This window comes from Paenibacillus ihuae (assembly GCF_001368795.1).
Classification (GTDB): Bacteria; Bacillota; Bacilli; order Paenibacillales; family Paenibacillaceae; genus Paenibacillus_AQ; species Paenibacillus_AQ ihuae.
On sequence record NZ_LN831205.1, the window covers coordinates 23,441 to 81,111 of the forward strand.

The window sequence follows — 57,671 nt, forward strand, 5'->3', positions numbered from 1 at the left end:
GCCATGGTAGCGGAAGGCCGTTCCTTCAGTGGCGTGCTGTTTGCGGGGCTGATGATTTCGCCTGACGGCAAGCCTAAGACGATCGAGTTCAATGCGCGATTCGGCGATCCGGAGACACAGGTTGTGCTGCCGCGGCTGCGGAGCGATCTGCTGGAGATCTTTTTGGCCGTGGCTGAGGGCAGACTTGCCGATATCGACATTGAGTGGAGCGATGAGGCGGCTGTCTGCGTGGTTCTGGCCTCCCAGGGTTATCCGGGAACTTATCCGAAGGGTGTACCGATTACCGGTCTTGCGGAAGCCGGAGACGGGCTCGTATTCCATGCAGGGACGGCGCGGGATGAGGAAGGTCGCTGGATCACGAACGGCGGACGTGTACTTGGTATTGTAGGCAGGGGTGCGAATATTGCCGAAGCCCGCAATGCAGCATACGCAAGCGCGGATAAGATTCACTTCGCTGGAAAGCAGAACCGCAGTGATATTGCCATGAAGGCGCTGATCTGAGGATAAAGAACTGCAACCTAGCAAATTTTTACGCTATTAGTCCCAAAAAAGGACTGACAAGTGATAGAAGAAGTGCTATAATACAACACGTACGGGGGAAAATGTGCGGATATATACAGATAAAGGGTCTTTCCTTTCATGGAAAGGCCTTTTTTAAATCAGTTTTTTACGTACGGCATGCCTGCTGTCTTATATAGAATGCCTCGTGCCGGGAAAAGATACTTATAGTGCAAAAGTAGCGATGCGCTTATGCGAATGGCTAGCCACAGATTTAAGGGGGAATCACTTTTGAGTAAGGTTGGAAGAAATGACTTGTGCCCCTGCGGAAGCGGGAAAAAATACAAAAGATGCTGCCTGGGTAAAGAAACGTCAGCGGTGGAGTCCATACTGCGGCTCGTAACAACGGAAGAGGCGGCAGCACGCGAGGCTGTAATGGCTGAACCGGAGGCGATGCCAGCGGCTCCAGAAGCGGTCGTCCGGCCTGAAAGCAAGCTTACGCTGACCAAGCTGAAAAAAATGGTTGCACGTGAGCTGAAATGGGAGCATCCGGCCCATGAGCAGCTGGGATTGCAGCTGATTGAGAGCATGAGGGAGCAGTACGAGGGGGAACTGATTTTTGAAGCACTGGTTCTCTGGAACGGCTTCTCCCGCCAGGCCAAACCTGCGGTGAAGAAAACGGGCTCGTTCTGCGCGGCCATTGAATATATATTATCCGATGAATACGGCTTCACTCTGACCCAGACTGGGCTGGCCGAAAAGTATGAGGTTACCACGGCAACCATCTCCCGTAAGGTAAAGGAAATATTCAATTATATAGAGGAATACGGTATGGGCGGAGAATCGGATGAACTGCTCGTCCTTAACGGCTCGGGCACGCCCAGAGAGAAATCGCAGATGCTGCTCCATAAATCCATGGAAGCCACCTCTGTGAAGCGGCGGATTCAGCTGGCGGAAGCGGCACTGGAGGTCTATCCGGATAATTCCGATGCCTACCTGATCCTCGCCGAGGAGTCAGAGAATGAGCAGGAGGCACGGGCTTTGCTGAAAGCAGGGATCGCTGCCGGCGGACGTGAGCTGGGCGAGGATTTTTTTGCTAAGAATAAGGGCTATTTCTGGGGTCTTCATGAAACCCGTCCTTATATCCGTATATGTAAGAGCTATGCCGAATCCTGCTGGTTTGGCGGAAAAGCGGAAGAAGCGGCACAGACGCTGGAGCATATTCTGGAGCTTAATCCCGATGACAATACCGGAGCGCGTTATTTGCTGGCTGCGGTGTACCTCTACAGCAATCAGCTGAAAGAGGCGGAGCAGGTGCTTAAGAAATACGGCAAGGAGGATGCGGCAGCGGCTTTTGCCTATGACCGGATTGTCCTGGAGTATAAAAAGAACGGAATCACCTCCCAGCTCAAAATGCTCTACCGTGTAGCGCGCGGAGTGAACAAGCATGTGCCTGATTATTTACTGGGTGTGAAACGGCTGCCGCATAATCTTCCGGATTTTGTCGGCATGGGTGACTCCAATGAAGCGATTGAATACGTCATTATGCATTCCCGTTTATGGGCAAGTGTGCCGGATTTATTAAAATGGATGCTGAAGCAATAGAGATGTAGAGCTGCCGGGAAATCCCTGCAGCTCTTTTTTTAAGGATAAGAATGGATATGTCTTTGGAATCCCGTCAAAGTACCTGAGTCATCGGAGCTAAAGCCCCACACTTTGTGGGGCTATTTTATGTTGTATTGGTCTAAATACATAGGTTTTATCATCAAAGTAGGACAAAAGTTTTATTATATAATATGCTGCAAAAAAATGGGGAAAACGAGAAAAAAAACTGTTGACGAGCCCGAAGTAATTGGCTATATTTGTAATATATTAGAAAATGTTATCAGTTATCAGCGAAGAAGCAGAGGATTCTGCAGGTACTGCCGATGTTCCTTTAGGGGGTGGTTATTTGAACTACACAACCACGATTCGCAGCGAGCTGGAAGATTTCATTGAACGGGAAGGCTTGAATCTCAGCCAACTGGGCAGGAAGGCAGGCCTGAATGCCGGCACCGTCAGCTCCATTCTGAAAGGGAACAGGATTATGGCGGTTGACCAGCTGGACAGGATGACTAAGGTACTGGACCTGCCTGAAGGTTATTACTATGAGCAGTATATTCAGGAGTGTATTGTAGAGACCGTCCCGAACTGGCGCCGGATCAGGCCGTTCCTTTTCCGCTGTGCGGAGCTGGACAGTCCGGACTGCATCCGCAGGTCAGTGCAGCTGCTGCTCGACAACTTGACCTATTCGCCGCTGCTGTTTGAAGTTGCTGAAGAGTTTTTTACTGCCGGCAAACATAAGGCCGCTGTTATTCTCTACGAGAGCGTTGCCGCAAGTGAACGAAGGCAGCATTCGGAGCGGCTGGCCTTTTGCCAGTACCGGCTGTTTACGCTTCGCTTAGGTGATAATCAGGAGCGCAATCTTCAAGCAGCTTTACAATTTGAACCTTTTGTGGACAGGCTGGATGAAACGGATCAACTCGATGCCTTGAGGGAGTTAGCGAATACATACAAGTCATTACAACGTTGGGATAAGGTTGACGAAATCGCAGAAGAACTAGGAACTAAAGCCAAGATACAGCTCGAGCTGGTGTCCAAGCCCAGACATAAGAGAGATGAGCCTAAAAAGAAATTGAAGCGGCCACTCTTTGTATATTTGACGTTTTCGTATCTGCTGCGAGGCAGCGTTTGTGATGCGAGAGGAGCTTATGAAGAGGCACTTCAATATGCATATAAGTATGTTGACTTAAGCTGGGTTAAGGATAGGGATGACGAAACCCAAAAGTGGGTTGAACTTTACGAGGGGTGGTCAAAGGCGAATATTTTCGTTTGCAGACTTCTGCTCGGAGAGAAAGATATCATTGCTGATTATTTAGCATTCATTGACCAGGATGAGGATGAAATATTAATCGGGATTCTGAATATTGTAAAAGCTGCCAATAGATTTGATTTTAAAATTAATCATATTCTGGAGAAATATAAGTCTCGGGTTTTGCATTATGGAACGCTACAACCGGAGTCCATAGGGATATACACGCATCAAATCATAGCTGAGGAGTCTACGCTATGTTTCTATGAATTAGCCTATTATTATTTATGGAATGGGAATTACTCAGAAGGGTTTACATATCTGTTGTACGGCTTAGTGAAAGCTGATTCTATTAATAACGAGCCGCGTATTCTTTCATTTGTGAGATTGTTTGAACGATTCCGGGATTACGCATCATTTGATATACAGCTTGAATACCAAAATTTAATGAAAAAGGAGATTGGTAAAAATGAAAAGAAAAGTAGCGGCGTTGTTAGTGGTAAGTAGTTTGTTATTAGGAGCTGTAATTCCAGGCATATCCCAAGCGATTTTTGTCCCTTTAAATACACATGGTGGTGCGTAATCTGTATGTATTTTGTAGTTTTCGATTTCCCAAGACCAGCCCCCCGGCTGGTCTTTTTCTTTTCATAATTCTTAATATTTATCTGAAAAAAATTTCACGTGGAGAAAGGCATAGTCTTTTACAATACTATAAAAAGGAGGGATAAAAGGTGAAAGAATCAGAGATTCTAAAGCAAGGTATCGAACAAGCCCGGCACAAACTAAATAAACTCGAAGACCAATTTTATCTGGGCCATCCCGCTGTGCTCCATCAGTCGATGGTACTCGACGAACTTATAAATGAATACAACCGTCATTACTTCAAGGATTTAATGAGATCCTTGCACAGCAATGAACCTGCGGGCGAGGAGCTATGGCCGGCTCAATCGCTGCGGCTGCGATATATCTGAATACCTCCCACGCCAGATGTTTGATAGGTCAGTACCTGTACGTGGTTGCGGCAAAACGTTTGCACAACATTTGAATTAATCTCTGCCGCATCCGCATCCTCTTTTTGCAATCCCCTTGCTTATATTCTGCCAGTTACTCCAACTTTCTTGAATGCTATACTCCCTCCAATGAAAATAAACCTAACATGGAACTCAACATTAACCCCGATTGTACCGATAATTCAGGTAATAAATAAAGTTTACCGATGAAAATGTTTGTTTAATCCGCTTTTTTCTGAAAAAACCTGACATGGACATAGTTTTTTCACAGCTCGATGCAAAACGTTAAAGGGATAAAGAGTTTTTTTTGCAGAAATAAGCAGAAATAAGTCGAAAGATAGGCAGCATACAGAAAAGAGTACTATCGGCTCATATTTATAGAAGGTGGGGAGCCCTATGGCACTAAGAAAAATCAAGGAAGAGATAAGCAAGAAGGGGCAGAAGCCTGAACTGAAGGCAGTGGACGGGGCAGCCATGCTTCCATCTGCGGACCGGTCCAAGGAGAACGCGAAGCCGCTCGTATGGAAGTCGCCGATTGGGGCAGTCCGTAATATGGGGATTCGCGGCAAGCTGTTTTTGTCTGTAATTTTGTCTGTTGTGGCTATTTTCGTTATTGTAGCGGTAGTAATTTATAGCAATGCCAAACAGATTATCGTGGACGATCTGCACAGTTCCCTTTCTTACGAGAAGGAGAAAATCAGTGTGAAGGTGGGTGATCTGCTTCAGCCTGCTTCAGACAGCGTGGAATTGCTGAATGCGAACGCCTATGTCCGCAACTTCATCGCACAGGTGGATTCAGCGGATACGGTCAAGACCACTGAGGGGTACAGTGAATTAATTCAGACGCTTAACCTGATTAAGGACAGCAACAAGAACCTGCTCAATGTGTATATCGGCCTGGATGCGGTGAATAAGGTCATTACCCAGGATGAGTTCGAGCCTCCGGCGGACTTCAATATGAAGGAACGCGGCTGGTATGCTACCACGGCCAAGAATAACCGGCTGACGGTGACGGATCCCTACATTGATGCCGGTTCAGGCAAAATGGTCGTCAGTGTTACAGCGCCGATCCTGAATGACGCCGGCAAGCTGATCGGGGTGGCCGGGGCGGATATCTCAACGGAGCAGATTATACAGGCGCTGAGCGCTTTTAACTACAAGGGCAGCGGATTTGCCATATTGATCGATAAGACGGGGACGTTTATCTATCATCCCGACACAGATAATATTCTGTTGCAGAAGATAAGTGATCTTGGAGCTGACTGGAAGGCTGTCGGCGAAAAGATGGTTCAGTGGGGCGCTAATGTGATCCTGACGGATATCGACGGCAAAGCCAGCTATGTCTCCTATGCGCCAGCGGTGGACAAACAGTGGTCCGTTGCACTAATGGTTCCCCAGAAGAATGCTGAGAAGGAACTTCAGACGTTTAAGCTGATCTTCTTCCTGTCCATTATTATTTCTATTGTAGTGATGTTTGTACTGCTCTATTTGGTCTCGGGCAGTATTCTGAAGCAGATTCCCATCCTGACAGCAGCGTTCCAGAAAGCCATGACGGGGGATCTGTCAGCACGGGCCAGTGTCACGGCCAAAGATGAAATCGGTGTGCTGGCGAAGGGGTTTAACGATATGGTTTCTTCCCAGCAGAGATTGATTCAGGAAATTAAGCAGAGCTCACACAGTATCTCAGAGGCACTGGACAACACCGAGAAGAATGTATTTGTACTCGACGGGAGTATTTCGGAAATCTCGGCGATTACCGAGGAGTTGTCGGCCGGGATGCAGCAGACGGCAGCTTCTATGCAGGAAATGAACGCCAGCACGAATGAAATCGAGTCTGCCATCAGCGGCATTGCCCGCAAAGCCCAGGAAGGCGCCGAGACGGCCGGACAGATCAATGAACGTGCTGACAAGCTAAAGGAAGCCGCTATCCGGTCCAGGCAGCAAGCGGATGTGATATACGGGCAGAGCGAGGAGAAGCTGCGCAGTGCGATAGCGCAGGCGGGGTCCATCTCACAGATCACGGCCCTGTCAGGCGCGATTCTTGAAATTGCCGCGCAGACCAATCTGCTGTCGCTTAATGCCTCCATTGAAGCGGCGAGAGCGGGTGATGCAGGCCGGGGGTTTGCCGTTGTAGCTGAGGAGATCCGTAAGCTGGCTGAAACTTCACGCACGACTGTTACTGAGATCCAGGACGTAACCGAATCCGTTGTAAGGGCGGTATCCAAGCTCGTGGAGGGTGCGGAGAGTATGCTGCACTTTATGGACAGCCAGGTACTGAAAGATTACGATTCCATGCAGGAGACAGGACAGCGCTACAGCGAGGATGCCCGGTACATCGATGAGCTGGTGACGGATTTCAGTGCCACTTCCGAACAGCTTCTCGCCTCTATTCAGAGCATGCTGACAGCGATTGGAGAGACCAGCAGCGCTGCGAACGAAGGGGCAGAAGGGGCCAGCAGCATTGCTGTCCAAGCGGAGCAGATTATCAGTAAATCGGGTGAGATCGTAACGGAGATGGACGAGATTAAGAATAGCTCGGCACTGCTGCAGCAGGCCGTATCCAGATTTAAGGCATAAAGGATTAACGTATTTCGTATACCAGCTTTGCGCCGGTGGCACAAAGCTGGTTTTTTATGGGGTTATGTGAATACTTATGTTGTATGTTTGCCTGTTGAGTATTGCCTGGAGAGGACAGTTCTTGATAAAATGTCCTTGGAAGAGTATGTTACAAGAAGCGGAAATTATAGATAGAGACAGTGAGGCGAGGAATTGATGAGAGACGGCGAAGACCGGATCGTAGGAATGGAAGATATTGTGCGGGCACACCATGTGCTGCGGGAGGTAATCGTCCGTACGCCGCTTCAGCTGGATGCGGTGCTGTCAGCCAAGTATGACTGCAATGTATACTTGAAGCGTGAAGATTTGCAGATTGTCCGTTCCTTCAAGATTCGGGGCGCATACAATATGATTCGCAGCCTGCCTGCTGAAGATAGAGCCAAGGGTATTGTCTGCGCAAGTGCCGGCAACCATGCACAAGGGGTAGCTTACTCCTGCAAAGCGCTGGGGATTAAAGGGAAAGTCTATATGCCAAGCACGACACCGAACCAGAAGATCAAGCAGGTCCGGCGCTTTGGCGGTGAATTTGTGGAGGTTATTCTCAAGGGGGATACCTTTGATGATGCCTATGAAGAGGCCCTTCAGGCATGCGTGGATCATAGCATGACCCTGATTCACCCGTTTGATGAACCGCGGATTATCGCCGGTAACGGAACGATTGCTATGGAGGTTATGGAGAGCCTGGACAAGCCGGCGGATTATGTGTTTGTCACCATCGGCGGTGGCGGTCTGGCAGCAGGCGTAGCCACCTATGTGAAGACCGTAAGTCCTGCGACGAAGGTCATCGGTGTGGAGCCGACAGGGGCAGCTTCCATGAGTGAAGCCCTGCAATGCGGAGAAGTTGTAACCCTGGCGGAGATTAATAAATTTGTAGATGGGGCTGCCGTGAAGCGTGTCGGCGGATTAACCTATGATATTTGCGCGCGTCTTTTGGATGATGTGGTCAAAGTGCCTGAGGGCAAGGCGTGCACGACGATTCTGGAGCTGTACAATGAGAATGCAATTGTTGTTGAACCGGCAGGCTCGCTGCCCATTGCGGCACTCGACATGTACCGGGATCAAATCCGCGGCAAAACAGTGGTCTGCATCGTCAGCGGCGGCAACAATGATATTGACCGGATGCAGGAAATTAAGGAGCGTTCGCTCATTTATGAAGGACTCAAGCATTACTTCATGATCAACTTCCCGCAGCGTGCCGGTGCGCTGAAGGAGTTCCTGGCCGAAGTGCTCGGACCTGATGATGACATTACCCGTTTTGAATATACCAAGAAGAATGATAAAGAGAACGGACCGGCGCTTGTCGGGATTGAGCTGTTCCAGCGGGAAGATTATGAACCGCTCATCGAGCGGATGAAGCAGAAGGGCGTCGATTATACGGAGATTAACAAGGAACCTAATTTATTCAATATGCTGATTTAAAATATTAAAAGGCCCGTCTCGGAGCAATTCCGGGGCGGGCCTTTCTGCGTAATCTAATTCAGGGGGACTTCTTCCTTCAAATACTTCTCTACGCTGGCATCCTGCTTATAGCCGTTCTCTTTCAGCAGCTTCATCAGGCCATCAAGCTTCTGGAGGTACGGGCTGCTGCCGTTATTTTTAGCCAGAATACTGGTGTAGGCCTTCTGTGCCTCCAAATCCATTTCCAGATTGTCATAGTGGAAGAGCGGTGTATTGTTCTGTCCGTAAAAGGTATTGGTGACATACACCCGATACAGTGTCTTGACCGCTGTGATCCTGTTCGACTTGGGATAGTGCTGGATGAACTGCTCCTGGTTCAATGCTCTGGCGGCAACCTCGGACCAGCCGATGACCAGTCCGTTATCCTTGGAAGAAGGCAGATCCGACTCCGTAGCCATAATCGTTATATAATCGCGGATGTCACTCATCACGTACGCTTTATATTTGCGGTAGGCGGCGTAATCAATGACGGGGAAAAAGGAGCCCTCGGCCGTCTCCAGCTTATACCCGCTCTCCCCGGCACTTTTCAGTAAGGTGCGCAGGGCAGCATCCTCTGTACTCTCGGCCAGCTTAGCCATGCTGATCCCTGCTTTGTAAACGGAGGTAAGCTTCCGCTGTACAGAGCTGCCGCTGAATCTGCTCTCCCAGACAGGAAGTGCCGCCTTGTGCAGGTTCTCGAGCTTCAGAATCAGAACAGTAGCCTGGTAAGGGCTGACTGCATAGATATTGCTGTTCAAATATTGGATCGCCTGCGGAAGCCTGGCGGAGTCTGCCAGAAGCGGCAAAGCAGCTTGGTAAACCGCCTGGGCATGGCTGCTGGTACCGGTCGCAGTAGTAAGAATCTTCCCGGCTCCGGCAGAGGTGTCGGCAGCCGTCCCTTCAGCATGAACGGTTACGCCGGCTCCTTGCAGTCCAAGTGTGAGGGCCAGTGCAGTGATTAGAATACTGTGCTTCTTCATGGAAGTTTCCCCCTGTGTTGTCGGAAATAGAATAAGAAATCTAGGATTTGAAAAATATAAGTTTCAGTCCGAGCCCGCCGGCCAGACCTATAACCAGGCTTACCCAGGGTGAGACCGTAATCACCGGGAACAGGTTATCGAGGAATATCCCGGCAAAAATCACAACGACAGCAACTAGGACATAGATGCCGAGTGCCTTAATATCGAAGGTCTTGGCTTTGGGCGCATCATTCTCTGACAATGAAGACATCCATCTCACCAGCAGCTCCATAAGCACGATGGAACCCAGGCCCACGACGATCAGTGTAAATACACTAACCTTGCCGAACATATCTGCCGAACCGCCGCTCCACTCCATAAAGAGCCCGGCAATGGCCATTACACCGAAAAATAGGGTCAGCGCCGTCCACGCAATCATCAGGTAATAGTTCAGTTTGCTGCGTTCAGGCCGCGCTGGAACACTGCCCATAATATCCTTGAAATAATCCTCCGGATGCTCACCGAAGATTTGCTTGGCGTTTCTGCCTTTGCCCTGTCCCTGCAGCAGCAGTGCCGCCGCTTCCAGCAGCAGCTCCTCCGCACGTACCGGGTCTACCCGGCTTGCCCGCATAGCCAGAATCATATCTTCAAAGTATGAACGGTTAAACGGGGTCATTTGTTCACGCAGGGCGTTGTTTTCTTTAATCATAGCTTTGACTTTCATAGTATGGATGTAAACCTCCAATAGTGGTTAATCGGGTTAGCCTTTAACCTAGAGTATACGTTTGCACGGCGGTTGTGTGCAAGGACAACCCTTTGGCTTTGCCATGAATAATCTATTTTGGAAGAGTGAACACTGAAATTGTGATTAGCTTCACAAATATAGCTTACGAAGGGCAGGTAGCGTTATGGGACATGAGAAGAAGGAAGAGGTAGGTAAGTTCATGGGTGACGGCTTCGCACCTGCAGAGACAAACCAAGTGGGAGATTGGGGCAATTCTGACGGCTTCAGTCTGTGGGATGCTGCAGGACAGGATACGGAGACTGGCTTCGAGGACTGGGAAGGCCGCCAGGAAACCCACGATATGTTTCACAACAGCTACGATTGAATGAAGTTATGGAAAGATCCGGCCTCTTTTGCTCCCCGGGAGCAGAAGAGGCTTATTTTCTTGAATCTTGTTCACTTTTGTGGTGCGAGCTTATTGACAAGAAGAGTGTAAAACGTATAATAAAGATATTAATCATACTAAATTAATCGGAATTATAATACTTTGAAATAGCATTACTTTTGGAGGGGGATACACAATGGAGCGGAATATTGTAATCCGGCATAACCAGGAAGAACTTACAGCGAGCATACACTATCCATCACGGGAAAAGGGAACCTCCGGACGATGCAAGGACCGGGTGCCTCTGGCAGTCATTTGCCACGGGTTTGTGGGTAACCGGATCGGTGTTGACCGGATTTTTGTCAAGGCTGCGCGTGAGCTGGCTCAGGACGGATATATGGTAATCCGCTTCGACTATGCGGGCTGTGGGGAGAGCAGCGGCAATTATGGCAGTGAGGACATGGAATCAATGATTGCCCAGACCCGGGCAGTACTGGACTACGGCATCGGCTCAGCCGATGTCGATCCGCAGCGCGTCACCCTGATCGGTCACAGTCTTGGGGGAGCGGTAGCACTTCTGACAGCCGTCCGTGACCGCCGGGTTAAGAACCTTGTGCTGTGGGCAGCGGTCGGCTATCCGTTCAATGATATTGTGAAGATCGTAGGCAGAGAGGCTTATGACCGGTCTGTCAATGCCGGCTGTGCTGATTATGCGGGCTATTCCTTTACTCCGGTATATTTCAACTCCCTTGCGGCATTCCAGCCTTTTCAGGAGGCCGGCAAATTCAGCGGCGATGTGCTGGTCATTCATGGCACCTCCGATGATGTGATTCCGGTAGATTATGCGTTCCTTTACCAGAAGCTGTTCTGGACACGTCCCGAAGGGCGCTGCGACAAAGAAATCATTTTCCAGGGAGATCATACCTTCTCATCCGGACCGGCGCAGGAGCAGGTGCTGAAACGGACCAAGGATTGGATGAACCAGCAGGAGCATTTGCAGCAGGAATGGCAGAACTGGATGATTTAGCATCTGCGTATTAAGATGGCGTCAGATATAGATCAGCCAGCCCCTCTGCCAGAGAAGCCCGCTCGCAATCACCGGGAAATAGGGTTAAAATAAAGGGGCAGACCATATACTGGGTTATGGAGGAGGTTGGCTCCCTATGAAATTACCGGCATTTTTTATCGCGCATGGCTCTCCGGTCCTCGCGCTCGAGGATAACGAATATACTCGTTTTCTGGAGCGCCTTGGTCAGGATCTGGGGACGCCCCGGGGCATCGTTGTTTTCTCTGCACACTGGGACAGTCCCGAACAGCTGATTACGGTAGATGCGGAGCACGAAACGCAGCATGATTTCTATGGATTTCCGGAAGAAATGTACTCCCTGACCTACCCGGCACCTGGCGATCCAGCGCTTAGCAGCCGGATTTCCGAGCTTTTTAACCAGAGCAATCTCTCGCACCAGCCGGTTCTGGGCCGTGGTCTGGATCATGGCGTTTGGGTCATTCTTAAGAAAATGTTCCCTCAGGCCGACATTCCGGTTGTGGCATTATCAGTGGATTCTTTGCGCTCGCCTGAAGAACAGTATACGATCGGGCGGATGCTGGCTCCGCTGCGTGAAGAAGGGATTCTATTGCTCGGCAGCGGCGGACTCGTACACAATCTGCGTATGCTGAAGCAGGATGATCAGCCCGAATCCTGGGCTCAGGAGTTCGACGCCTGGATCGCCAAGGGACTCGAAAGCTGGGATCTGCCTTCCTTGTTCGCTTACGAGAAGAAGGCGCCGCATGTGCGGGATGCCGTTCCCTCTTATGGAAGAGAACATTTTGTTCCGCTGTTTTACATTATGGGCACTGCCGATGCCGGCAGGCAGGCACAGCTGATGATACAGGCTTACCAGTACGGTACGCTCAGTCTTAATTGTTGGATGGTCGATTAGCATAAATACAATAACCTGAGGATACAGCCGATAAAGAGGCTGTATCCTTTTTATTTGCAGGTTCAAGACAAATGGGCCATGCTGTGATTAAATGGAAGAAATAAGTTTTGTATTATATAGATTGAACTTATCTTTTCTATTATGGATTGGTTGTGACTACAGAGAATATTGGGACTTCCGGCTATTAGCGGTAGAAATCCGAAGACAGTTTATGCTTCCGTAGCGAGCTTTTCTGCGAAAAGCTTTCAGACGCACGCTAACGCTCCTACAGTTCCCAAATTCCCCTCCGCCACTTTTCCCATAAAGTATGTATATTTCAAGCCCAATCAGTATAAGTGAAAACTTTTAGGAGGAACAAAAACTGATGACCCTGAACCGCTATCCCTCCCGGATGATATCCGGTATTTTGCTTGCTGCCCTACTGCTCTCCGCCTGCGGGTCAGAGAACCCGGCGCCTGAGGCCGCTCCGACGGCCGTGCCTACCTTGTCTCCGCTGCCAAGCACAGTACCCGAGCCATCACCTACTGCTGAACCGGCAGCACAACAGGTGTCCGGACTAACCGGCCTTCCCGTGCAGGAGGGCAGCCTGCCGCGTCCGCTGGCTGTTATGATCAACAACGCGCCAGCCGCCCGTCCGCAGTCCGGGGTAAGCGAGGCTGACATCCTGTATGAAGTGTTGGCCGAAGGCGGGATCACCCGGATCATCGGGATATTCCAGAGCCATACAGGAGTGGTCAAAATCGGCCCGATCCGCAGCATCCGCCCTTATCTGATAGATCTCGGCGAGAGCTATGGCGGGGTAACGGTGCATGCCGGCGGCAGTCCGGCGGCTTATGCCATCCTCCAGCAGCAGAAGAAGGAGGATATGGACGAGATCGGCAGGGCGGGCGCTTATTTCTGGCGGGATAAGGAACGCAAAGCCCCGCACAATTTGTACAGCAACGCAGCGAAGCTGCGTGAAGGCGCTGCAAAGCTGGGTTATGCCGAGAGTGTAGAGGTTCCGGAGTACCTGTTCACCGATCCCGACTTTCTTCCGACTGAAGGGGAAGCCGCAGCGGAGCTGAACGTTAACTTTTTACTCAAAAGCTACACGGTAGGCTATAAATATGATACCCAGAGCCGTACATATCTCCGCTCTGTCAACGGCAAGCCGCATTTGGATCTGAATGATAATAGTCCGGTGGAGGCTGCCAATGTCATGGTGATCGGAGCAGACCATAAGGTGCTTGACGATGTAGGCAGACTTCAGGTCGATGTGGAGCTGGGCGGAGAGGCGCTGCTCTTCCAGCGCGGAACAGTCCTGAAGGGCAAATGGGCGCGCAATCCGGGAGACATCATCCGCTTCGTAAAGGCAGACGGCACGGAAGCGCTGATGTATCCTGGGGTGACCCATATACTGATCGTACCGAACAGCCCTTCCTTCAGCAGTCATGTGGAGTATCCGGTTTCGCCAAGCCCGGGCTGATTTTGACCGAAAAAAAGCGGGTTCAAGGAATTATTTTGTCCATTCCGGGGAATTGTTAATATAGTGTAAAAAAGTTCGGTTCTTTTACTTCTATCCCTTCAGCTGATATGTTAAGATAACAAAGGTTGTCATTCCTTTTCAGGCTGCTTACATTTGGAAGACATTCCGTTTTCACGGCAATATTATGTAAAGGGGTTTAAACTAATGAAGTTGAAAAAAAAGGATATTTTCTTTGAGACGCTGGAAAATATGGCGGATACCATTGTCCAGGCGGCAGATTACTTCGCTCAGAATATTACCAGTCTCCGGGATAATGTCGATAATTTCGCTGCGGTGATGAAGAAGTACGAAAGCCAATGCGACACCTACACGCACACTGTCATCAAGGAACTGAACAAAACGTTCATCACTCCGATTGAGCGTGACGACATTATGGATTTGATCACCAGCATGGATGATGTTATTGACGGCCTGGAGGCTTCAGCTTCACGGTTCTATATGTACAACCTGCTGGACGCGGATGAATATATTGTGCAGTTCGCGGAAATTCTCCGCCAGTCTGCCTATGAAATTCAAAAAGCGGTTCATCTGCTCTCCCAGAAAAAGCTGCTGGCGATTCGTGAGTATACGATCCGTCTGAACGATCTGGAGAACCAGGGTGATGAGATTCTTCGTATCTGCACCAAAAACCTGTTCGAAACCGTTAAAGATCCTATCGAGCTAATTAAACGCAAAGAGCTCTACGAGCGGTTGGAAACGACTACTGATAAATGTGAAGACGTAGCCAACATGCTGGAATCGATCATCATGCGCAACTCATAAGGGGCTCTAAGATATGGAAACATCATTATTAATGCTCAGTTTTGTTATATTTCTCGCGCTAGCCTTCGATTTTATCAATGGTTTCCATGATACGGCCAACGCCATCGCCACTTCTGTTTCGACACGTGCGCTTAAGCCGCGTACAGCTATTATTATGGCAGCGCTGATGAACTTTGTCGGGGCGCTGATGTTTACAGGCGTAGCCAAGAAGATCGGCGGCAGTATCACCGATCCGACGCTGCTTACTAACGGTATAGACATTGTAGCCGCAACCCTGATAGCCGCTATCATCTGGAATCTGATCACCTGGTGGCTCGGTATTCCGTCCTCTTCCTCACATGCCCTGATCGGTGCTTTGGCTGGTGCGGTCTATATCGGAGCCGGTTCGGACCACATCAAGTGGAGCGGATTCATCGAGATCGTTGAGGGACTGGTATTCTCCCCGCTGATCGCCTTTGTAATCGGTTATATTGTCATGACAATTCTCAAGTGGGTGTTTGCCAAGCGCAGTCCGCATACAGTGAACAAAGGCTTCCGTACCATGCAGGTACTGACGGCTGCCCTGCAGTCCTTTACGCATGGTACCAATGATGCCCAAAAGGCGATGGGGATCATCACCTTTGCCCTGGTAACCTCGGGACGTCTGGATAGCATGGAAGTGCCGCTGTGGGTTAAAATCGCCGCTGCAGCATCTATGGCCCTCGGGACCTCGATTGGCGGATGGAAGATCATTAAAACAATGGGCACCAAGATATTCAAGATTGAACCAATCAACGGTTTTGCCGCAGATATCTCTGCCGCATCCGTAATTTTCTCGGCCACCATGCTGCATTTGCCGGTAAGCTCCACGCATGCCATTACGTCAGCCATTCTCGGCGTGGGTTCGGCCAAGCGTTTCTCTGCTGTGAAATGGGGAGTAGCCGGACGGATTATCATTACCTGGTTTATTACCATTCCGATTAGTGCAGTGCTGGCAGGAATTATCGTTAAAATTTTCTTCTAGAACATGGGGACTAAGATGTTAGAGGCCAGAGACGGCTGCTGACATCTTTTTTTATTGGTTATTGGTTAGCCAGGAATTCCATAGATTGGGTTAAGGACACCGCAGAGTGTCTTTTTTACTTGGTATAAGAGAGAAACGTCACTAAAAGTTACATGCGATTGATAAAAAACATTGATTGGGGCAAAAAGAAAATGAAATATCTCACTTTCTGAAAAGAAAATGACATGATTTTTTGAAAAAATGCGTAGGATTATATAGTTTTCAGTAGTCTCTACAGTAAGGTGTGTTTTAAGTGTTACCATAGCTGACAGTGAGCAGCTTAAGAATTCTTATATCTATAGAAGCGTGTAAAGGAGGCCTGTCGTTGATCGACTTTCATCAGGTAGAGAAACATTACGGACAATTTCATGTGCTGAAAAACATCGACCTTCATGTACAGGAAGGGGAAGTGGTTGTCGTAGTCGGCCCTTCAGGGTCCGGTAAAAGCACCATGCTGCGCTGCATCAACCGGCTGGAGACGATAACCAGCGGCGGACTGACTGTTGATGGAATAACGGTTAATGAGCGTAAAACGGATATCAACAAGCTGCGCAAGGAGATCGGAATGGTGTTTCAGCATTTCAATCTGTATCCGCACAAGAAGGTGATCGACAATATTACACTGGCACCGGTCAAGGTGCTGGGACTTAGCAAGGCGGAAGCGGAGAAGACCGCGATGTATTATCTGGATAAGGTCGGCATTGCCGATAAAGCCCATGCTTATCCTTCTCAACTGTCCGGCGGGCAGCAGCAGCGTGTCGCCATAGCCCGGGGGCTGGCAATGAAGCCGAAGATTATGCTCTTCGACGAACCGACCTCAGCGCTTGATCCGGAGATGGTCGGAGAGGTGCTCGATGTCATGCGTACGCTGGCCAATGAAGGTATGACCATGGTAGTGGTTACGCATGAGATGGGTTTTGCCAAAGAGGTGGCCGACCGGGTCATCTTCATGGATCAGGGTCAGATCGTGGAGGAAGCGGAGCCCGCGCAGTTCTTCGCCAGTCCAAGGGAAGAACGGACCCGGACGTTTCTCAGCCGTGTACTGAGTCATTAACCAAATATATAGATTATAAGGAGGAAGAGAAATGAAGATGCTTAAAAGCTTTAAATGGTTAAGTGTGCTGATGGTCGCTGCATTATTCGTCATTGCCGGGTGCGGAAATAACAACAATGCCGGGAATAATACGGCGGCAAGCGGCGGCAATACCGCCGGGGAAGCGGCGGATTCTGCTGCGATCGCCAAGATCAAGGAACGCGGCAAGCTGCTGGTTGGAGTTAAATATGACACCAGATTGTTCGGACTCAAGGATCCTGCCTCCGGCAACGTTGAAGGCTTCGATATCGATATCTCCAAAGCGATTGCCAAGCACATTCTGGGTGATGAAAATGCAATTGAACTGAAGGAAGTAACCTCCAAAACACGCATTCCGATGCTGAACAACGGTGAGATTGATATGGTTGTCGCTACGATGACAATCACCGAGGAACGCAAGAAGGAAGTTGATTTCTCCGACGTGTATTTCCAGGCCGGACAATCGCTGCTCGTGAAGAAAGGCAGCCCGATTACCGGACTTGAAAGTGTAACGAAGGATACCAAGATCCTGGGTTCCAAGGGTGCTACTTCGATCAAGAACATTAAAGAGAAGGTCCCGGGTATAACGGTACTGGAATTCGATAACTATCAGGATGCTTTCGCAGCCCTGAAGGCAGGTCAAGGGGATGCACTGACAACCGACGATGCGATTCTGTACGGTATGGCTTCCCAGGATGACGGTTATGAAGTTGTAGGTAAACCGTTCACCGATGAGCCGTACGGCATTGCCGTGCAAAAAGGCAACACGGATGTGGTTAAGGCCATTAATGATACACTGGCTGAACTGAAAGCAAACGGCGAATACGATGCCATCTATACCAAATGGATCGGTAAAGCTCCAGCGAAATAAGTGTGAACAGGTCTTGCCCTTATAAGGATTTCAGAAACGGTACCCGGCCCTGTAGAGGACCGGCTCTGCCGTTTCTTCTTGTAAACAGACAGGGCAGGGTAGGAACAAAGTAAGTAAGTCCAACTAATTATCTTGTAGGCAAGGGTAGGTGAGAACGATGGATTTTTCGATATTAACCGATTATTTCGGCCTTTATCTGGAGGGCTTCTGGGGCACGATCCTGTCCAGTGTGCTGGCCTTGATCGGCAGCTTTCTGCTCGGCGCGGTAATCGCGGTGTTCCGTATCACCACGGTGAAGGCACTGCGCTGGTTCGGAACGGGATACGTCGAGTTCGTCCGTAATATTCCGCTGCTGCTTGTGGTGTATATTTTCTATTACGGCCCGTCGGCACTGGGTTTTCCGCTTGACGGCTTTAAGGCCGGAACGATAGGTCTGGCCGTATATACCTCGGCATTTATTGCAGAAGCGATCCGTGCGGGAATTATGGCTGTCCCCAAAGGGCAGATGGAGGCGGCACGTTCGTCCGGACTCAGCTATATCCAAACCATGATGCATGTGATTTTACCTCAGGCCATTAAGCTGGTCATTCCGCCGCTCGGGAACCAGTTCATTAACCTGATCAAGAACTCTTCCGTGCTGACCATTGTCGCCGGGTTTGACCTGATGTATTTCGCAGACAGCATCTCCACAGAGACCTACCGCACCTTCGATACTTATATTTTTGTGGCGGTATTCTATCTGGTGCTGACACTGCCGCTCAGTTACGGCGTCCGGGTATGGGAGCGCAGGCTGCAGCGGAAGTACTAAGAGGGTATACCCGCGTAATTAAGATTTAGGAACACTTTGATAACTAGCAAGGAGGGATACTATGGATTTTGCCGGTGCATTTTCAGCCGCGAATTTAGGTTTTTTGATGGACGGCTTCTACCTTACACTAATTGTGGCTTTTGTGTCGATCATCCTTAGCTTTGTGATTGGCGTGATTGTCGGTGTAATCCGCTATGCGGAAGTGCCGGTGCTCTCGCCGGTGATGTTCTTTCTGGTCGAGCTGATCCGTAACCTGCCGCTGCTGCTGATTATTTTCTTCGTCCGCTTTGCGCTGCCAGAGGTAGGAATTAAGATGGGGCTTACCACTGCGGCGATTGCCGCACTCACGATCTTCGAGGCTGCGATGATTGCGGAGATTGTGCGCGGGGGATTGACGGCCGTTGACAAGGGGCAGATAGAAGCCGCACGTTCGTCCGGACTCAGCAGTTTTCAGACGCTGTGGCATATCGTGCTTCCGCAAGGGCTGCGTCATATGGTGCCGCCGCTCGTCAGCCAGTTCATTTCCCTGCTCAAGGATACCTCACTTGCGACGATCGTCGCCCTGCCGGAGCTGATGCACAATGCGAAGATCGTTATGGGGCAGAAGGAAAGCTTCACGATTCCTGTTCTGCTGCTGATCGCTGTGCTGTATTTCGCAGTGAATTACCTGCTGTCACTGGTTTCGAGAAGACTTGAGCATAAAACGGCCTGATTTGGCGGAAACCAATACCATAGCATATAAAAGAAGCGGGGGTTATGGTAGTATAGTTGACAACATCTCTTGGCAGGAGCAGTGGGTGATGGGACAATCTATACTTAAATCCAGGGCTTTGCAGATTGCTGCGGTAGCTTTGGGGACAGCAGTGGCCGGGGAATTCAAAATAAATCCGTTTGACGGCGACATCTTCCGGATTGCACTGGGCAGCAGCGCTTTTCTGCTGTTTTTGCTTTTAATGAGGCGGCTGCCTTATATCACTACAGGAATCGCAACCGGTGTCACCGTGTTATTATTCCGCACCGGGATGGATGCTGCAGGCAGCAGCGGACATACTTTATTGCAAAGTCTAAACAGCCATTTCTCAGCGATGGTCTATTATATTGTGTTCGCGGTACTGATGAGTCTGATCAAAAGCCGGCTGGATACGTTCCACCCGCTTGTCCTTGGCGGTGTTGCGGCGCTTATTGATTTGCTGTCGAATGAGATGGAGCTGCTTACCCGGCTGCTTGTGCTGGATTCGGCTTCCTTCCGCCTCAACGAATGGACGTTTCTGATGGCGATTGCGGTGATCCGCACCTATTTTACAACCGGGGTATACAGCAGTATTTCTGTCAGCCAGATGCGGATTACGCAGCGGGAGCAGAACCGGCGGATGGAGCAGATGCTCGGCTTCGGCTCGGGGCTGTACGGGGAAGTTTTTTATCTGGAGAAATCAATCGGGACGCTGGAGCGTGTGACTTTAAGCAGCTACGATCTGTACCGCAGCCTCAAGGCGGAGGAAGAACTTAGGCCTTACAGCCGCCAGGTGCTTGATATTACCCAGCAGATTCATGAAGTGAAGAAGGATTCGCAGCGCATTCTGGCGGGTCTGGTGAAGCTTGTGGAGCGTGAGGTGACCGGCGATCTGCCGCTGTCTGTGATAATGAAATTTACGCTCAAGAGCAATGCCAAGTACGCTGAAATGCTGGGCAAGCAAGTTAATTTTACACTTTTGATGAACTCTGACTATACCACCGCCAGCTACATCCCTCTGTTAACTCTGCTTGGTAATCTTACGGCTAACGCGGTTGAAGTGATAAAAGTTGAAGGCAGTGTGTCCCTTGAAGTGTATGAGGATGGGGAGAATACAGTCTTTACAGTAGCGGACAGCGGCGGCGGGATTCAGGAACGTGACCGAAAGCTGCTGTTCGAGCCGGGCTTTACCACGAAGTTCGATCAGGAGGGCGTTGCGGCTACGGGAATTGGACTGTCGCATGTGAAGGATATTGTGGACTTATTCGGGGGACAACTTACAGTGGATAACACCTCAAAGCATGGAGGGGCCAGGTTTCAGATTATTTTACCGACGGCAGAGCTGCGGAAGGAGGAATAGGGAATGCCGCTATCTTTCTGTATTGTAGATGACGACGGATCGGCCAGAAGAATGCTGCAGCATATTATTGAGGACAGCGGACTTGGCGAAGTGACCGGTACAGCGGAATGCGGGCAGGACGGAGTGCGTCTGATTCTGGAGGAACGTCCGGATATTGTGCTGATGGATCTGCTGATGCCGGACCAGGACGGGATTGAGACGATTAATTCGCTGCAGGCCCAAGGCTGCCGCTCCAAGTTCGTGATGGTCTCGCAGATCGAGAACAGCGATATGGTCGGGCGTGCCTACCGCAGCGGAATCGAGTTCTTCATCCGCAAGCCGATCAATAAAATCGAAGTCGAGTCCGTGCTGCATAAAGTGAATGAGCGCTATGCGATTAACCGCTACCTGGATGAGATCAAAATGAGCCTCGGCAAGCTGGAAGGGCTGCAGTTCGGACTGGCGCCGGCCGCGGTGAATAAACGTTCTGTGAAAGAGATTATCCAGCCGATTCTGATGAATATGGGCATGATCTCTGAAGCCGGAAGCCGGGATATCATTCTGATGATGGAGCTTACGGCAGCCAGAGAAGATAACCGGACCCTTCCCCCGCTCAAGGAGCTATATGAAATGGCTGCGGCTACTTATAAGACTTCTCCCGCTGAAGCAGCCAAGGAAGTCAAAGCGATTGAACAGCGCCTGCGCCGCGCTTTGTCTGCCGGGCTGATTAATCTGGCTTCGATCGGGCTGACGGATTACGGGAATCCGAAGTTTGAGCATTATGCGCCGCTCTATTTCGACTTTGAAGAGGTGCGGCTGAAGATGAAAGAGATCGAGCTGGGCCGGGATTCCGGCAAAGTGAAGGTCAATCTGAAGAAGTTCCTGCAGGTGCTGCATTTGGAGCTGCTGGAAGGACTGGGCCGCTGATCCTACGGACGGGCAGAGCATGACAATCCTACAACCACCGGAACCGCTGAACAGCGGGCTGGCGGTTATTTTTTTGCAGATGAACAGGGATTTGGGCAGAAGCCGCCACATGCTGTACAATGGTAAATAAAGCCGCTGCAAGCTTAGAAACAAGGATTAAACGGAGGACTCATAGATGATACGTACACTGGCGGTAACACATGAGGGGGAAGTGCTGACAGATCTGCCGCTTCAGAGCATAACGATAGCTGATTATGCCTGGATCTGGGCGGATTTTGTGACGCCAACACCGGAGGAAACGCTGCTGCTTGACACCTATTTTCACTTTCACCCCCTGGCGATTGAGGATTGCATGCATATCCTGCAGCGGCCCAAGCTGGATTATTACGAGAATGTGCAGTTTTTTGTGCTGCATGCGCTCAATGAAGTGACTCTGCAGGCGGAAGAGATAGATCTTTTCTTAAGCAAAAGCTTCCTCGTTTCCTATCATCACCAGGAGAAATCGGAAATGGATGAAGCCTGGCGAATAGTGCAGGGAGAAATTCACAGCCGCAAAGGCTGGTCCGGAGGCCCGATGGCTGCCGCCTATACGGTAATGGACAAGCTGGTCGACAAATATTTCCCCAGCCTGTACAGTCTGGAAGACGAACTGGCGGACCTGGAGAGCATGGGCAGCACGGAATCGGTGGAGGAGCTGATGAGCCAGGTGTTCAATGTGCGGGGGCGGCTACTCAAGCTGCGCCGGACGATTGTTCCGATGCGCGATCTGTTATACCGGATTGTTAATTCGCAGCATGTCCAGAGCAACGGGGAGGAACGGATCTATTTCGGGGATATCTATGATCATCTGCTGAAGCTGACCGACATGATTGAGGTCGACCGGGAAATGACCGCCGATCTGCGCGACAGCTACATCTCACTCAATTCCAACCGGATGAATTCCATTATGAAGACACTCACCGTGATTACGACTGTATTCATGCCGCTGACTCTGATCGCCGGAATCTACGGCATGAATTTCAGAGTGATGCCGGAGCTGGACTGGGCCTACGGGTATCCGCTGATCCTGCTGCTGATGCTGGCGCTGGGGACGGGCATGTTCCGGTGGTTCCGGCGGAGCGGCTGGTTTAAGTAGAGCGGGAGAGGCTGGGGTAGCAGGAAAAAGCGTAAAACGCCGCCGCTAAGTGCGGCGGCGTTTTACGGAGGCAGGAGAAGATTTGCGATTTTTTTTCGGTGGGGATTTGCGGCGCTGCGTAGAGGGGCGTCTTTTTTTGCGTGATTTGGGCTTATACAGGGCAGCATCCTCTTCCGCAGCCAGTGCGCCTGAGCCTTTTTTCTTGCCAAAGGTGCCCATGACGAGCTTCACCATCGGCGCCATTTGCTGAAAACCCTGCATCACCTTCTGTACCTTGCCCATAGAGTTTACGATCCCGTCGATCCCGCCCATCCGGTCAATAATTCCTTTGAGCTGATCCATATTGGCCAGATTGCCCAGATTCCCGAGATTGAGACCTCCCAGCAGTCCGCCGGCTTTTGGAGCAGCGGCAGCTTCAGTTACGGGTACGGCCAGCGCTGCTTCTGCCGCCTCCGTCCCAAGCGCAGGAAACATTCCGGCCTCCGTTGGGGGAGGCGGCTGGACGTATGATCCGATTCCGGGATAGGGTGAGTAAGTATACGGACCGGCCAGTGAACGTCTATCCCGGCTGGAATGATTGTAGTAATGATTAGGCATAACATCACATTCCTTCGTTAGTGGTTTGCTATACTGTATGTCATAGGCGAACATAAGGTATAGACAAACGCCCGGGTTACCGGGATAGCAGCGGAAAAGGGCGAATGCCTATCAGGCGGAAGCGGAAGTGAAGAAACCGTGTCTATGCTTGATTTTCGGTGCTTATGTAGTACTATAATTAAGGCGGTAAATCCTATAGGGTAGAGGAAGCGGGTTTTCGGTTACATAAGATTGTGTGCGCCTGTGGTGGACAGTTGTCCATTATTTTCGTTCTTTACAGCGTGAAATCGTTAATGCTTGAAAAAACTGCTCCAGTACAATATAGTAGAGGCAAGATAGTCAGTTTAAATTTATATTTTTAATGTTCTAAAGTCAGTTTTGTATAATGCTTAATCAGTGAAAATGATGCTGACCAAACTTTTAGGGGATGATCTACGATGCAGCTTAAGAAGCTAAACGATAAAAGTATTGACCAATTATTCGAAGCAATTCTAACACTCAAAAATATGGAAGAATGTTATGTGTTCTTTGACGATCTGTGCACCGTGAACGAAATTCAGTCGCTGTCTCAGCGTCTGGAGGTTGCACGCATGCTCGGCAAAGGCTCTACCTATAACCAGATCGAAGCCGAGACCGGAGCAAGCACAGCGACGATCTCACGGGTGAAGCGCTGCCTGAATTACGGTAATGACGGCTATAAATTAACGCTGGAACGTCTGGGGCGCTAAGACATGAAGCCGGGCGTACTTATTATCAGTCATGGCTCCCGCGACAAGGCCTGGGTTTCTATTGTAGATGAAGCAGTGGGCCATTTATCGCTGGAGGAAGAGCTGCCGGTGGCGGTTTCTTTTCTGGAGCTGGTAGAAGGCCGTTTGATTCAAGATGGTATAAATGAGCTGGAATCTGCAGGGGTCACAGATATTATTGTGATCCCCTTGTTTGTTTCTTCAGGAAGTACGCATGTCGATGAGATAGAGTATGCACTTGGGGCGAAGCCTGCCCCTGAGCGCGAGACCGATCTGGAATGCTTCGAGGTGCAGGCTAATGTGCATTACGGCTACCCGGTAGATGATGATCCGGATATTGCCGTAATGCTCTGGGACAAGCTGCGGGAGCTGTCTGTCCACCCGGAGCGGGAGACCATTCTGCTCGTGGGGCATGGCAGCATACATGACGGCTTCCGCCAGCGCTGGGAAGTTGGCATCTCCTCCCTGGCGGAGCGGGTACGCCAGGTCAGCGGAGTGGCAGCGGCAGATTACGGTCTGCTGAACCCGGAGAATGTAAGAGAGCGGGCTGAATATTGGATCGGGCAGGGCTATGATGTGCTGGTGGCTCCGCTCTTTTTGAGTGAAGGATATTTCACTAAAGTAGTCATTCCGAAGCAGCTTGAGGGCCTCAAGTATGCTTATTCAGGCAGTACCCTGCTGCCGCATCCGCTGCTGCCGCACTGGATTGAGCAGCAGGTGCTCAAGATGCTGGAGAAGCTGCGGGTTCATTAATTGCGGAATTCACACTCCAGGAGTGTTGATTTCCGCCGCTGCTGCATACATATATTTAGATTGCCTGCTGAGGAAGCTTATTTAGCAAAATATATGCGCCGGTTAGTCTCCAACATTGCTTGTAGGGTGCTGAATTGGGTATAATCAGTAAGGTTATCTATTATATAAACAGGTGGCGTTCCGGTAATGAAAACTGCGAGATTGATTTATAATCCCACTTCTGGTCGGGAAGAAATGAAAAAGCGACTCGCCGACATTTTGGACCGGCTGGATATAGGCGGCATTGAAGCAACTTGTCATGCTACAACCGGAGAAGGCGATGCTACTGCAGCTGCAGCAGAAGCGGTTGAACGCGGATGTTATGATCTGATCATAGCAGCCGGCGGTGACGGCACGCTGAACGAGGTTATTAACGGTATGGCGGAGAAGCCGAATCTTCCCCCGCTGGGCGTATTGCCGCTCGGTACTACCAACGATTTTGCCCGGGCGATGGGCATTCCGAAGAACTGGGAGGATTCCTGCGATCTCATTCTGCGCCAGGAGTCGCGCCTGATTGACCTCGGCAAAGCCAACGACCGTTACTTCATTAATATAGCCGGCGGCGGCCGCCTGACCGAGCTGACATACGAGGTTCCCAGCAGACTCAAGACGATGATGGGACAACTGGCTTATTACCTCAAAGGGATTGAGAAAATGGCCAGCCTGTCACCGCAGGAGCTGTACATCCGCGCGAACGGCCAGGAGCTGATCCATGACGAGTTCATGCTCTTCCTGATCGCCAACACCAACTCCGTCGGCGGCTTCGAGAAGCTGGCCCCGGATGCCCGCATTGACGACGGGCTGTTCGACGTCATTGCCGTCAAGAAATGCAACCTTGCCGAGTTCGTGCGTCTGGTCACGCTGGCCATCCGCGGCGAGCATCTGCAGGACAAGAAGGTCGTGTACTTCCGTACCGACGCGATGGAAGTCACCTCCCCGGGATACGTCCAGCTCAATCTGGACGGGGAACTCGGCGGCACGTTGCCTGGCAAGTTCCAGATCCTGCCACAGCATCTGCGGATTTTTGCGCAGAATAACTGAGGGCTAACAACCTGAAATGAAATGCTCCACTTGGTTCGTGCGGTGGCCCGCCCGGGTCAGCTGGAGCTTTTGTATTAGAAGAACACGAAAGAAGTGAATATATAGCTATGAGTAAACAACGCAGTGGACGCAGCGCAAGCCGCCGGGAAGGCACGGCGCCTGCCGCCGGACTGCCAGTGAATAAGAATGACGAGGTTATGCTCGATATCATCGGCATGACCCATGAGGGCGAAGGGGTAGGCCGCGTAGAAGGCTTTACCCTTTTTGTGTCGGGGGCTCTGCCCGGTGAGAGGGTCCGGGCCAAGGTGCTTAAGACCAAGAAGCAGTACGGCTACGCCAAGCTGCTTGAGCTTGTGCAGGCCAGCGGCGACCGGATTGCGCCGCCTTGCCCAATCTATGACCAATGCGGCGGCTGCCAGCTGCAGCATATGGACTACACCGCCCAGCTGGCGTGGAAACGCCAGCTGGTGGTGGACAACCTGCAGCGGATCGGGAAGCTGGAGGTGGCTGGGGCGCCGGGAAGAGGCTTGGAAGCTGGAAGTGCCGCTGATTCAGCAGGGACGGAAAGTGCGGTTGAGGGAGATGGCATGGCGAGTGGAAGTGCTGCGGGGGCTCAAGCTGATGGCATCATCGTCCGGTCTACCTTAGGTATGGACGAGCCTTGGCGTTACCGCAACAAGGCTCAGGTGCCGATCGGCGTTACCGAAGGCGGCCTGGTTGGCGGCTTCTACGTCCGCGGCAGCCACCGGATCGTCGATATGGAGACGTGCCTGATTCAGCACGAGCATAACGACGACGTCGTAGCTGCGGTGAAACGCATCGGCAGGGAGCTGGGCATCTCCGCATATAATGAAGAAACCGGACGCGGTCTGCTGCGTCACGTCGTCGTGAAGAAAGCCTTCCGCACCGGCGAAATGATGCTCGTGCTCGTAACCAACGGCCGCGATATCCCGCATCTGGACGCCTGGCTTGGCAGCATCCGGGAACAGCTGCCGGATGTAGTCAGCATCTGCCAGAACGTGAATACTCAGCGCACGAATGTGATCTTTGGTAACGAAACCCGTGTCCTGTGGGGCAGAGATGTTATCTATGACTATATTGGGGATGTGCAGTTCGCCATCTCCGCCCGTTCGTTTTACCAGGTGAACCCGGCACAGACTGAAGTACTGTACGGCAAAACCGTAGAATACGCTGGATTGACTGGTAACGAAACGGTTATTGATGCCTATTGCGGCATCGGTACAATCTCTCTGTTCCTGGCGCAGCACGCAGCTAAGGTATACGGAGTGGAGATTGTGCCTGAAGCTATTGAGGATGCCCGGGGGAATGCCCGGCTTAATAATATGAACAACGTAGTGTTCGAAGTTGGCGCGTCTGAGGACGTAATTCCGAACTGGAAAGAGCAAGGCGTCACGCCGGACGTGATCGTCGTTGATCCGCCGCGCAAGGGCTGCGACCCTAGGTTATTAGAGACAATTTTTGCGATGAAGCCGGAGCGTGTGGTGTATGTGTCGTGTAATCCATCGACACTGGCAAGGGACTTAAGAGTGTTGGAGGATGGCGGGTATAAAACAGTGGAGGTAACTCCGGTGGATATGTTCCCGCATACGGTGCATGTGGAGGCTGTTTGTTCCTTGGTTTATAAGGGTTTGTAAGATGTGTGAGGTTAGGTTGGGGACGGAATGGGGACGTGGGCTTTATTAACGTCCCCATTTGTTGTAAAACTAGACTTATATCATTTGGTTTTATATTGTTTAGTGGAGAAGAAGGGGATTTAAGTAAACATTTTTAAGCGGGTAGCGGCTAGAAGATGGATTTTATTATTCCATCTTTTTTTCGAGCTCAGCCTTAATGGAAATGGCCTTTGCAAGTTCCTTTTTTTCCTCTTCAAACATCTTGGCATAAAAGGAAGCGCCGTTTTTTTTGATATAATCGTCTACATTAACACGATTCATAAAATCATCCTCCTTGTAAATATACACTTATATTATAACATATGAGCCAGACCGAAACTAAGAGAGGCTATGTATTTGATAAGTTAGGTTCTTGATTATTTTTTAGGATAGACTCAAGTTTATCAGCAGCAGATTGATCTGCAGATCGTAAAGCAAATCCATAAGTGTTCATAGTGACTTGGATATTACCATGTCCAAGTCTTTCAGAGATGATTTTTGCATGAACTCCCTGGTTGATCAACAATGTCGCACTTGTATGTCTTAGTGTATGAAACTTAATATATCTCAAATTATTTTTCTTGAGAAAATCGCGAAACCACAAGTATGGTCGTTCTTGATGAAAAGCTTTACCATCAGGATGACAGAACATAAATGAATAAATGCCTCCTTGCCATCTATCCCCGACATTATTACGTTCCTCCATTTTGAACAAATAATACTCCCTCATTTCTTTTAGCATTGAACTAGGAAGTGCAACTTTGCGCTTTGAGTTCTTTGTTTTGGGCTCTTTAACATGTGCTATCCCAGCAGTAGACACTGAGACGCTCTGTACTACATCGATAACCCCCGTCTCCCAGTTTATATGATGCCACTCAAGTCCAAGTAGTTCACCGCGCCTGAGTCCTGTAGTGAGGGCTAGGGTCACCATAACTCGCCAGTGGATAGGTTCCCTTTGTAGTAGTCGTAACATCTCTTGAACTTCCATTTCGTCATAAGGAATGACTTCTTTATGCTTAACCATAGGCTTTTTCACGTTTGAGACAGGGTTTTGTTTGATTAGGTTCCATTCTACTGCCCGTGTAAAAATATTTTTTAGGATACGATGATTGATCTCAATTGTTCCAGATGATAAATCTCCTTTTCTAAAACCTTGGCGTGCACCTTCCTTAGAAAGGGAAGAAATGAAACTTAAAATATGCATAGTTTTAATTTTATCTATCCTCAAATGTCCAAAAACTGGGATAATTCTGTTTTTCAAGTTAGAACGGTAAGTGTACAAGGTCTTTTCGGCTAAATGTTTTTGAGCATACTTAACTTCCCACTCCTTTACGAAAGCTTCAAATGTCATTTTTTCGGGTGCTATATACTCTCCAGCCTCAACCTCAATCTTGAATTTTACTAACTCATCATTTAGATAATCCCTTAAACGCTTTGTTGTCTTTAATAAATTCGGGTCTTCAACTTTAATTGATTTATATCGCTTTATTCGTTTGCCACTCGAATCGTAACCGGCTTCAACAACTAATCTCCATGAGTTTAAACCGCGTTTCTCAATACTTGCCATAAGAACTCCTCCTTATTAGTTCCTTCAATTGTTCGACTTTCTTTGAATGGAAAGGAAATGGTAGCGCACTTCTAAGTCAAATCTTTACCAGAGCAATTAATAGTTTCTTGTTCGTGAAACCATGCCTCCAAGGCATTTCTTCGGAATAGAATTTTAGATCCTACTCTTATGTGAGGGACACGTCCTGCACGTACTTCTGAGTACAATTTATCCTTAGATAACGTACGTTCAAATACTTCATCCCATGCTTCTGCAAATGTTAAAGTGTTTCGATTATTGAGTGGACGAGTAATTGTTTCATTATCAATAGAGGATAAACTTGAATTATTACTAGTATTCATTATTTTTGCTCCTTTTTATTTTATTGATTAGTGATAGATATTGTTAATCTATCCGGAATCAAAAATAAAACAAGGCTGATATAATGATTTGATAATAATTTTGAAATAAGAAGGCCATATCCATTTAGTGGATATGGCCTTCTTATTTTTTAGGATCAACAAATTGAAATACTTGAAGTATAAAATTTCTTTTTTACTTAAGTTACAGATAACATACTAACAACGAAAATTATCAACACCAAATCAAGAGCATTAGAATTTGGAAAATCAGGATAGGAGATCAATCGTTATTATCACAGTACAGAGAAGAGGACTAGAGGGATGACCGCCAAAACAATAGAAATTGATGAAATGTTCGATAGCTACGATCCTGATGAGCAATCATATATAGATGGTCATAAGCTTTTCAATGAGGATAGATATAAAGATGTACTTCATTATATTTATAATGGTAAATTAACAACTAAAACACAACGTAATAGAACACGGGAATTCATTAAACAATATCATTTAGGATGGATTACGTTAGCAGAAAACTTGATGGCTCTGAGTAATCCGGGAACTTTTGTTCACCAAAAGGCTAGAAGTTATCCATCTCTTTTTCATAAGATTATACAGGATAATTACTTATACATGCGTTATAACATGTCATACACCTCTGCCTCACACAGAAAATGTGATTTGAGATTTGTCGTAACGATACCCTTAGACTTTGATGAGGATCATCTAAAAGATCTAAATATTTCATCTGCGAATGGACTTAGAGAATATATCTCTACGTTTGGTTTTGACGTTTTTTTAATTATTAAAACAACCTCAGGGTATCATGTACATTTGCCCATAGCTCCTTATAAAGTAAAAGAGACGGATATTCTCCGCTATGATTCTATGCTAAAAAAAGTCACGGAATTGCTCAAAGCTGACCCGAAATGTGCTTCAGCTGAGCATTTTTTTCGTGTACCAAACCCAGACAATATCGTTTATTTTAATCCTATTCAAAAGCCGAAGCTGGGATTTTACGAAAATAAGTTAAGCGAATATAGTCTTCCGAAAATAGAAGAGAGAAAAAAAACAAGTACGATTATATTCGGGAAAAATATGAATCAACCAGCAATTAAAAAACTATTAGCAGGTGATTTTAATTACTCTAATAAAAATGAATTAACAACAGATAAAATTGGTAGGAATAACGCTTGTTTTACCTTGGCACTTGCAATGTATGCAGATAATATATCAAAATGTGATGCGGAAAATAAGCTATTAGAATGGCGTGGTGTCATAAACAACAAGGGCTTTTCAGAAAAGGAAGTTAAAAATACTCTTAATCATGCCTATTCAGGCAGGTATTTAGGTCCTAAGAAATTTTATGTAGAGGCTTTGACTGGTATGAGCTTTATTCCATATACGCGCCCTAAAGCAAGAGGTACACGTCAAAATCATTTTTCTGAGATAAGAGATGATTTAATTAAATATTTAAATTGTTTTTACAAAAAAAATAACGACCACTTGGAAAGTTCCCAGACAAAACTTGCAGAGGATTTATCTGAGTTTAGCGGATTTACGATCTCGGTACATTCATTAAAAAAAGTGATTGCAAAGATGAAAACAGACAATGAACTTGAAGTTAAAACGATCCGAAGAGGCTCATCTTCGGTATCGATATTTGTTTTGAGAAAATCTTTAATTCAGACTCAAAGTGTTGAAAAAGAGGAAGTGAAAAAAGAAAATAACAATCAAAGGGATATTCAAAAAAGCATCAAAGTAAAGAAAGATATGCCTATTGTTCACAGTGCCAACGCGTATACCTATTTATACATCGGACCTTTGTATAAGAAATATTCAATACTTAGAAAAATAATATTTAATATAATATATAAGTCTAAAGCTACTGATGCAGTTAATGGGGTACAATATACAACTGTAAAGCGGTGGTTTGACAATAGTGTCCAGTCACATGAAGCTTTGTATTTTCGGCAAGACCCGTTAATTTTAAATCTGTCCTATAAAAGCTATTTATTCTTATTTTCAAAGTATTCAGTGAAAACAGGGAGCGAACCTCCAATTCTATCGCCTATAAATTTAAGAACGTTGGGGGTTTGCGATTTAGAATGTAACTTAAGAATGGTTAAAGAAGTCTATAGGGATCTTTGGAGATGAGTATTTCAACTATGTAGGTAGGTAGGGTGGGCTACTGAACAGATTACATACATGCAATCTGTGAAATTACTCATTTTCTGCTTCGTGTCCTCGATGGTGATGTTATCCTGGTCCAGGAATCCTTTTCAAAATTGCGCCATGTGGAATCTCGGATCTCGTGGAATGTTGTGCCACTTACTTCATTAAAACAATTTATTAATTGAGTTATGGGTTGGTGTGAGGAGTAATGGCTTATATTCTCGAATAGACTAAGAAATGGATCTTTAAAATGATTATTCAAATAACTTAACCGCTGTCTTATTGCATATTTTGATCTCACACCCTTCATTAGAAAAGTAGCCTTTTCTGAAACTGAAATTATTTTTTCATTTTTGTTTAAGTACTGAATATAAGAAAGATATAAGTCCTCATATATTTTCCACTCTTTCTTTCGCGGATATATAATATACTCAATAGTTAGAGGAGAAGTATTCACTTTTTTCAATCGTATTAATTCTGCTTTAAGTACCTTCAAATAGTCATCAACAGTTATATATCTGTTATAATCCCAAGTTTCCTTTTTGAAATTAAGGATAGCATCAGAAAATTGAATTCGATTTTGTGTATAGTTTGGTTCAGATTCATTAATGTGTAAATTTGAAAGTTTTTGTGAATCACTAATAATACTTAATGTTACTCTGACATTAGAGTGACATATCAATCTCACTTCCTCAATGATTTTATCAGCACGCATTTTTAATGTGGGCATGACACTTCATCTCCTTAATTGTTAATGGTTAAAGATTACCAAAGGAGAGTTAAAAGGGTCAAAGCCTGAAAATGGCCAAATAAAGCTTTTTTAAAGTTTTCTTAAAAACCAGGTTTAAGGCTATTTGATACAATTTTTTCTCGATTAAGTCTATTCTTTATTTGAAGGTTTTACTCAATAAGTTAAAACTAGCTTTTTTTAATAATGTATTATTTCAGATGTTTTCTTAATGCTCGTTAATTCGCCCTCATACGAATTTTTACTAAATATTTTAATATCTTTAAGAAATGAATTTGTTAAACTGTTCAAATAAGTTATCTGATTTCTTAACAGCATTCCTGATTTCAGGACTAATGCTGTTTTTTTGTTTTTTTCTTGGAAATAAATTTTTGTGAGATAAATTATATTTGTTAAGAAAAACAAAAAATGAAGGGAGTAAATAAATGATTAAAAATAGTAGGAGGAATCTAAAATGGAGGAAAGTAGCGGGAAACGAGTAATTGTCACTTATCGAAGTAAAGAAAGCTAATGATTGTGTGATTTTTCCCAACAGTATTGAGGATTAATTGCTTAATGAATTAAATTGAGATCGCTAATATTAAAATGAGAAAGAATTTTTATGGTTCTCGCTACCTTTTGCTGGTTCCTAACAGCAATAAAAGTGTGCCAGAAATGGCTTGAATCTTAGTTGTCTATAACACTGATTATATTATTTATATAACTATAGAATCTGATATGCAACACCTTACGACGAAGTCGTAAGGTGTTCAATTTTGAACAAAATTCGGCAACTTTTAGTGATAAAAACATTGAAATTATAGAAATGCTCAAAGAGGTTTCCAGATGTCTTTCGTTAGCACATCTAATTTTCACTTGCAAATACAATGACCTCATCTTATTGAAAATAAATGAGGAACAGGTAATAGAGTGAATTTAAAAGGAAAGAGGAAAATGAAATGGTGAGTATTAAGAGGCAAATTACATTGGCTATGCAAGAAAACAATGAAATAGGAGAATCCAAAAGAAAATTCAGAATGAACAATGATGCATCCAATATTCACTCTATAAAGTATTTTAAAGATGCATTAGATACCTCTATAAAGTTTGGTGAGTTTTGTAAAGCTAATTTTGGTGTGAAAAAATTAGGTGAATTTAAACCAGAGTATCTTCAAAGCTTTTTGAAAGAAAAAGAACATAATGGGTGTTCTATGGGGCATCTTATTAATCTGGAAAGTCACTTGATAAAACTACAAATTGGAATAGAAAAGTTATCAAAGTCAGACAAAATAAAAAATGGATTTGGTTATTCTATATTTATCGAAAAACGGATGTACAAAACATCCCAAAGGGAGTTACCGAAGAATAGGAGTTATACTCAAGACGAAATAAATAAAATCAAATCAAATTCATCCGGCACTGTACAACTGTTTCTGCTGAACCATAACGCCGCGAAGCTGGCGGGATTGCCTGTCCGGAAGTTGCCGGATATAATGACCGTATTCTAACAAAGGAAAAAGGATACCTCCGTAGCGTTGGTTACCTGCTGGAACAGGCCGCGCCGGAAATATCCTTCATCACTAGACATGGTCATTGTAACAAAGTATGCGCTGGTTGAAAAGATCCCTGGTGTTTTTTGTGAGGGGTGCAGAGGAGGTGCCCTGCCCGTGCTGCACAGAGAAACTAGTGGTGATCGGTAGCCGGGAGCGGAAGGTCCGGGGTGGGGGCGGTGAGCTGCGCCGACTCGTGATTCGCAGACTACGGTGTGCGGGATGCCGCAAGATTCACCACGAGCTTCCGGATCTACTCGTTCCTTACAAACGCTACGAATCGAGCAGTATGGAACAGGTGCTCACGGAGCCGGAGGCGTCCGTGAGCGTCTGCGCAGAAACGTCGACTTTAAGACGCTGGAAATCCTGGTTTCAGGTGCTTGCCGTCTACTTCGTGCTGGCCTTGCAAGCGCTGAGTGCCCGATTTCCCGGCGTGGCTTCTCGACTCCGCTAGCCTTCCTTCCCTTCGCCCGTGGTCTCCACAGAGACCTTTCGCCACGAAGGACCCGGCTGGCTGGCCAGACTTGTCCGCCCCATCGCTAACGCCCAGTTATGGGTACATACCCGTTTTGCCTACCTGTCCGCCCCCTCTCTGCGGTAGACTCTCCTTGAGTTCAAAGAAGGAAGGAGCCAACCCATGAAAGACCCAACCAAAGCCGAAGCCTTAGCCGCTGAGCGGATGCAACTTCTCGCTCCTCTGCTTGCGGACGGTCTGGATCCGGCCAAAGCCCGGGAGATGAAGGCGAAGATCTGTGAACAGACCGGACTCTCCGAGCGCACGCTGCGCCGGTATATGGCGAGTTACCGAAACGAAGGATTTACCGGGCTGAAGCCCAAAGGCAAAGGTAGACAACCCTCGGACGAAGCGATACCGGCAGATGTCCTGGAACAGGCGATCCTCTTGCGCCGGGAGGTCCCTGGCCGCAGCGTCGCGCAGCTCATTCAAATTCTGGAATGGGAAGGCCGGATTGCCCCCGGCCAAATCAAGCGCAGTACGCTTCAGGAACGGCTAACGGCTCGTGGCTACAGCTCGCGTCATTTACGAATGTACGCCGAATCGGGCGTGGCCGCCCGGCGCTTTCAGCAGCGCCACCGCAACCAGCTGTGGCAATCGGACCTGAAGTATGGCCCGTATCTGCCCCTTGGCGAAGGCGGAATGATGAAGCAAGTGTTCCTGGTGGTGTTTATTGACGACGCCACGCGGTTTATTGTGCACGGTGAATTTGTACCTGTCATGGACCAGCGTCTGGTGGAATCCGCCTTTCGTCAGGCGATCCAGAAATATGGGGTTCCCGAGGCCGTCTATTTCGACAACGGGAAGCAGTACCGCAACCAAGGGATGACAAGAACCTGCTCCAAGCTGGGGACCCGGCTACTCTACACCAAACCGTATTCACCCGAAGCGAAGGGGAAAGTGGAGCGGTTTAACCAAGTCGTCGATTCGTTTTTGAGCGAAGTTGCCCTGGAGAAGCCAAAGACACTTCAGCGGCTGAATGAGCGATTTGAGGTGTGGCTCTCGGAGTGCTACCAGCACAAGCCTCATTCGGCGCTAGCGGACAAACGAAGTCCGGAAACCGCGTTTCGCAGTGACCCGAAAGCGCTGCGGTTCATGGACCCGGACACCTTGACAGACGCATTCCTGCATAGCGAAAAACGGAAAGTCGACAAGTCCGGCTGCATTAGCTTTATGAACCGGAAATACGAAGTCGGGCTCGGCGTGATGGGCTGTACCGTCGAAGTCGTCTATGACCCGGCAGACACCACCGAGCTGACGATTGAATACGAAGGCCGAGCCCCGTGGCGGGTGCGCGAGATGGTCGTGGGGGAACGTGCGGGAACCCGGCCAGCGTTGCCGGAACACTTGGGCGCCTCTTTGACAGACACCTCGAGACTACTGGAGGCCGCAGAAACTCGGCACCAGCGCCGGAAGGAACGGGAAGCGCCTGCGGTGACGTACCGCCGGGTGCAGAGGGAGGATGACGATGTTTGAGTCTTTCTATGAATTGCACCGCGCGCCGTTTTCCAGAGATCTTGCCGTACCTGAATTATATGCGTCTGTGGCACAAGATGAAACGCTGGGACGGCTCGCTTATGTCGCAGAGCGCCAATGGTTTGCCGTGCTTACGGGAGACTGCGGAACGGGGAAAACGACGACGATCCGGCGGCTAGGCGAGGAGCTAGACGAGACGAGGTTTAAGCTTTTATACCTGTCGGATTCCAAACTAACGCCGCGCCACTTTTATAAAGGGCTGCTCGAACAGCTTGGATGTGAGTCGAAATTTTACCGGGGGGACGCCAAACGGCAACTGCACCGGGAGATTGAGCTGATGCGCGGGATTCACCGGCTGCAGCCCGTGGTCGTGGTGGACGAGGCCCATTTATTAGACCGTGAGATGCTGGAGGAGCTGCGCTTTCTGCTGAACATGAAAATGGATTCCCAGAGCCCCATGGCCTTGATTCTAGTTGGACAAAGTGAGCTGTGGGACCGACTGGGGCTACAAGCGTACGCGGCGATCCGCCAGCGAATCGATATGCAGTGTTATCTTCCCCATCTGGACCGCGCAGAAATGGGAGCCTATATGAAGAGACATCTGAGCGCTGCAGGTGCTACTCACGAGTTGTTTACGGAAGCCGCGATGGATGAAATCTACCGTTTTTCCAGTGGATCCGCCCGGCTGGTGAACAAACTATGTACCCATGCTTTGATCTACGGCGCACAGAACAAGCACCGGATTGTGGACGACCATATGGTCAAGCGTGTGATTCAGGGAGAATTGTCATGATTCTCCCTGTTTTTCTCCCTTGCTGCGGACAGATTGACCGTCAATAGCAGGACATCTCATGCCGTCAACCTCTGGACATTATGGGCTAGCAGTAACAGTACAACAGGCAATTGAGTTAAGTCTGAACTTAGGGCTCCGCATTAAAGAAACATGTAACATACGTGTAGAACATATTGTCGTAAATAAAGAAGGGAGAATGAAGGTTCTTATACCTGATCGTGTAGATAAAAGTGTGAGATCAATAAATGATGTTCGTTCGGGAGCTGGTACAACTAAGGGAGGAAGATTTAGAGAGATCTCCATACCTCAATCATATGAAAAACAACTTAGTGAATTGCTGAAAGAAAAAAGTCCTAAAGATCGAATTATAACTCTTAAGGAGGGTACTCTCCGTAGTGCCTTAAAAAGAGCTTGTGAAAAAGGCGGAGTCCAGTCTAAAGGGTGGCATGGTTTCCGTCATACTTATGCTAGAAGAAAATTAGAAGAATTACTGGGTTTAAATCGGAAGGAAGGACTTGAAATTATCAAACAAATGTTAAAAAACCAGAAACAACATAGGTCTATCGATCAAGGAGTTAAAGATCATCCCTTATTTGAGTTTACTATTAAAAAAATTAATGAAGTTCATTCTGAATTGGGACATGGTGAAAATAGATGGGGTCTAATGGCTGTATATTTGTCGTTTTAAATAACAAATTATGTAAAATAATTCACTACTTAAATTTCACTCGAGAAATCGGCAACTTTTAAAAGTTGCCGATTTTATTTTGGTTTTAAAGCTGTTTATATAAGATATTCATATTGTGAACACTAAATTATTAGATAATCTATGTAAGTATTTTTATCAGTAAAATTGTATTTATTCGTACACTTGTATTCTAACGATACACTTTGTATCTTAAAGCTACACTTTGTATCTTAAAGCTATACTTTGTATCTTAAAGCTACACTTTGTATCTTAAGGCTATACTGTGTCTTAAAGCTATACTTTGTATCTTAAAGCTACACTTTGTATCTTAAGGCTATACTGTGTATCTTAAAGCTATACTGTGTATCTTAAAGCTACACTTTGTATCTTAAGGCTAGAAACAGGAAACTGGCTTGAGGATAATTTTGTACAGTTAAGGCAAAATTATTCAAGTAAAGAGGAGATGGTACTAGCTGTGAAAAAAAGGTTTTACATGGGATTATTGATGATTAAATAAACCGAGAAGGGGACTTGAGCCTTAAAAATCCATATTAAATCGAAAATAGGTCTATAGAATCATCGTTGGAAAGGCGTCATCAGCTAGTTAATACTGATTTTAACAAAATTTCTATTCATGCTAGGTTCGTTAAGGAACTAAAAGGAACGCTTACAAACCGCCCACAAGGGCGGTTAATTACATACAATCAACTTTTGGGAATTTTTCAAGCGCATCTAACGAGCCTATACTCTAATTCTAGCGTTGATTGATATTAGAAAGTCAGCTAGGAAGGAGACAAGGAAAGCTTGCTCAGAAGGCAAATATGAACGTCTAGGAGCAGGTTATATGTTGTTCCCACCCTATATTCTACCAAGCTAGTTCATTGATTAATAAATATTATTATTCAAAATATTCACATTGTTTACTCGTACTTAGATACGGAAAAATGGTGTATTTAACTTTCCAACCAGTCTTGAAGTAGTTAATAGACGAGATTAACTTTAGTTACGATTAAGAATCTATTTTCATTAAGTTAATGAGAACCTTGTCCTAATGGATAGTTTGGGTAATAAATGCTAGAGATAGTACGGCCGAAAAACTTGTTATTCTGGGTCTGAGTATAGTGATAACTATATTCTCCCCAGTCCATCGAATCTTTTTTTGAAAATTCTGCTTTTAACATGCCAAGCCCCATTTGTGGGGCTTTATCTATGGAGTCAATGCTAGCTGGTACATAATTTATAAATGCATCCAAGACACCTAAATAAACAGGACCTATAGTATGAATATAGAAATAAATATATGAATTAAGGGGAATAGATCCGAGAAATTCTGTCATCTTATTATAACTCATTCGATATATATCGTCCTTGGTACTATCCAATTCTTCCTCAAATAAGAAATGATCAAAGGTAACCTTCTCTCCATCAATATATATAAGTCCATCATAGAGTGGGTATGAAGTTATTGAGAACTTGTGATCCATGTTACGCCTCATTTCTTATATAAATTTGTATAAGTTTTTTTTCAAGCTCTATAAATCTAAAATGGAAGATTTATTTGTATGTATATATCTTATTATAAGATGTATACATCTCATTTACAAATTATATAATCAATATAAACGCCTACATTGTAACTATTACTTTCCCTACACTTTTCAATAAAGAGGTGTTGAAATGCGGGAAAGTATTCTTTTATTAACTGGAGCAGCAATAAGAGGATTGCGGCTTGAACGAGGCTTGTCCCAAGAAGAACTTGGGGAAAAAGCGAATTTCCACTTCTCTTATATTGGAAAAGTGGAACGTGGGGAAGTGAATATTACATTAGTAAATCTGGAGAGAGTGGCTAAGGCTCTAGAGGTTGGTTTATATCAGTTGTTTCCGTTTACCTTGGGTGATAAGGGACTGAGTGATAAAGAAAGGCATATCGAGTCCATTGTGGAAATGTTAAAAACTGAGGATTTGGATAAAGTGAGGAAAGTTGAAAATATTATTGAGGAATTACTGAAATAGGACTAATGGAAGACCCTAAGAAGCATTCAAATATACAAAGAGTAGATATAAGGTATTAAAGCATCGAAAATATAAATAGTATTAATAGTAGTTTCTCGTAGGAATGTTGAAACATTAAATTTATTTTATTAGATAATCGTGATATGTATATAAAGAGCACTACAACCTATTAAGAAGTTGAGCAATAGTTTATTGGGGTCCTAGTTCAAGCACATCGTAAAGTAATATAAAGGCCGACGCAATAAATTTTATTTAAGGACACATAATAAATATAAATTTCACCGTGCTTCACTCTCTATTCCACTCGATTTTCTGTAGATGATTCAGTATAGCCGAAGGGTTTAGTTGAATGTAAAAAAAACAGTGAAAAACAAAATTGGATTAGGACACCTAACTTTTTAAGGATTTATCGGGCTATACAATTAGGAATTGAGAATGATGGTATTGAGTATACTATGAATCCCAAATCTAGGTTACATTTTGAGGTTAGATATATGAGCGGAAGCACCGTTTAAAAAGGCATGGGTCCCATGCTTTTTTAAACGGTGCTTTTTATTTTGAAGGAGGTAGCAGATTATGAAAAACAAATATATTCATATTATTACTGAAGAACAAATTTTAAATTGTTTAAACACGGGGGTTGATGTAGAGGTATGGGTGAATGGAGAATTTGACAAAGTTGGCAAGATAACATCAAACGCTAGTTTTATACTAAAAATAGGTATGGAGTATTATTTCAAAAACCAATGCTCACTTTACGCATTAAATAACTATTTGAAGTTAGAAGATTAAGAGGTTCAGAAAATTACAAAGTACTGATTATGCTGTATATTTCTTCGTTGTATTGAAGGTGTTTTTCGGTGACTGTCGAAATTTGATAAATGGAAAATAATCACAACTTGAGGGAGCGCCAAATTTATAATGCAAGGAAATTATTCGCGATTAAATAACGGAGGGTCACATGAAATTTGAAAATGTTACGGATGCGGTATGGACTGCAACAGCAATTTTGGCATATAACGAATATTTTCGTGGTCTCCATAACGGATTGTTTGATACTACAAAATTTTATTTTAAACAACCTGACATTATTAAAAAAGCACAAGAGCTCTGCAAGAAGGATGTGCAATTTGCAAGGACATCTCAATGGTACAGTGCCGACCATCAAGGGAATTCACATAATTTTTTGCGTTCCCAAGGGGCATTAAGTCCAGCGGTATGATGTCAAGCCCTGAGTAAAAGTGAATTGGAAATTCTTTTGGGGGTGATCCCAAATAACCAGGAAAACAGGACGCACTGAATTAAACCCAGTCCAAATTGGTCGAAAATACCAAATATTTACTGGGAATTTCAGAAGGCTAGGCTTAAGGGGGTGTCATCCCTTGCCTGAATTCACCTTCCTTCTGGGCGTGTAGAGTTGGTCGCTGCGTAGCAGCACATCGACCAGACGCACGAGTTTTCTTGCCGTAAGGACGAGGGCGCGCTTGTGGGCGTGCTTAGGTACTTCTTTGTATTTCTTCCGGTAGTAGTCTCCGAATTCCGGATCGCGGTTTTTTACCGAGTTGGCAGCTTCAACCAGGTAATAGCGAAGGAAACGGTTGCCGGAACGAATACGCTTAGTGTCTTCCGCTTCAAAGCCGCCCGACTGCTGTCTGCGCCAGGTGAGTCCGGCGTATTTCGCCAAAGCGGCCTGATTCTCGAAGCGTTCAATATCGCCGATTTCAGCAAGGAGACCGGCAGCATAGACCTTATCAATGCCGGGAATAGACCGCAGACAGGTTGCCTGAGGCAGACCGTCCAGGATGCGGCAAATGGCTTTGTCGAGCTCCTTGAGTTGGCTCTGGATACTGCGGATCGCCTGAATAGAGGTGGCAAGCACGAGATCTATGGAATCTTCTACGGTCTTGGATAGACGGTAGGAAGCTCGTGCGGCCTTCTGAATACAGCGGGCGACATGATCCACATCGGGGAAGCGATTGCGTCCTTTATCTCGCAAGTAGTCGGCTAACTCAGCGACCTCCATGGAGGCGATGTCGTCGAGACTATACGCTTCCGAGAGCAGTTCCATGAGCGCATGGCCAAACACAGAACTCTCCACTTCGGCCTGAAAGGCGTTGCACTTGTAGAACAGGTTCTGCAAGAAGTACTGCTTCTCGCGGGTCAGATTGTGCACGAGATGAAACCTCATCCGAGTGAGACGCTGAAGGGCAACATACTGTTCTTGCAGAACCACCGTGGTATTCAGGCGTCCAAAGCGTAAACGGTCAGCGATGATCCAGGCGTCGAGACGGTCGGTCTTGTCCATGTCCGCATAGGCTTCACGGAACTTGCTAATGAGCTTGGGATTCAGGGTGAACACAGTAGTCTTACGGGCCTTCAGCGCGGGATCTTCGTGCAAGAACATGGCGGGATGCCAGCTGTAGACTGAGGTTGATTCCAGGCCGATATGGATGCTTAAAGCCGAGCAGGCATCTGCCGCCTTCAGAATCCGGTCTCGTAAATGGGAAGCCCCCTGCAGGTGGTTGCGCACCTGTAAGGTTTCCAGGGTATCGCCTTCTGCATTCATGATACACACATCCAAGGTTTGGGAACTTACGTCAATACCGACAAAACATTTCATGAGAATCCTCCTTTCTAACAGGGATTCAGGGAATGGACGTTCCGGGATGCCTCCGGCGCACTCGCCGCTCAATCACCCTCGCAGATAAGAACTCACAACGGTCCATGAGCTGCCCCGGCGTTGCTACATCGCCGGGCATGGGGTGCCGAAGGGAACAGCCAGCGGGTCAGAAGTTCAAGCGAGTACCGGAGAAACAGACTTAAGGAGTAGACGAAGCTACAGGAGTGAAACGAATTTCCCCGAAAGAACCCTTAGGTTCTATTGTCCAGAGGCATGCCGGAAGGTCAAGTCCCTGTACAGAAAAGGGAAGCAATGAATTGGAAATTTTGCGAGGCAGCCCCAGTCCCCTCGGGGACTGGAAATGAAAGAATAACTGCCTTTGAAAGATACTATACGAGGAGATTAACATATGGAAATGAGTTAAAGGGGATTAAGGAAATTCCGGATACCTTAGAACATGATGTTGTGGTAGAAACCGATAATGGCCCTAAAACTATATACGAATTAATCAGTTTTGTTAATAACGAGTACGCACATCTTTTGATGAAGGGAAACGGCATATCAGTGAAACAAGATATTAAGATAAGAGAGATACTTGATTTTCTTAGAGAACGTGGTGGAGAGTACTACAGATTACCTGAGAAAGAAGAAAATGAAGATCAGAAAAATAAAATGATTGAACTTCGAGATTTGGCAAGAAGTATTGGAAAAGAGTTTGCAAAAATAGGTGAATATTTCACTTCTCATGGTTATGTCTTCGATGCTCCCTCTGCTAGTAAATGGCTTGATGGTAGTGGTAATGGAATTCGTACTTATTTTTGGATAGAACTTAAGTTTCCTCAAAAGGCTAAGTATCCTACAAGCATTTCTATTTTTGCTGAGAAGAAGAATAACCAAGTTAATTATAGAGTTACCTTGGAAATTAAGGACAGTAAAAGTGAGTTGGAAGACTACAAGAGACATAACAAATTTTTAGATATATTTAAGCCAGAATCATCAAACTTTGAATACTTCGTAACTATAAAAGATGGTCTTGAATTGCATACTGTACCTGGAGAACAAATCCAAACCACTATAGAAAAAGTTAAATGTAGAGAATACCGGAAGTTACAGATCGGCAGGAGCATTACTTATGAGGACGTCTGTGCAATGGAAAGTGACCAGCTATTAAACCAAATATCGGACGTAATACTTGAGTTGGAACCCTACTATAAAAAGGCTGTAGAAGATGATAAGGAAGAGCAAGGAAAAGAAATTGAGGAAACTTACTTATATGGGGGAAATGTCATGGATAAAAATATAATTTTGTACGGACCTCCTGGAACAGGGAAAACATATAATACAGTAAAATATGCATTGGCTATCATTGAGAACAAGGGTTTAGGAATGATTGAAGAAGAAGTTAAAGAGGCGGGTTATGATCAAGTCTTATTGCGATATAATGAGTATAAAGAAAAAGGTCAGATTGCTTTTACTACTTTTCATCAATCCTATGGATATGAGGAATTTATAGAAGGTATTAAGCCAGTTATTGACGATGAAGGCACAGGTGAAATCAAATATGCTTTGGAACCAGGGGTTTTTAAAGCCTTCTGTGACTCCTCCACGATTAACAATTCTATAAGTGTAGAGAGAGAACTTACCAAATATGTTTTTATTATTGATGAAATCAACAGAGGCAATATTTCGAAGATTTTTGGTGAGCTAATCACACTTATTGAGTCTTCGAAACGAATTGGCAAGGACGAAGAATTGACAGCTATCTTACCGTATTCCAAAAAAAAATTCGGTGTGCCAGATAATGTTTATATTCTAGGAACAATGAATACTGCAGACAGATCCATAGCTTTATTAGATACTGCGCTTCGAAGACGGTTTAAATTTATTGAAATGATGCCACAAAGTGTTGTACTTGAAAATGTGTTCGTTCAAGACATTAAAATAAGCAAGCTTCTCGAAACAATTAATAATAGAATTGAAGTTCTTTATGACAGAGAGCATATGATAGGACACGCCTACTTTGTTGAACTAATGGAGGACCCTTCGATCGCTAGACTAGCAAGTATATTTAAGAATTCGATTATTCCTTTACTCCAGGAATATTTTTATGAGGATTACCATAAGATTCAGCTTATACTTGGAGACTTGAATAAGAAGGACGAATTGAAGTTCATTAGAAGTATCCCGGTTGATCCAAAACTTTTTGGTAATAGCTTTGATACCCTTATAGATGAGAAAGAGGTTTTCCAGATTAATCAAGATGCCTTTGTTAATATTGAAGCTTATAAACAAGTCTATGACTTTTAAATATGGTGACTACATTGAGAAATTACTATGTCATTAAAGAATACGATTCATTCGTTAGGGGGGGGCTGGCTGGGCTTACTTCCAATTATATCTCCATTCCCGAAAAAACTTTTGATGAACTCGAAAACTTTATTATTTCAAACAGAAATGATTCGGGGGCGGATGCCCTAGAGCTCATGTCAATCTCATTTAAAAGAGGTATTGGGAAGGTTATTAGTGCTAAGAATTATGTTGGCCTTATACAGATGGATGATGGTACCCAAATAGAAATACTTCCCAAGATTTATACTAAAGAAAAGACAGAGTCTGTAACTGAAACTAGGATGATTTTTTTGAAAATGCTTAGATCTTTAAATAACCTACCTTTTAAAACTTTCAACAACTCTAGTCTTGGGGAGACTAAAAATAACCTATATGAGATCTTCATAAAAATGTTTATTTACGAAATACGTGAATTAACAAAGAAGGGATTACGATCAAGTTATCTTCAGCACGAAGAGAATGAGAAGTTTTGCAAGGGGAAAATAATCTTTGGGGAACAAATAAAGAAAAACATTGTTCATAAGGAGCGCTTCTTTGTAACGTATGACTTTTTTAGTGTGAATAGACCGGAAAATAAACTCATAAAAACTACACTTATTAAGCTTTTACGGTTATCTAAGAATTTACAAAATGTTAAAGATATTGAACAACTATTGGTTGCATTCGAAGTAGTGGACGTGTCTGTTAATTATGAAAAGGATTTTTCAAGTATTATGACGGATAGGAGTATGAAAGGTTATGAATTGACACTAGCATGGTGCAGACTCTTTTTAATAAATAAGAGTTTCACAACTTTTGCGGGCTCAAATGTTGCTTATGCTCTTTTGTTTCCAATGGAAAAGGTGTTTGAAGCTTATATCGGAAATGTAATAAATAAGCACTTCGGAACTAACCATAAAGTTAAGCTTCAAGATAGGAAATATCACTTATTTGATAAACCAAAACAATTTAATCTGCAACCAGATATAGTCTTGCAAATGAATGATTTTATAATCATTATGGATACAAAATGGAAATTGCTAAATGATTCATATCCAAACCACGGGATATCCCAAGCCGATATGTATCAAATGTATGCTTATTCAAAGAAGTATAGCGCTCGAAAAATCTATTTATTATACCCTTTAAATAAAGGGATATCAGCTGTAGAAACCCAGGGATTATCATTTATTAGTAATGATCAAGTTGAAGTGAATATTGCTTTTGTTGATTTACAAGATATTTCTAAATCGCTAGTGCAAATATTTGCAAGTTTATCGATAAATTAAAATTATCCAAGTTAATGAGTTGGATGACTTGCTCGAGCTCGTATACGTCATTCTTAATAACAAAATATTTAGGAGGAACTTAGATGGTGGATTTTAACCCCCCCATATCAGGGGATAAATTGACAAACGAAGAGTTAACAAAATTGTTTAAATGTAGTCCTCAGGGGAGGATGCGCAGATCTCTCAAGACTAACACACTTCTCTTAATATCTGATGAAAATAAAAAATATATAAAAAGGTTTGGATTCAAGATGGATTATATCATTTTACAGGAATGGGTCGTGTCAATGACCAAAGTATACAATTTATGCAAAACAGGAATTTGCTGTTATCAAATGAAAAAGATATTCAAGTTTTTTTGTTTACTAAAAGTAAAGAAGAGAACATATATGAGTGTGTAGGAAGGGTCCGTTTAGTAGCTTCTCCTTACCAGCAACAACAACTTGATGAACATGATCAAATGAGAGACGTTTGGATATTTCCTTTATTGGTAATTAATGAAGAACGTCCTATTATTAATTGGTTAAAAGAATTCACAAGAGATGAACTAGTTAATCAAGGAATTATTGATAAAATTCACTTTGACTTGAATATCTATTCAGTAGACCCTCTTTTGGAACTAATGAGAAGAAAAAGGATTGATTGCTTATCGGCTCCTGGTGGATGGTTTTTGACGGAGTCAAAGTATTTTTACAACCCAAGATCTAAGTCGGAAGTGAAAATAGGGAATCTTTCTATACTGAATGATAAGGGGATAAAGGGTAATAAAGTTGTTTTTCAAAATCAAAACAAATTTATTAATCCATACTATAAGAGTGGTAATACAGAATATTCAAGTGATCCTTATATATTGCAATCCGATTTTAATAGTTTTAGAGTTATCGAATTATTATATAACGAAGGAAATGAATTAGTTGAAGAAGTTGAACTGTTAGAAAATTTACCAAAGCCATTAAAGTTTCAATTCTCCAGGGAGATAAATCAACGCACCGATATTAATAAACCGTTTATAACTCTAGTGATTGGAGCTAATGGAAATGGGAAAAGCACTGTTTTATCAATAGTTCAAAAGATTTTTCTAGAGGTCTACTTATTTTCTACTTCTAAAAAAAGAGATTATTCTGTTTTGAAAATTAATTACTCATTAAGTTATGCTTTTGGTAATGCGATTTTCCGTATAGAAAAGAATGGGAATGTATTCTCTTTTTTTAGGAAAATGAATAATAAAATGGAGCAAATTCACTTCAGTGATTTAGCTCTGCCTAAGAAAATATTAGCCACAGCATTTAGTATTAATGATAGATTTACCTTTAGTAAAACAGACGATGACTTAACTCAGTATTATACTTATTTAGGGATAAAGAGTTCAGACAATCAAGCAACGATAGGTGAAACATCTAAGAATTTAGTTAAAAACCTATTATTATCATCTTTAAAGTCAGATTTTTTGCCTAATATGAAATATATTACTGGTTTTGTTCATTTGTTACCTTCAATCAAGATTACGTTTAAATCATCAATTTTAATTGAAGAAATTAATGAAGATTTATTAAATAGTTATCAACAAAGACATAAAAAATCAATAAAGAATAATAAGAACCCCATTTTCGAGAATCAAGAAATATTAGGCTTTATAAAAAAAATTAGAGGCGAAACGGATAATGATAAAGACATTAATTTATTTACAAATTATCATGAAGTGATTAAGGAAAATAATAATGAAATAAGTGTAATATTTGATCTTTCATTTCATGAAAGATACCAAGAATTTTATGATGACTTTCATATAATTTGGTATCTATATGAAATGAATATATTTGAAAATCCAGTTGTATGGATTACTAAACAGAAAACACAAGATTACAAATACTTTAAACTAGAAGAAGCAAGTTCAGGTGAATCACAATTCTTATCAACAATGATAAATATTCTTTCTAATATTGATGAGAGTTCCTTAATATTGATAGATGAACCAGAAACAAGTTTTCATCCGAACTGGCAAAACAAATATGTATATGGTCTAAAGGAAATATTTCAAAAGTATCCTAGCTGTCATTTTTTGATGGCGACTCATTCACCTTTTATGGTATCAGATCTTGAAAATGATTCTTCCACCATTGTTTCATTTAAACGAAACATTGAAACTCAGGATGTTATTTCTACGCTTCATGAGGAAGAAACGTACGGCTGGTCTGTAGAAGATGTGTTACTTAACATATTTGGGTTGGCAACAGATCGCAATTATTATCTTGCGGATGAGTTAGACAAAATATTACTTTCTATTAGTCTTGGTGATATATCCACTCAAACTAAAACAAAGATGGAGAAGTTAGTTGAAATTTCAAAAACATTAAAAGATATAGACCCCTTAAAGGAAGTAATAACACTGATTTCATCAAAATTAGAGGAAGGATATAACAATGTACATATTGACTAGAGAGGAAGAAGACTTGGTTCAATCCTATAATCACAATTGGGATCAAGAAAATTTAAGTTTTCTGAAAAAGCGTATTAAACGTGCCCTAATAAACGATCCTATAAAAGACGAGATATGTTATTACTGTAAGTCACCGATAGATACAGGGACTACTCCTGGTGATATTGAACACATAATTCATAAGTCTACATACACTTTGTTTTCTTTTGTTCCTAGAAATTTAACGCTAGCTTGTGACAGGTGTAATACTTCCAAAGGCGCTAAAGATGTACTACTACAGAGTTTACCTAGTACATACGCAGTTAATAATTATCCAATGAACTCAAGGGATTATAAAATTGTTCATGCACATATAGATAGGTATGAAGATTTTATAAAGATCCAGAACTATATTTTTTTTGTGGGCATAGATCAATATGATAAGGGCGTTAATACAATAAAGTATTGTAGTCTTAATCGGTTAGATCTTGCACTAAGTAAGATTAAACAAGTGAAAAATTGTTTTGGAATTGCAAATTCTGTAAAAAACATTTTAAAAGCTAAAGGGAATCGAATACAGCAAATATTAACCGAAATAGAACACCAATTAAGTCGAAGTTCTAGAGAAGAAATGTTCAAATCAATAGTTGATATTAATAAAGAAGAAAGCGCCATTATAATTACTAATCATTTAGAAAAAATTGATAATTTAACAACCCATCTAACACGAAAAAACATAGAAGTGTATAAAAGGTTTCTGACCGCTTTTAGTGTAATGAAAAATTACTATGATTTTGTGACTTATCTAAATAGCTTAAGTATGCTAATCCCACAACTCATTCCATATAATTTAGAAAAAGTATGTAGAGTGCCTGGAAAACTAATGCTTAACAAAAATGGAATTGTTGAATTGGAGATAATATTAAATACTCAAACGCTAAAGTATTTACAAAAGACTAGTAAGATTAAATTGTTGGATCATATTAATCATCTTAAAGCTGATGATTTGACTGAATTGAATTTTATACTCAACAATATGGATATAATTATATCAGTTATAAACATAATTCGATTAATATTTAATGATCAAATAATAATACGCCATTTACCTGGATTGGACGCAGTCATTGTAAGAAAACTGAGAGAAGATGTTCAGAATGTCTATAAATATGCTTCATTTAACCCTCAGATTGTGATAATGCATAACCTGGAATATTATTATCATGAGATTTTTACAGGGATGGATAGAGATTTGTTTAATAATTCAAAAAAATTAGCTGGACAGATTGATGCTATTATTAAATAAGACGTAGAAAGGCACTCGGTAGTTTTTTTGAAAAATGGATACAGAATAGTGGCGAATGTCATGAATATCGTCAAGTGCGGTTAAAACTTATGTAGGGAGAAAAATGGGATTAAAACCTCTCCTACCGTCTTGATCTCTAAATATTATTTCATTTTAAACCGCGAGTTATACAGTTTTTTACGTGTAATATCAATCAATATTAATATACTTGTCTACAAATTAAAAATAAAACTTGGGCTGCGCAAATGGCAGCCCTTTGTCTTGTGAAGGAATAAGGATTTATTTTGATATTTAACTTGTCGCTTAAACAGAAAGAATTGAATGAATGTTATGGGATCGTTTGTTCTTATTTAAAGTAAGTGATAGAATTTAGGGAAAGGAAATATGAAGTTAAATATATAGAGAAGGAGGGGAAAACCATGTTTTTTGGTACAAGATTTTATTTTAAGTTTTTGTATTTTTTAACTGCAATGACACCTGCTTATCTTCTTTTTTCCTTACAACTATATGTCAAGTATGGAATTGGGTTTATTCAAATATCAGGTAATAAAGTTCCATTAATGACTTTTTTAATACTGTTAGGATCTATTGTGCTTACTTGGATAATTAAAAAGACATTAAGTATAGCAGTCCGGCGTGAAGAAAATCAGTATTTAATTAATTTTGGAGATGTGAAAATAATTCAAACAAACGGTGATGTTGTATCATTCCTTTTAGGTGTTGTAGTACCAGCAGTAATATTTATTGAAAATTCATTATCTATATGTTTATTAGTCTTTTTAGGGGTTCAATTTGTGGTTTTTTTATTGGTTACAAAAAGTAGCACCGTTTTTCCGAATATTATGACCATATTATTTAATATAAATATACTTATTTTAGATAATGGATTGTATCTTATTTCAAACGTTAGAATTAGAGAGAATTCAGAAGTTTTAGCTGTGCGAGTAGGTGATGATTCTAAGCTTTTAAATTATGTCCTTTAGGAGAACAAAGGGGGATAAATGTGGTGATTATATCAAATGTATGGATAGTTACCTCAAAGAATAATAGCTTACACAATATATACAAGGTGTTAATCGATAAAAAGGGAAGAGAGAATATTCAAAAACTTATCTCTGAGAACATAGAGGCATCTTTGAAGATTAACGATGATTTGATGGAAAGAAGTCCAAAATCATTAATTGATGGGGATGCGTATTACTTTAAAAGAGATCGTGATGATCTTGAAGAGGTAAGAAAATTAGGTTTTGAAGAGTTTTATACAAAAATTATTGAAAATTATCAGTCCTTGCTTAATAGCGAGGTATTAACCTTTAAAAAGAAGTTGCAGGAATACGATTCAATTTCAGAGAAACCCCGATTTTATATATTTGAAATAAAACGAGATGATCAATGGCTGTTTGCTTATGCTAAAATTGACTCTAGAGCATTGATAAGAAGGAGAATGTTGTTGGAATGGAATGCTACTCTAAATTCTAGTTCCGCAGTGATAGACATTACAGAAGGAGTTCCATTACCCGATAATGTTACAGCATTGTTCGAGGTCCAAACAGATAAGCTATATGTCTATGACCCTTTTGTTTTTGAAAAAATGCTATTTATTCATGAGACAGCTAAACTAAAAGCAAATGAGAATATTCACAAATTCATACAAGGAGAATTTACCATAGGTGAGGAAGGTTATAAGGTTCTAGGTCTTGACCACTCATCAGTTATTAAGAGAATCATGCAAAGTGCTAGAAGTATTAATCGTATTGCTAAATATAATATATCTGAGTCACTAGAATCCGTGCGGATTATTGAAGAAATAATGACCTTGTTACCTGAAGAGAGAGATAAATTACATTTTAATCATGTAGAGAATACTATTACTGTAAATGAAGAAAACTATAGAACCTTTGTAGCAGTAATACATGATAGTATTGTTAAAAGACTAATCTCTGGTGAGGTTCAAATAATTTAATAAATAAGTTTTTTGGGCACTTCTGTCTCTATAACTAACACCCTTGGGCGAAAATAAAGTTACTGGCCATACCTAAGGTGGTAGGTCCATTATACTTTTCCATTTATGGTACCGAATTGGAGCATTTTGAGTAGACGTCGGAAGTTCGGAGGATTTTCCATCTGGATGACAGCCTCCACCAGCGATCCATCCCGTCTTTGGTACGGCTCAAACAACTGCGTTTGGAAGGTTCCCTGAAGATCAAGAGGAACGGCGAGATCCTCTACATTTCAGTATTTCGTATGCAGACTTCGGGTGTAGTAGCCGTTACGGCTATTGTGATTCCCAGCCTAATCACTGGTCATGAATTGCTGGATTTCTGCCCTCATAATGGACTCCAGAGTACCTTTTACAAATTGGGTGAATAGATTATTTAATATGTTTTCGGGTAGAATAGTCATCGAGTAGGGTTTCTTTCTTGGTGGACTTAGACAATCCAGAGAATACACTACTTTTTTGTTGCCTGACTAGGCTCTAAATCTTGGTACCCTACTTAATTATGCCATCGATCAAGAAACAAGCAGAACTTGAAGAACAGCATTATTTAGAAGTATTGAATCAATTTAACCAATTATAGAAAAAGCGAGGAAGACAACATGGCTGAATTAAACTCCAAATTATTTAGTGCCGCAGATAATCTGCGAAGCAAGATGGATGCATCGGAATACAAAAACTACTTGTTAGGATTGATCTTTTACAAGTATTTATCTGATAAGTTATTAGAAAAAGTAGTTGAAATAGCCGATGAATCGCTGGAAGAATATAATACACAAGAAAAACAAATTTTTTTATATAAGGATTTATTAGCAGATAAAGATATGGAAAAAGACTTGATTGAAACATTAGTAGATACATTAGGCTATGACATTAAACCAGCATATTTATTCTATGAATTAACCAATCAAGCCAAACAAAATACGTTCCAGTTGAATGATATGAATAAAGCCTTTAACTATCTATCTACCGAATATGATCAATTTAACGGATTATTTGATGATGTAGATTTAACATCCAAAAAATTGGGGTCAGATGACCAACAGCGAAACATTACTATTACAGAAGTACTGAAAAAATTAAATGATATCGATGTCATTGGTCATAATGGAGATATCATTGGGGATGCCTACGAATTCTTGATTGGTCAATTTGCTTCAGAGGCTGGCAAGAAAGCTGGTGAATTCTATACACCTCATGAAGTTTCTGACATGATGGCGCGTATTGCCGCAATCGGGCAAGAAGATAAAAAGTTGTTTAGTGTATTTGACCCCACTATGGGATCTGGATCATTGATGTTGAATATTCGAAACTATATTAACCATCCAGATAGTGTGAAATATCACGGACAGGAAATGAATACAACAACCTATAATCTGGCGAAGATGAACTTGATCTTGCACGGTGTCAATAAAGAAGATATACGTTTACGCAATGGGGATACCTTGAACAAAGATTGGCCGACTGATGAGCCGTATACCTTTGATTCGGTCCTGATGAATCCACCCTACTCAGCAAAATGGTCTGCAGACGATACATTTTTAGATGATTCTCGCTTCAATCGTTACGGGAAGTTAGCGCCACAATCCAAAGCAGACTTTGCTTTTCTTTTACATGGATTTTATCATATGAAAGATTCTGGAACAATGGCTATCGTCTTACCGCATGGGGTACTGTTCCGTGGAGCAGCAGAAGGTGTGATTCGGAAAAAATTATTGGAGGATGGCAGTATTGATGCCGTAATAGGCATGCCATCAAACTTATTCTTTGGGACATCAATTCCAACAACAGTTATCATCTTGAAAAAAAATCGTACCACTCGTGATGTGTTATTTATCGATGCAAGTAAGGAGTTTATTAAAGGAAAGAACCAAAATAAACTTTCCAAAGAGAATATTGATAAGATTGTCGAAACATATAAGAAACGGGAAAAGGTAGAGAAATATGCCCATGTTGCCACCTTTGATGAAATTAAAGTAAACGACTTCAATTTGAACATTACTCGGTACGTAGATAACTTAGAAGAAAAGACAACTGTGGATATGGCTGACATTGGATCAACCATTCAAGAGATACGAAAAGAAAGAGCCGAACTAGAATCTAGCTTATATGAAATGATTTCTTCGCTACAATATGATGAAAATAATGCTGAATGGATCAAGGGAGCATTAGAGGTGTTTAATCGTGAGAAATAAAAATACACCAGAGATTAGATTTGCAGGATTTTCTGAAGATTGGGAAGAACGTAAATTAGGAGATGTTTTGAGAGAACATAATGAATTAACCAAAGGAGATGTATATCCAATAGCTACGTCTTCTAGAAAAGGATTATTTCTACAATCAGAATATTTTGATGGTGAACGAAGTGGAATAGATGAAACATTAACCTTTCATCTTGTTCCTGTAAACTATATTACCTACCGCCATATGTCAGATGATTCAACTTTTCATTTTAATAAAAATGTTATGAAGACGCCTGTTCTTGTAAGTAAAGAGTATCCTGTATTTACAACTAATGAAGAAGCGAATGATGAGTTTATATTAAGGAATCTTAATTATTCAGCTAACTTTTCTAACTTTTCTCATATGCAAAAGAAAGGTGGCACCAGAGTCCGCTTATATTATAAGGCTCTTCAAACCTATAAATTATTACTTCCAACGGTAAAAGAACAAAATGAGATAGGTGACTTTTTTAAAAAACTAGACAATACTATTGCCCTTCATCATCAAGAACTAACCCTCCTTAAACAACTAAAACAAGGATTTATGCAAAAAATGTTCCCACAAGAAGGGGAGTCCGTGCCTGAAATCCGCTTTCCAGGTTTTAAAGGAGATTGGGAACAGCATAAGTTAGGGGAGGTTTCAACATTTATTAATGGAAGAGCATATAAACAGGAAGAATTATTGGATTCAGGCAAATATAAAGTATTACGGGTTGGTAATTTTTACACAAATGATTCTTGGTATTATTCAGATTTAAATCTTGGCGGAAAGTATTACGCAGAAAAGGGGGATTTATTATACACATGGTCTGCTACTTTTGGCCCACACATTTGGTATGGGGAAAAGGTGATTTATCATTATCATATATGGAAAGTAGATTTGTCTGAAAGTCTTGATAAGCAATTTATGGTGCAACTATTAGAATATGATAAAGCAAAAATTACTGGTGATACAAATGGCTCAACGATGGTTCACATTACGAAGAAAGGTATGGAAGAAAAAAAGATTATGTTGCCCTGTATTGAAGAACAAATAAAGATAGGTGATTTTTTTAAAAAAATTGATGACATGATTGTTCTTCATCAACGTGAATTAGATGCCTTAAAAGAAACTACAAAGGCATTCCTGGAAAAAATGTTTGCCTAAGCAAACAGAAGGAGGAAGAAAGTTGATGAAGATACCTCATAATGATGAAGCTGAAATGGAACGTCGCTTGATTGAAGTTTTAGGGGAAGGGCATAATCAATGGAATTTTCGTCCGGATTTAACATCTGAAGAAGACCTATGGAAGAACTTACGTACAAAAATTACACAAAATAACTTATCGGAGATTGGGGAACATCAAATCTCTGATAAAGAATTTGACACGATTAAAACGGAATTATTATTGAAAACACAGACCCCCTTTGATGCTGCTAGGTGGCTCAAAGGGGAAAATGGAATTGCCCGTATTACGATTGAACGGGATGACGTGTCTCTAGGTTCGATGTCTTTAGTGTTATATTCTAATCAGGACATTGGTGGCGGAATCTCTACATATGAAGTTGTTCATCAGATTGCGAAAAAAAAAGTGAATGTTGATGATCGTGATCGCCGCTTTGACGTGACACTATTAATCAATGGGTTGCCCATTGTTCAAATTGAATTGAAGCAAGTCAGTGCCAAAGATGGTGTATTCCAAGCCTACAATCAAATTAAGAAATACGCAGAAGAAGGTATGTTTCGAAATAATATCTTTTCTACTCTTCAGATATTTGTTATTTCCAACGAACAAACCACTCGCTATTTTGCGAATGTAATGCCCAAAGACATGCATAAGAAATTTCTCTTTAGTTGGCGAACAACGGACAATCGAAAAGTAGAAAATCTCTATGAATTTGTGAAACAGGTTTTAAATATACCAGATGCACATCGATTGATTGCCAATTATACGATCGTTAGCGAAGATCAAGACAACAGAACCTTAATGGTATTACAGCCTTATCAAATTCATGCAATTGAAGCCTTGTTTAGATCTGCCATGAAACATAAATCCGGGTTTGTGTGGCATGCAACCGGTTCTGGGAAAACGTTGACAAGTTTTGTCTCTACGAAGCTATTGGCTCGCAAACCGGGTATAGATCGTACCATTATGCTTATTGACCGAAAAGACTTGGATAATCAGACAACGGCAGAATTCACCAAATTTGCTTCCGAGTTTAATACCGGTATTTCCTCGGGTAATGCCAAGTCTAACAGCCTGATTATCGGAACTGGAAGTGCGAAAGAGCTGAGTAATACTCTTTTATCTGATGCCAATTCTAATACAGTGATTATTACCACTCGTCAAAAATTAGAATTTGCCTTGCGCTATGCCCAAAAGCAAGAGGAACAAAACGGCACCCTACGTTTCAAGAAGTTATTGGGCCAACATATTGTCTTTGTTGTGGATGAGTGTCATCGAGCGTTAAGTGCAGAAGGAATGAAAGAGATCAAGGACTTTTTTCCGAATTCTACATGGTTTGGATTTACAGGTACACCGATATTTAAAGAAAATAAAAAACAAGCTAAAGGCCAATTAGCTCGCACAACTCGTGATCAATATGGAGAAGATTTGCACACTTATACCATTAAGAATGCCTTAATTGATGGAGCAGTATTGGGATTCCAAGTAGAACATGAAGATACGATTGAAACCACATCATTAAATAATTATATTCACAATCGACTGCGTCTAAATGAAAAGTACAAGAATTGTACTGCAGATGAAATTAACGAAATGATCGATCAAATGGATGGAATAGAGAAGGAAGCCTATCTTGAACCTTCTACTTTCGAAAGCGATGATCATATTCACAAAGTCATTCATAAAATATTTCGACCAGATAATGCCTATATCAAATTTGATTTCCAAAATGGACGACCGCAAAAGTCAGCTATCTTAACAACAAGTTCCATTGATATGGCGAAACGCTACTATCAGGCAATCAAGGAAATGACCAAAGATCCAGAGTGGTTGACAAAAGAATTTGCTAGTCATCCGATTCGAGCGGGTCGTACGATTGATGATCTGGACTTCCCTCGGATTGCCATCACCTATTCGATGCAAGAAAACGAAGAGAATTCCACACAAATTCAAAATGAGATGAAAGGCATTATCAAGGATTATAACGATTATTATCACACGGCTTGGTCAATAGAAGATATTGAACGATATAATGGTGATATCAACAATCGTTTAGCTCGTAAGAAAGCAGAGTTTAAAGTATTCGGAAAACAAATTGATCTGGTCATTGTCGTTGACCGCTTATTGACGGGATTCGATGCGCCTAACATTCAAACATTATTTGTCGATCGGAATTTAACTTATGCAAATTTAATTCAAGCCTTTTCTCGGACTAATCGTACCTATCCCGGAAAGTCAAAAGGATTAATTGTAACATTCCGAAAACCTAAGACAATGGAGCAGAATGTAGAGGAAGCAACAAGGCTATATTCTCGAGCACAAGAAGAATCTAACCTTGTGTATCCAACTTATGATGAATCGAAGAAACGCTTCCATAAGTCCCACCAAAAATTGAAAAAACTTGTGCTAAATCCAACCGATATTAACGAGCATTCTCCCCTTGAAACTCGTATTGAATTTGTGAAAGCTTTTCAAGAGTTAAATAATTCCTATGATGCTCTAGTTACGTATGATGATTACAACGATGAAATGGAGAAATCAAAATTACTTCAAGAGCAGGTGAAGACCTTAGAAGATTATATTGGCGCATACAACACAGTTAAAGGTTCATTAGTTGATGAAGGGGGACATGATGGACCGAGTCCGGATTTCTCAGACATCGAATTTTATGGTGAAAATGCGATTAAGATCTATGATATTGATTCAACATATATTGACCGATTATTAAAAACATACTCTGCAAATAATCAGAATATCCGTGACGAGATCGAAAAAGCACTTCAAAAGCTTAAGAAATCGGAAATTGTTAAAGAAGTATATCGTTCGATCTTGAACGCTATTGATACTAATGAAATAGATTCAGAGGAGGATCCTTTTGTGGTGAAACGGCGCTTCTTCACTGAATCCTATAATCAAGCGATTGAAGAATTTGCGAATACTTGGTTTGTAGATGAAAGAGAGCTCCATTCATCTTCTATTCAATACATGATTGGGTCAGAGCCTA

General features: G+C 43.4%; 50 protein-coding genes and 1 pseudogene (1 of these 51 cut by a window edge). 41 read left to right on the top strand and 10 right to left on the bottom strand.

Going from position 1 to position 57,671, the window contains the following annotated elements; all coding sequences use genetic code 11:
- The 6 genes from AQR02_RS28790 to ilvA all read left to right on the top strand — a co-directional run.
- Nucleotides 1-501, top strand: a 501-nt coding sequence (locus tag AQR02_RS28790) for a phosphoribosylamine--glycine ligase (protein WP_280818677.1), incomplete at its 5' end; no start/stop codon positions are given.
- 288 nt (nt 502-789) lie between these two features.
- Nucleotides 790-2,103, top strand: a complete 1,314-nt coding sequence (locus AQR02_RS28795; protein WP_054943744.1) for an SEC-C metal-binding domain-containing protein — start codon at nt 790-792, stop codon at nt 2,101-2,103.
- Nucleotides 2,104-2,608: 505 nt separating this feature from the next.
- Nucleotides 2,609-3,856 (top strand): tetratricopeptide repeat protein, encoded by a 1,248-nt coding sequence (locus AQR02_RS28800; protein WP_245237789.1) that lies wholly within the window; start codon nt 2,609-2,611, stop codon nt 3,854-3,856.
- Nucleotides 3,857-4,080: 224 nt separating this feature from the next.
- Nucleotides 4,081-4,320, top strand: a complete 240-nt coding sequence (locus AQR02_RS28805) for an aspartyl-phosphate phosphatase Spo0E family protein (RefSeq protein ID WP_054943746.1) — start codon at nt 4,081-4,083, stop codon at nt 4,318-4,320.
- A 435-nt stretch (nt 4,321-4,755) separates the two neighbouring features.
- Nucleotides 4,756-6,936, top strand: a complete 2,181-nt coding sequence (locus AQR02_RS28810; protein ID WP_054943747.1) for a methyl-accepting chemotaxis protein — start codon at nt 4,756-4,758, stop codon at nt 6,934-6,936.
- 195 nt (nt 6,937-7,131) lie between these two features.
- Nucleotides 7,132-8,394, top strand: a complete 1,263-nt coding sequence (gene ilvA, locus AQR02_RS28815; protein WP_054943748.1) for a threonine ammonia-lyase IlvA — start codon at nt 7,132-7,134, stop codon at nt 8,392-8,394.
- 53 nt (nt 8,395-8,447) lie between these two features.
- Here ilvA and AQR02_RS28820 read toward each other — a convergent pair whose 3' ends face one another.
- Complete coding sequence (locus AQR02_RS28820) at nt 8,448-9,392, bottom strand: hypothetical protein (protein WP_054943749.1); 945 nt, start codon at nt 9,390-9,392, stop codon at nt 8,448-8,450.
- Nucleotides 9,393-9,432: 40 nt separating this feature from the next.
- Nucleotides 9,433-10,095, bottom strand: a complete 663-nt coding sequence (locus AQR02_RS28825) for a DUF1129 family protein (protein WP_054943750.1) — start codon at nt 10,093-10,095, stop codon at nt 9,433-9,435.
- Nucleotides 10,096-10,279: 184 nt separating this feature from the next.
- Here AQR02_RS28825 and AQR02_RS28830 point away from each other — a divergent pair, with 184 nt between their 5' ends.
- From AQR02_RS28830 to corA, 13 genes are all read left to right on the top strand, one after another.
- Nucleotides 10,280-10,480 (top strand): hypothetical protein, encoded by a 201-nt coding sequence (locus tag AQR02_RS28830; RefSeq protein ID WP_054943751.1) that lies wholly within the window; start codon nt 10,280-10,282, stop codon nt 10,478-10,480.
- A 196-nt stretch (nt 10,481-10,676) separates the two neighbouring features.
- Nucleotides 10,677-11,507 (top strand): alpha/beta hydrolase, encoded by an 831-nt coding sequence (locus AQR02_RS28835; RefSeq protein WP_054943752.1) that lies wholly within the window; start codon nt 10,677-10,679, stop codon nt 11,505-11,507.
- 136 nt (nt 11,508-11,643) lie between these two features.
- Nucleotides 11,644-12,420: a DODA-type extradiol aromatic ring-opening family dioxygenase gene (locus AQR02_RS28840; RefSeq protein ID WP_054943753.1), complete on the top strand. Its 777-nt coding sequence runs from the start codon at nt 11,644-11,646 to the stop codon at nt 12,418-12,420.
- Between the two features lie 364 nt (nt 12,421-12,784).
- The gene (locus tag AQR02_RS28845; RefSeq protein WP_054943754.1) at nt 12,785-13,885 is read left to right on the top strand and encodes a DUF3048 domain-containing protein; all 1,101 of its coding nucleotides are present in this window, start codon (nt 12,785-12,787) and stop codon (nt 13,883-13,885) included.
- Between the two features lie 204 nt (nt 13,886-14,089).
- On the top strand, nt 14,090-14,707 hold the full coding sequence (locus AQR02_RS28850) for a DUF47 domain-containing protein (protein ID WP_054943755.1): 618 nt from the start codon (nt 14,090-14,092) through the stop codon (nt 14,705-14,707).
- 13 nt (nt 14,708-14,720) lie between these two features.
- Nucleotides 14,721-15,710, top strand: coding sequence for an inorganic phosphate transporter (locus AQR02_RS28855; protein WP_054943756.1), 990 nt, complete (start codon nt 14,721-14,723; stop codon nt 15,708-15,710).
- A gap of 364 nt (nt 15,711-16,074) precedes the next feature.
- On the top strand, nt 16,075-16,803 hold the full coding sequence (locus AQR02_RS28860; protein WP_054943757.1) for an amino acid ABC transporter ATP-binding protein: 729 nt from the start codon (nt 16,075-16,077) through the stop codon (nt 16,801-16,803).
- Nucleotides 16,804-16,840: 37 nt separating this feature from the next.
- Nucleotides 16,841-17,692, top strand: a complete 852-nt coding sequence (locus tag AQR02_RS28865; protein ID WP_054943871.1) for a glutamate ABC transporter substrate-binding protein — start codon at nt 16,841-16,843, stop codon at nt 17,690-17,692.
- Between the two features lie 157 nt (nt 17,693-17,849).
- Nucleotides 17,850-18,500 carry an amino acid ABC transporter permease gene (locus tag AQR02_RS28870; protein ID WP_054943758.1) on the top strand — a complete coding sequence of 217 codons (651 nt, stop codon included), beginning with the start codon at nt 17,850-17,852 and terminating at the stop codon, nt 18,498-18,500.
- A gap of 61 nt (nt 18,501-18,561) precedes the next feature.
- A complete protein-coding gene (locus tag AQR02_RS28875) occupies nt 18,562-19,212 on the top strand; it encodes an amino acid ABC transporter permease (RefSeq protein ID WP_054943759.1) in 651 nt (216 codons plus the stop codon).
- An 88-nt stretch (nt 19,213-19,300) separates the two neighbouring features.
- Nucleotides 19,301-20,590 (top strand): ATP-binding protein, encoded by a 1,290-nt coding sequence (locus AQR02_RS28880; protein ID WP_054943760.1) that lies wholly within the window; start codon nt 19,301-19,303, stop codon nt 20,588-20,590.
- A 3-nt stretch (nt 20,591-20,593) separates the two neighbouring features.
- Nucleotides 20,594-21,496, top strand: coding sequence for a response regulator (locus AQR02_RS28885; RefSeq protein ID WP_054943761.1), 903 nt, complete (start codon nt 20,594-20,596; stop codon nt 21,494-21,496).
- A 175-nt stretch (nt 21,497-21,671) separates the two neighbouring features.
- Nucleotides 21,672-22,631: a magnesium/cobalt transporter CorA gene (corA, locus tag AQR02_RS28890; protein WP_054943762.1), complete on the top strand. Its 960-nt coding sequence runs from the start codon at nt 21,672-21,674 to the stop codon at nt 22,629-22,631.
- Nucleotides 22,632-22,676: 45 nt separating this feature from the next.
- Here the strand turns inward: corA and AQR02_RS28895 are convergent, their stop codons facing one another.
- A complete protein-coding gene (locus AQR02_RS28895; protein WP_054943763.1) occupies nt 22,677-23,228 on the bottom strand; it encodes a hypothetical protein in 552 nt (183 codons plus the stop codon).
- Nucleotides 23,229-23,665: 437 nt separating this feature from the next.
- On the opposite strand from AQR02_RS28895, the gene AQR02_RS28900 reads away from it, so the two are divergent.
- The 4 genes from AQR02_RS28900 to rlmD all read left to right on the top strand — a co-directional run bounded on the left by AQR02_RS28900 (nt 23,666) and on the right by rlmD (nt 27,462).
- Nucleotides 23,666-23,956, top strand: coding sequence for a YerC/YecD family TrpR-related protein (locus AQR02_RS28900; RefSeq protein ID WP_019913624.1), 291 nt, complete (start codon nt 23,666-23,668; stop codon nt 23,954-23,956).
- Nucleotides 23,957-23,959: 3 nt separating this feature from the next.
- Nucleotides 23,960-24,727 carry a sirohydrochlorin chelatase gene (locus AQR02_RS28905; RefSeq protein ID WP_054943764.1) on the top strand — a complete coding sequence of 256 codons (768 nt, stop codon included), beginning with the start codon at nt 23,960-23,962 and terminating at the stop codon, nt 24,725-24,727.
- A gap of 186 nt (nt 24,728-24,913) precedes the next feature.
- The gene (locus tag AQR02_RS28910; RefSeq protein ID WP_054943765.1) at nt 24,914-25,807 is read left to right on the top strand and encodes a diacylglycerol kinase; all 894 of its coding nucleotides are present in this window, start codon (nt 24,914-24,916) and stop codon (nt 25,805-25,807) included.
- A 107-nt stretch (nt 25,808-25,914) separates the two neighbouring features.
- A complete protein-coding gene (gene rlmD / locus AQR02_RS28915) occupies nt 25,915-27,462 on the top strand; it encodes a 23S rRNA (uracil(1939)-C(5))-methyltransferase RlmD (RefSeq protein ID WP_054943766.1) in 1,548 nt (515 codons plus the stop codon).
- 165 nt (nt 27,463-27,627) lie between these two features.
- On the opposite strand, the gene AQR02_RS35255 is transcribed toward rlmD, so the two are convergent.
- The 3 genes from AQR02_RS35255 to AQR02_RS32165 form a co-directional block, all read right to left on the bottom strand.
- Nucleotides 27,628-27,762, bottom strand: a complete 135-nt coding sequence (locus AQR02_RS35255; RefSeq protein WP_280818678.1) for a hypothetical protein — start codon at nt 27,760-27,762, stop codon at nt 27,628-27,630.
- Between the two features lie 67 nt (nt 27,763-27,829).
- Nucleotides 27,830-29,047: a site-specific integrase gene (locus AQR02_RS28920; RefSeq protein ID WP_054943767.1), complete on the bottom strand. Its 1,218-nt coding sequence runs from the start codon at nt 29,045-29,047 to the stop codon at nt 27,830-27,832.
- 71 nt (nt 29,048-29,118) lie between these two features.
- Complete coding sequence (locus AQR02_RS32165) at nt 29,119-29,388, bottom strand: helix-turn-helix domain-containing protein (protein WP_108722119.1); 270 nt, start codon at nt 29,386-29,388, stop codon at nt 29,119-29,121.
- 321 nt (nt 29,389-29,709) lie between these two features.
- Between AQR02_RS32165 and AQR02_RS28925 the strand changes: the two genes are divergently transcribed.
- Nucleotides 29,710-31,545, top strand: a complete 1,836-nt coding sequence (locus tag AQR02_RS28925) for a primase C-terminal domain-containing protein (protein ID WP_054943768.1) — start codon at nt 29,710-29,712, stop codon at nt 31,543-31,545.
- A 70-nt stretch (nt 31,546-31,615) separates the two neighbouring features.
- On the opposite strand, the gene AQR02_RS28930 is transcribed toward AQR02_RS28925, so the two are convergent.
- Complete coding sequence (locus tag AQR02_RS28930; RefSeq protein ID WP_054943769.1) at nt 31,616-32,293, bottom strand: hypothetical protein; 678 nt, start codon at nt 32,291-32,293, stop codon at nt 31,616-31,618.
- Between the two features lie 956 nt (nt 32,294-33,249).
- Between AQR02_RS28930 and AQR02_RS28935 the strand changes: the two genes are divergently transcribed.
- From AQR02_RS28935 to AQR02_RS28955, 5 genes are all read left to right on the top strand, one after another.
- Nucleotides 33,250-33,798, top strand: a complete 549-nt coding sequence (locus AQR02_RS28935; RefSeq protein WP_054943770.1) for a hypothetical protein — start codon at nt 33,250-33,252, stop codon at nt 33,796-33,798.
- 97 nt (nt 33,799-33,895) lie between these two features.
- A complete protein-coding gene (locus AQR02_RS35690; protein WP_222861279.1) occupies nt 33,896-34,294 on the top strand; it encodes a DUF6431 domain-containing protein in 399 nt (132 codons plus the stop codon).
- A 183-nt stretch (nt 34,295-34,477) separates the two neighbouring features.
- Nucleotides 34,478-35,830: a DDE-type integrase/transposase/recombinase gene (locus AQR02_RS28945; protein ID WP_054943772.1), complete on the top strand. Its 1,353-nt coding sequence runs from the start codon at nt 34,478-34,480 to the stop codon at nt 35,828-35,830.
- Entirely contained in the window at nt 35,823-36,623 is an 801-nt protein-coding gene (locus AQR02_RS28950) for an ExeA family protein (RefSeq protein WP_054943773.1), read from the top strand. The genes AQR02_RS28945 and AQR02_RS28950 overlap by 8 nt, the downstream gene beginning before the upstream one ends.
- A gap of 58 nt (nt 36,624-36,681) precedes the next feature.
- Entirely contained in the window at nt 36,682-37,311 is a 630-nt protein-coding gene (locus tag AQR02_RS28955; RefSeq protein ID WP_054943774.1) for a tyrosine-type recombinase/integrase, read from the top strand.
- 1,031 nt (nt 37,312-38,342) lie between these two features.
- Here the strand turns inward: AQR02_RS28955 and AQR02_RS28960 are convergent.
- On the bottom strand, nt 38,343-38,795 hold the full coding sequence (locus AQR02_RS28960; protein ID WP_054943775.1) for a hypothetical protein: 453 nt from the start codon (nt 38,793-38,795) through the stop codon (nt 38,343-38,345).
- 193 nt (nt 38,796-38,988) lie between these two features.
- Here AQR02_RS28960 and AQR02_RS28965 point away from each other — a divergent pair, with 193 nt between their 5' ends.
- From AQR02_RS28965 to AQR02_RS28975, 3 genes are all read left to right on the top strand, one after another.
- Nucleotides 38,989-39,324, top strand: a complete 336-nt coding sequence (locus AQR02_RS28965) for a helix-turn-helix domain-containing protein (RefSeq protein ID WP_054943776.1) — start codon at nt 38,989-38,991, stop codon at nt 39,322-39,324.
- 576 nt (nt 39,325-39,900) lie between these two features.
- Nucleotides 39,901-40,116 carry a hypothetical protein gene (locus tag AQR02_RS28970; RefSeq protein ID WP_054943777.1) on the top strand — a complete coding sequence of 72 codons (216 nt, stop codon included), beginning with the start codon at nt 39,901-39,903 and terminating at the stop codon, nt 40,114-40,116.
- A gap of 169 nt (nt 40,117-40,285) precedes the next feature.
- Nucleotides 40,286-40,546, top strand: a complete 261-nt coding sequence (locus AQR02_RS28975) for a hypothetical protein (RefSeq protein WP_054943778.1) — start codon at nt 40,286-40,288, stop codon at nt 40,544-40,546.
- A 153-nt stretch (nt 40,547-40,699) separates the two neighbouring features.
- Here the strand turns inward: AQR02_RS28975 and AQR02_RS28980 are convergent, their stop codons facing one another.
- Nucleotides 40,700-41,944: an IS110 family RNA-guided transposase gene (locus AQR02_RS28980; protein ID WP_054943779.1), complete on the bottom strand. Its 1,245-nt coding sequence runs from the start codon at nt 41,942-41,944 to the stop codon at nt 40,700-40,702.
- 312 nt (nt 41,945-42,256) lie between these two features.
- Between AQR02_RS28980 and AQR02_RS35020 the strand changes: the two genes are divergently transcribed.
- The 6 genes from AQR02_RS35020 (at nt 42,257) to AQR02_RS29015 (ending at nt 51,246) form a co-directional block, all read left to right on the top strand.
- Complete coding sequence (locus AQR02_RS35020; protein WP_245237790.1) at nt 42,257-44,251, top strand: McrB family protein; 1,995 nt, start codon at nt 42,257-42,259, stop codon at nt 44,249-44,251.
- Nucleotides 44,252-44,256: 5 nt separating this feature from the next.
- Nucleotides 44,257-45,561: an McrC family protein gene (locus AQR02_RS28990; RefSeq protein WP_209444341.1), complete on the top strand. Its 1,305-nt coding sequence runs from the start codon at nt 44,257-44,259 to the stop codon at nt 45,559-45,561.
- Between the two features lie 274 nt (nt 45,562-45,835).
- Nucleotides 45,836-47,998: an AAA family ATPase gene (locus tag AQR02_RS29000; RefSeq protein ID WP_082452145.1), complete on the top strand. Its 2,163-nt coding sequence runs from the start codon at nt 45,836-45,838 to the stop codon at nt 47,996-47,998.
- Entirely contained in the window at nt 47,982-49,283 is a 1,302-nt protein-coding gene (locus AQR02_RS29005; RefSeq protein ID WP_054943784.1) for an HNH endonuclease, read from the top strand. Before AQR02_RS29000 ends, AQR02_RS29005 begins: the two co-directional genes overlap by 17 nt.
- A 419-nt stretch (nt 49,284-49,702) precedes the next feature.
- Nucleotides 49,703-50,266 (top strand): hypothetical protein, encoded by a 564-nt coding sequence (locus tag AQR02_RS29010; protein ID WP_054943785.1) that lies wholly within the window; start codon nt 49,703-49,705, stop codon nt 50,264-50,266.
- Between the two features lie 23 nt (nt 50,267-50,289).
- Nucleotides 50,290-51,246, top strand: a complete 957-nt coding sequence (locus AQR02_RS29015) for a hypothetical protein (protein WP_054943786.1) — start codon at nt 50,290-50,292, stop codon at nt 51,244-51,246.
- Nucleotides 51,247-51,404: 158 nt separating this feature from the next.
- On the opposite strand, the pseudogene AQR02_RS35695 reads toward AQR02_RS29015, so the two are convergent.
- Nucleotides 51,405-51,686: pseudogene (locus AQR02_RS35695) on the bottom strand (transposase); the annotation flags it as partial.
- A 195-nt stretch (nt 51,687-51,881) separates the two neighbouring features.
- On the opposite strand from AQR02_RS35695, the gene AQR02_RS29020 reads away from it, so the two are divergent.
- The 3 genes in view from AQR02_RS29020 to AQR02_RS29030 are tightly spaced (at most 22 nt apart) and all read left to right on the top strand, a layout consistent with a single transcriptional unit that may run on beyond the window.
- A complete protein-coding gene (locus AQR02_RS29020; RefSeq protein ID WP_054943787.1) occupies nt 51,882-53,474 on the top strand; it encodes a type I restriction-modification system subunit M in 1,593 nt (530 codons plus the stop codon).
- Nucleotides 53,464-54,648 (top strand): restriction endonuclease subunit S, encoded by a 1,185-nt coding sequence (locus tag AQR02_RS29025; RefSeq protein ID WP_054943788.1) that lies wholly within the window; start codon nt 53,464-53,466, stop codon nt 54,646-54,648. Before AQR02_RS29020 ends, AQR02_RS29025 begins: the two co-directional genes overlap by 11 nt.
- 22 nt (nt 54,649-54,670) lie before the next feature.
- A protein-coding gene (locus AQR02_RS29030; RefSeq protein ID WP_054943789.1) for a type I restriction endonuclease subunit R crosses the window boundary here: on the top strand, nt 54,671-57,671 show its 5' portion. 158 nt of this gene lie beyond the right edge of the window; the window shows 3,001 of its 3,159 coding nt (coding positions 1-3,001); its start codon is at nt 54,671-54,673; the stop codon falls past the right edge of the window.

What these genes read in the sequence shown, in the direction of transcription:
- AQR02_RS28800 (WP_245237789.1), top strand. Translation starts at nt 2,609, where the DNA reads ATGACTAAGGTACTGGACCTGCCTGAAGGTTATTACTATGAGCAGTAT.
- AQR02_RS28810 (WP_054943747.1), top strand. Translation starts at nt 4,756, where the DNA reads ATGGCACTAAGAAAAATCAAGGAAGAGATAAGCAAGAAGGGGCAGAAG.
- ilvA (WP_054943748.1), top strand. Translation starts at nt 7,132, where the DNA reads ATGAGAGACGGCGAAGACCGGATCGTAGGAATGGAAGATATTGTGCGG.
- AQR02_RS28820 (WP_054943749.1), bottom strand. Translation starts at nt 9,392, where the DNA reads ATGAAGAAGCACAGTATTCTAATCACTGCACTGGCCCTCACACTTGGA.
- AQR02_RS28825 (WP_054943750.1), bottom strand. Translation starts at nt 10,095, where the DNA reads ATGAAAGTCAAAGCTATGATTAAAGAAAACAACGCCCTGCGTGAACAA.
- AQR02_RS28830 (WP_054943751.1), top strand. Translation starts at nt 10,280, where the DNA reads ATGGGACATGAGAAGAAGGAAGAGGTAGGTAAGTTCATGGGTGACGGC.
- AQR02_RS28835 (WP_054943752.1), top strand. Translation starts at nt 10,677, where the DNA reads ATGGAGCGGAATATTGTAATCCGGCATAACCAGGAAGAACTTACAGCG.
- AQR02_RS28840 (WP_054943753.1), top strand. Translation starts at nt 11,644, where the DNA reads ATGAAATTACCGGCATTTTTTATCGCGCATGGCTCTCCGGTCCTCGCG.
- AQR02_RS28845 (WP_054943754.1), top strand. Translation starts at nt 12,785, where the DNA reads ATGACCCTGAACCGCTATCCCTCCCGGATGATATCCGGTATTTTGCTT.
- AQR02_RS28850 (WP_054943755.1), top strand. Translation starts at nt 14,090, where the DNA reads ATGAAGTTGAAAAAAAAGGATATTTTCTTTGAGACGCTGGAAAATATG.
- AQR02_RS28855 (WP_054943756.1), top strand. Translation starts at nt 14,721, where the DNA reads ATGGAAACATCATTATTAATGCTCAGTTTTGTTATATTTCTCGCGCTA.
- AQR02_RS28865 (WP_054943871.1), top strand. Translation starts at nt 16,841, where the DNA reads ATGCTTAAAAGCTTTAAATGGTTAAGTGTGCTGATGGTCGCTGCATTA.
- AQR02_RS28870 (WP_054943758.1), top strand. Translation starts at nt 17,850, where the DNA reads ATGGATTTTTCGATATTAACCGATTATTTCGGCCTTTATCTGGAGGGC.
- AQR02_RS28875 (WP_054943759.1), top strand. Translation starts at nt 18,562, where the DNA reads ATGGATTTTGCCGGTGCATTTTCAGCCGCGAATTTAGGTTTTTTGATG.
- AQR02_RS28880 (WP_054943760.1), top strand. Translation starts at nt 19,301, where the DNA reads ATGGGACAATCTATACTTAAATCCAGGGCTTTGCAGATTGCTGCGGTA.
- AQR02_RS28885 (WP_054943761.1), top strand. Translation starts at nt 20,594, where the DNA reads ATGCCGCTATCTTTCTGTATTGTAGATGACGACGGATCGGCCAGAAGA.
- corA (WP_054943762.1), top strand. Translation starts at nt 21,672, where the DNA reads ATGATACGTACACTGGCGGTAACACATGAGGGGGAAGTGCTGACAGAT.
- AQR02_RS28895 (WP_054943763.1), bottom strand. Translation starts at nt 23,228, where the DNA reads ATGCCTAATCATTACTACAATCATTCCAGCCGGGATAGACGTTCACTG.
- AQR02_RS28900 (WP_019913624.1), top strand. Translation starts at nt 23,666, where the DNA reads ATGCAGCTTAAGAAGCTAAACGATAAAAGTATTGACCAATTATTCGAA.
- AQR02_RS28905 (WP_054943764.1), top strand. Translation starts at nt 23,960, where the DNA reads ATGAAGCCGGGCGTACTTATTATCAGTCATGGCTCCCGCGACAAGGCC.
- AQR02_RS28910 (WP_054943765.1), top strand. Translation starts at nt 24,914, where the DNA reads ATGAAAACTGCGAGATTGATTTATAATCCCACTTCTGGTCGGGAAGAA.
- rlmD (WP_054943766.1), top strand. Translation starts at nt 25,915, where the DNA reads ATGAGTAAACAACGCAGTGGACGCAGCGCAAGCCGCCGGGAAGGCACG.
- AQR02_RS35255 (WP_280818678.1), bottom strand. Translation starts at nt 27,762, where the DNA reads ATGAATCGTGTTAATGTAGACGATTATATCAAAAAAAACGGCGCTTCC.
- AQR02_RS28920 (WP_054943767.1), bottom strand. Translation starts at nt 29,047, where the DNA reads ATGGCAAGTATTGAGAAACGCGGTTTAAACTCATGGAGATTAGTTGTT.
- AQR02_RS32165 (WP_108722119.1), bottom strand. Translation starts at nt 29,388, where the DNA reads ATGAATACTAGTAATAATTCAAGTTTATCCTCTATTGATAATGAAACA.
- AQR02_RS28925 (WP_054943768.1), top strand. Translation starts at nt 29,710, where the DNA reads ATGACCGCCAAAACAATAGAAATTGATGAAATGTTCGATAGCTACGAT.
- AQR02_RS28930 (WP_054943769.1), bottom strand. Translation starts at nt 32,293, where the DNA reads ATGCCCACATTAAAAATGCGTGCTGATAAAATCATTGAGGAAGTGAGA.
- AQR02_RS28935 (WP_054943770.1), top strand. Translation starts at nt 33,250, where the DNA reads ATGGTGAGTATTAAGAGGCAAATTACATTGGCTATGCAAGAAAACAAT.
- AQR02_RS35690 (WP_222861279.1), top strand. Translation starts at nt 33,896, where the DNA reads ATGCGCTGGTTGAAAAGATCCCTGGTGTTTTTTGTGAGGGGTGCAGAG.
- AQR02_RS28945 (WP_054943772.1), top strand. Translation starts at nt 34,478, where the DNA reads ATGAAAGACCCAACCAAAGCCGAAGCCTTAGCCGCTGAGCGGATGCAA.
- AQR02_RS28950 (WP_054943773.1), top strand. Translation starts at nt 35,823, where the DNA reads ATGTTTGAGTCTTTCTATGAATTGCACCGCGCGCCGTTTTCCAGAGAT.
- AQR02_RS28955 (WP_054943774.1), top strand. Translation starts at nt 36,682, where the DNA reads ATGCCGTCAACCTCTGGACATTATGGGCTAGCAGTAACAGTACAACAG.
- AQR02_RS28960 (WP_054943775.1), bottom strand. Translation starts at nt 38,795, where the DNA reads ATGGATCACAAGTTCTCAATAACTTCATACCCACTCTATGATGGACTT.
- AQR02_RS28965 (WP_054943776.1), top strand. Translation starts at nt 38,989, where the DNA reads ATGCGGGAAAGTATTCTTTTATTAACTGGAGCAGCAATAAGAGGATTG.
- AQR02_RS28970 (WP_054943777.1), top strand. Translation starts at nt 39,901, where the DNA reads ATGAAAAACAAATATATTCATATTATTACTGAAGAACAAATTTTAAAT.
- AQR02_RS28975 (WP_054943778.1), top strand. Translation starts at nt 40,286, where the DNA reads ATGAAATTTGAAAATGTTACGGATGCGGTATGGACTGCAACAGCAATT.
- AQR02_RS28980 (WP_054943779.1), bottom strand. Translation starts at nt 41,944, where the DNA reads ATGAAATGTTTTGTCGGTATTGACGTAAGTTCCCAAACCTTGGATGTG.
- AQR02_RS35020 (WP_245237790.1), top strand. Translation starts at nt 42,257, where the DNA reads ATGAATTGGAAATTTTGCGAGGCAGCCCCAGTCCCCTCGGGGACTGGA.
- AQR02_RS29000 (WP_082452145.1), top strand. Translation starts at nt 45,836, where the DNA reads ATGGGTCGTGTCAATGACCAAAGTATACAATTTATGCAAAACAGGAAT.
- AQR02_RS29005 (WP_054943784.1), top strand. Translation starts at nt 47,982, where the DNA reads ATGTACATATTGACTAGAGAGGAAGAAGACTTGGTTCAATCCTATAAT.
- AQR02_RS29010 (WP_054943785.1), top strand. Translation starts at nt 49,703, where the DNA reads ATGTTTTTTGGTACAAGATTTTATTTTAAGTTTTTGTATTTTTTAACT.
- AQR02_RS29020 (WP_054943787.1), top strand. Translation starts at nt 51,882, where the DNA reads ATGGCTGAATTAAACTCCAAATTATTTAGTGCCGCAGATAATCTGCGA.